Here is a 56645-nt window from a genome sequence, read left to right on the forward strand (position 1 = left end):
AGCGCGAGGAACAACAGGGCCGCGCCGCCGATCAGCACGAACAGGCCCACCCAGGCGTCATATCGAGAGGATTGCATCCTTCCTTCTCCCTAAATCGAAAACATCATGGCGGTCAGCATGAAGTCCAGCGCCAGCACGGCCAGCGACGACACCACGACGGTCCGCGTGGTCGCCGCCGACACGCCTTCCGGCGTCGGCTTGCAACCATAACCCTGCAGCAGCGCGATGAAGGTGACTGTCACACCGAACACCAGGCTCTTGACGACGCCGTTGCCGACGTCCTTGAACACGTCCACGCCGCCTTGCATCTGCGACCAGAAGGCCCCGGCGTCGATGCCCAGCAGCGGCACGTCGACGAGCCAGCCGCCCATGATGCCAAGCGCCGAGAAGACCGCGGCCAGCAAGGGCATCGCGATGAAGCCGGCCCAGAAGCGCGGCGCCAGCACGCGCTGAATCGGGTCCACGGCCATCATTTCCATCGCGGTGAGCTGCTCGCCGGCCTTCATCAGGCCGATCTCGGCGGTCAGCGACGTGCCGGCGCGGCCCGCGAACAGCAGCGCCGTCACCACCGGCCCCAGTTCGCGCACCAGGCTGAGCGCCGTCAGCAGGCCCACGGCCTCGCGGGAGCCGTAGCGCTGCAGCGCGTAGTCGCCCTGCAGGGCCAGCACGGAGCCGACGAAGAGGCCCGACACGCCGATGATGAGCAGGGAGCGGTTGCCCAGATAGAAGAGCTGCTCGCGCACCAGCACGAAGCGCATCAGCGCCCGCGGCGAACAGGCAAGCAGTGACCAGAACAGGCGCGCGGCGGCACCCCAGTCGGCGAGCATCTGGCGCACGCCCAGGCCCACCTTGGCGGCCACAGCCATCATGACGCCACCCCGAAGTCCTCGGCCACGGGCCGGGCCGGTTGATGGAAGCGCACCGGACCGTCGGCCTCGGCACCGACGAACTGGCGCACCAGCGGGTCGTCGCTGTGGCGCAATTCATCCGGCGTGCCCTGAGCGACGATGCGGCCGTTGGCCACCATGGCCACCTCGTCGGCGATCTGGAAGGTCTCGTGCAGATCGTGCGAGACGATGACGCTGGTCAGGCCCAGCGCGTCGTTCAGGTCGCGGATCAGGCGGGCGGCGACACCCAACGAGATCGGGTCCAGGCCCGCGAAGGGCTCGTCGTACAGCACCAGGTCGGGGTCCAGCGCGATGGCGCGGGCCAGCGCCACGCGCCGGGCCATGCCGCCGGAGATCTCGCTGGGCAGCAGGTCGCGCGCGCCGCGCAGGCCGACGGCATTGAGCTTCATCAGCACCAGGTCGCGGATCATGGCCTCGGGCAGGTCGGTGTGCTCACGCAGCGGGAAGGCCACGTTCTCGTAGACGCTGAGGTCGGTGAACAGCGCGCCGAACTGGAACAGCATGCCCATGCGCCGGCGCACGGCGTACAGGCCGTCCAGGTCCAGCGGCGCCAGGTCCTGGCCGTCGAACAGCACCTCGCCGCCCAAGGGTCTGAGCTGGCGGCCGAACAGGCGCAGCATGGTGGTCTTGCCGCCACCCGAGGTGCCGATCAGCGCCAGCACCTTGCCGCGCTGCAGCTTCAGGTTGACTCCATCGAGGATGACGCGGTCGCCATAGCCGACGCTGACGTTGCGCAGTTCGATCAGGGGAACAGGTGCCGAGGGATTCACGCGATCAGGCCAAAGCCGGGCGGGAGAAAGGGCGCCATGATAGGGGAAACACCAAGCCTTCCCGCACAGCCGGTCTTCATGGCGGAGCGGCGACTTTGTCCGACTCGAAGCTCACCTCGATGCGTACCCAGGACTTGACCGCCTGGCCATTCAACTGCCCGGGGCTGAAGTCGGTGGCCATGAAGGCCTGCCGCGCCGTCTCGAACAGCGGCTCGGGCAACACGGCGTCGCCATCGGGCTCGACGCGCTCGACCCGACCCTGCTCGTCCAGGTAGAGCCTGAGGATGGCCGTGTAGGAACGCCGCAGCGGCCAGTTGGGGGGCCACTGCAGCAGCACGGCCGTGCGCGCCACGGGCCCCACGCTGAGCAGCGCCCGCGGCACATAGACGGCTGGCTCGACGGTGGGCACCGCCACCGGTTCAGGTGAAGGCGCAGGTGAAGGCTCAGGAGGTGGCTCAGGAGGAGCCGTCGCCTCTGTCGCCGGGCCGGGGGTGGCGGCCACCGGCGGTGCCTGCTCGGCGGCCGGCGCCACCCGCAAGTCGGCAGGCGCAGCCACGTACCGGACCGTCAGCGCCGCCGGCGTGTCGCCGGGCTTGGGCAGCAGCAGCTCCCGCTTCCAATCGCTCAGGGCCTGAGCCCCGGAGGCGAGCAGCGCGAAGTGCACCAGCGCCGCCCCGGCCAGGCACCACCAGGGCGGGCCGGCGCGCGCGCCCTTCAGTTCATCAGCTCGCGCCATGAGGTGCGGCGCAGGGTGCCTGGCGGCACGGTGATCGGGTCGGCACCTGCGCGCGAGATGTTCTTGCCATCGACCTGCTGCACCAGGGTCAGCAGCTTGCCGGTGGAGCTGACGATGCTCGTGATACCTGCCACCAGCGTCGTGCTGGAATAGGTCAGCAGCGGCTTGCCGGAACCGACGTCCAGGTAGTACAGCCAGGAGGTACCGCCGGGCGAGCAGACCGTCGGCTGCGGGATGTTGCTGGCGACGATGAGCTGGTTGAGCTGCTGGTCGAAGTCGACGTTGACCCGCTCGCCGGCGCTGAGGCTGAGGTCGACATACCAGCCCTTCTGCGTGGCCCAGTTGATCGTCGCGCCGCTCACCAGGCCGCTGCGGTCGGCCTTCAGCGTCTGCTTGACCATGCCGGCATTGCTGCGCAGGGCGCCCAGGCCGGTCACGGTCAGGTCGTCCTTGAAGGTGTAGATGGACTGCAACGCGGTGTCGCCAACGTCCGTGGTGCCCAGATAGCGCCCCGTGGCCACCGACACGACCGGGTATTTGTAGTTGCCGTTGATGATCTCGGTCAGCACGGGCTTGGTCGTGATGGGCTGGTTGCTGCCGGTCGTGCCCAGCAGCATGCTTTCCTTGCCGGCCACGCCATAGTTGTCGTCGAAGTCGAAGCGCCAGACATTGCCCAGCATGTCGGCGCCATAGACGCGCGATGCGACGGCAAGCTCGTCGTCATCCACCCAGGCGTTGATCTTGCCCAGGTTGCTGGGCGTGGAGGGGCTGCCCGCCGCGGTCGCGATCTTGCTGCTGGCGTCCACCAGCGCGCCCGTCACGGCGTCCAACACATACAGATAGCCCACGCCCGAGGTGTTGTTGTAGCCCGAGGTGAACATCACGACCCAGCGGCCGGCCTTGTTCTTGGTGATGATGGGGTTGCCGTAGCTGTAGCCCAGGTCGCCGTCGCTGCTGTACTCCCACAGCGCCTTGGGGGATGCCGGGTCGGTGATGTCGAGGGCGTAGTAGCCCTTGCCGCCCTTGCCCAGGCCGCCCACCAGAATGGTGCGCCACTTGGTGCCGTCGTACACGTCGCCCACTACCGGCGCGCCGTCGACGAAGAAGCGGTGCTTGGATTCATAGGCGGCGTCGGCCAGCAGGTACATATTGGACATGACCATGGACGGCACATAGGCCCACAGCTCCGTGCCGCCGGTGGCRTCGGCCACGTTGTCCGCCACCTTGATGGCGTGCAGCATGCCGTCGTTGGCGCCCACGTAGAGCACACCCTGGCGGGAGGCCGTCGTCGTGACGAAGGCGCTGTAGCCGGGGTCGGCCAGGCTCATGGGCGACTTCTTCACGTAGACGGGCGCGCCGTTGACGATGTCGCCCATCGGGCCGGTGCGGGTGCGGAACACCTTGTCGGCATCGGCGTTGGCGGACTGCTCGTAGGTGGTCGTGCCGCGCAGGAAGTTGATGAGATTGGCGGCCGTGGCCTTGGGCTTGGCGCCCGCGTCCATCGTCACGCACTGGCTCAGCTTCTCCGCCCCCGTGGTGCACAGGTTCTGGAAGTTGCTGACCTTGCCGGCGGTGGTCAGGTTGGCCTCGGTGAAATCGACGAGGGTGTTGCTGCCGTTGTTGAACAGGATGGTGCGCGAGGCCTGGCCCTTGATGCGATCGGAGGCCGACCAGATCGGCGTGCCGGGGTTCAGCACAGCGCCCGTGCCGGTGTCGATCTTGAACGCATTGACGGTGCCGTCCCAGGTTTTGGTGGTGTAGAGGGGGATGAACAACCAGTCATCGCCCGCCGACGGCGTCAGCGAGCTGGTGGCCGCCGCGGCAGAGCTGCCGGTGGCCGCGTCGATGCGGGTCAGCGCATCCACGAGGCTGGCGGCCATCTCCGACGCGTTATTGGCGCTGTAGTAGGTGCCACGCCCGTTCACGGCAGCGTGCCAGAGGTCATCGACAGCCGTGAGCGTGTTGGACAGCGGCTCCGGCCACACCTTGTTGCCCTGCTTGATGTCGTAGAAGTCGCCGCTGCGCTGGGTTTCGTAGTTCTTGTCGTAGGTCAGCGTGCCGCTCAGGCCCAGGCCCAGCGTGAACGTGGTCATGTGCTGGGCCGAGTTGTTGTCCTTGGTGTCGACCGGCACGATGTTGTCGCAGACGTCCTGGTTGGCGACCGAGCCCGTGCAGTTGCCCAGGGTCGCGGTGCGCAGGTCGGTGACGTAGTAGTACTGCGCCACGTCGGCCAGTGTGTCGGCGTAGCCGGCGCCGCCGTTGGCCTCATCGCGCATCGGCCGTGCCACCGACGCGCCCGCATCGGTGTTGCCGATGCCCACGGTGCCGGCCAGGTCCTTGTGCGTGATGCTGCCCTCGTTCCAGTAACCGTCCGTCGACAGGATGGTGTAGTTGCGCTGGCAGGCGTACTGCATCGGATCCGTCTGCCCGGTTAACCGGTTGGCGAAGTAGCGGCCAGCCCGCGCCAGCGCTGGCCGCAGCGGCGTGGTGCTGTTGCCCGAGGTGCCATACAGACGGGTGAAGAAGTCGGTCTTCTGCGTGCCGCCATCGAAGTCGCCGACGTTCAGGAAGCCCGTGCTGTTGGCGCCGCCATTGGCGTACTCGCTGATTTTGGAGAAGCCGACGCGGAATCGCGTGGCGTCGATCCTGGCGAAGGCCATGCCGGCACCGGCCCGCATGGCCAGCATGCGGGTGCGGTAGTAGGAGAACCAGTTGGCGTAGTTCTGCTTTTGCGCGGCGGTCGCGTTCTGGGCGCGCACGACGTCGAAGTCGGGGCCTGCACAGCTGCTGCCCGTTTTCCCGGCCTTGGGCGTCGCCCAGAGGAAAGGGCCGTAGTCGCCTTCGGTCTTGGTCGTGGTGATGGTGGTCTGAAGGGAGCAGCTGTTTGCTACGCCGCTTTTGCAGGTCTTGCCGGGCGCATTGATGCGGGAGTAGGTCGTCACGACGGAAGTCGTCGAATTGCTGGGGCTGTCGTAGTTCGACGTGGTGGTGGTGCCCGGCACCGCACAGGCGTTGTCGTTTCTGGCGCCGCACACGGCCGAAGTGACCGACTGGCTGGGGTTGCCGATGGTCGCCCCGACGACCCCGGGTGTTTCGGGGTTGTCGTTGCTCAGATCGACGGTGCTCGACCCGCTCTTGTAGCCGTCATTCCAGGCGGCCGTGAAACTCGCATTCGCCATCGAAGTGCCATCGGATTTCAAGGGCACCGGATAGTTGCGGTTGGGGTCGAAGAAGATCTTGTTGGCGCCGACCCAGCCGAAGCAGACGTCGCCGGTGGGCGCGTCGTCGGGCAGGTAGTTGTCGTTCATGGAGCCCGAGTCATCGAGCACGAACATCAGGTTGGAGCGCACCAGCGTGCCATTGGCCATGCTGCTCAGCGGCCGGTCGGCCAGGTCGGCCGATCCGGCGCTCGCCGTCGCCGCGGCCAGCAGCAAGGGCAGGCCCCCGGCCAGCCACCGCAACCCAGGGAGAAAAGAGGTCGTTTTCATGCTTGATCTCCTGCGTGGCCTACAGCTGGACCATGGTTTCGGTGAACGAGACGGTGCCGCGTGCGCTGGTGCTGCGCACGACGATGCGGTAGTACTGGGAATTCGAGACGAGGGCCTGCGCCTTGCCCGCCTTGTAGTCCTGCACGCCCTTGTTGCCGCCGCCCGTGAGCGCCGAGCCGGTCGGCACCGCACAGTCGACCGCCGACGGCGCACCTTCAGCTGCGCAAAGCCGCGTGATGATGTAGCGCGCCGTGTTGGCGCCGCCATTGAGGCTGATGTCGGCGGATGGGCGCACGCAGGTGCCCCAGCTGCCCGCCGCGTAGAGCAAGCAGGTGCCGGTGCCGTTGCCGGTCCAGTCCACCACCGCCCGCGTGTTGGCGGTGGAACCCTGGCCGGTCACGTCCAGCGCGTCGCGGCTGGTGGCGTAGTAGCCGGCGGCTGCCTGGTCCGTGTGCAGCGTCGTGCCGGCGTTGGCGTTCAGGTAGGCGACGGCCGACTCGGCGGCCTGGCTGGCCGCCGACGTCGCGTCCTGCTTGAAGCCGAGGTTGCCGATGACCAGCGCGCTGGTGTCCACCGACCGCACCAGCGCCACCGCCGCCAGCGAGATGATGACGAGGGCGATCAGCGCGAATATCAGCGAGACCCCGCGCTGCCGGCGGGTCGGCGTTGTCGTGATTGCGTGGCAGTTCATCATTTCATCGTCCCCAGATCACGTTGCGCAGGGGTGCCGTCACCTCGAACACCGAGTAGCGGTAGTGCTTCCAGTCCGGTACACCGCTGATCGTCAGGTCGAGGCACCTGCTGGTGCCGCAAGTGGTGGCGCCGGTGACGGTGCCCACGGTGCCAACGTCCCACTTGGGCGCGGCGACGGTCACTTCGTCCTTCTGGTAGCTCCCGCTGCGTGCGACCAGCGCCAGCCGCACGGCCTGCACCTGCCGCCAGCCGGCATTGGTGGTGGGCGTCACGTTGTCGTAGGTGTCGACGACGTCGTCAGCGTTGGTGTCCTTGCCATACAGGGCACGCAGCATGACGATCTGCGGGAACAACTCCTGCGACTGCATGGCGCCCGTGGTCAGGTCCAGGGTCTGCTGCTGCAGGTTGTAGTTGGCGTCCACCGCGAAAGTGCGCCGCACCAGTTGACCCGCGTTGATCAGCCGGTCGCCCGCGAAGTAGCCTGCAGCCGGCGCCACCTGGGCGCCGCTGTTCCAGGGCGACGTTGTGCCATGCACGGCCTGGTTGCTGTTGGCGAGCGCCGTGACCCGGTAGGCGCCGCACCAGTTGGTGGCGGAGTAGCTGGTGGGCACGGCGATCACGATGTCGCCCGCCGAGATCCCCACCGCCGATCGCAGCGTGAATCGATCCGCCGTGGTCGGGTGGTCGACGCTGATCAACGCCGGCACGGCATAGGCGCGGCCTGACGACATGACCGTGATGCTGTCGGGGGCGCCGTTGGCTCCGGCGGTGATCACCAGGGGCACGAGCGGCCAGTTGAAGGCGCCGCCGGCGGTGTGGTTGGCAGAGATCGGGCAGCCGAGCGCGGACAGCTCGTTGATGAGGCCGTAGCCGGCCATCTGGATCTCGCGCTGCAGGGTGTAAAGCCCCAGCGAGCCGTTGACCTGGGCATCGGCGCCACCGGTCGTCACGCGCTTCTGCCCTTCGGCGAAGGACAGCACCTGGGCGGTCACCAGCACGACGACCAGGCCCAGCAGCAGCCCGATCATCAGCTCGATGAGCGTCACGCCAYGCACGGCTGCACGGCCCAGCGCGCTGCGGCCGGGGTTCAGTTTGGAATGCAAGACCATCACGGGGCGGCCCTCAGTTGATGGACGAGGCCATGTTGAATCGACTCTGCGATTCACCGGCCGCCGTCCAGCGGATCTCGATGGACACCACCCCCGTGTTGGCCACAGTCACGGTGGATTGGCCGCCGGGAAGCCGGGCCGCCACGCGGGCTTGCCAGTCCGTGCAGGCGGCCCCGCAGCTGGCCGTGGCGTAGGCGTTCAGGTTGGCGCGGTCGGTCCACATCGCGCCGAGCAACTGCTGTGCGAGGAAGGCTGCCTCGGCCCGGAAGGTGGCGGACGTCTGGGCGCGCGTCATGGCCCCTTGCAGGCCCACGACGCCCAGCACGCCCATCGCGCAGATCAACAGCGCGACCAGGGCTTCGAGCATCGCAAAACCGGTGTGCCGGCCGCGGCCAGCCTTCAGCTTCGAGCTTGTTTTCATGCCTGGAACTCCATGATGCAGCGGGTCAGCACTTGCGCGGGTCACTGCTGGCGGCGACCTTGGGCTCGCACATCCGGACGGTGCCGCCGGTCCCGATGACGATGCGCAGCGCGCGGAAGTCATCGCCAGGGACCTTGTTGTCGATGTCCAGCGTCGTCAGAGTTGCTATCGCAGGCGACATGTCCACAGCGCGGCCGAAACCGTTGAACACGACGGTGTCGGCATCACCGCCACCAGAATCGGAGCTTGACACCACGACATTCTGGGAGCCGCTGCCGGCGGCCTGCTTGTCCAGGATACGGGGTGCCGTCGTGTCGCTGACCGCGGTCGCGCATTTGCCGCTCGGGTCGTCAAGGCTGATCACCCACGATGCGTTGTCTTCGTTAACCGAGCAGCTGTTGTCCATCACCGCCACGTTGCTCAGGGTCACGAGCGAGAAGCGCACATTGGTGTTGCGCCGCATCGCCTCGGCGCGGGCACGCTGCAGCCCGGTCTGCAGGGACGTGGCCACGTTGCGGATCTGGGTGTTGCGTATCCAGGCGCTGGCGCTGGGAATCACGGCCGCGAGCAGCAAAGCCATCAGGCCGACCACCACCACCAGCTCCACCAAGGTGACACCCCGCAGGGCCTGCCGCTTCATAGCCACCTCAGCACTCCGTGCCCTTGGCGAGCCAGCAGTTCTTGCCGCTCACAGCCGTGCTCTTGAAAGTGGTCGTGGTTTGCAGATTGGCTTGGTTGAGGGTGTACACATGCCCAACCGATACCGTACCCGTCTTGCCGGTGGCGGTGAGGGTGTAGCCCTGCCCGGAGGCGGTCAGGGTGCAGGCATAGGTGAAGTTCTTGGCGCCGTTGGGGACGAAGGTCTTCCAGCTCGGGGCGGCGGCACCGTCGGCGCAGACCGTGGTCCCGTAGGCGCGGTTGTCCTGGTAGTACTGCTCCATCTTGATCCGGTAGTCCGCCAGCTGCGAGAAGCTTTCGGGCAGGGTGCCGCGGCGCACATAGTCCTTGTATTGCGGCACCGCCACTGCGGCCAAGATGCCCACGATGGCCACCGCGATCATGAGCTCGATCAGCGTGAAGCCACGTTGAACCTGAGGAGGCGCGAATTGGGACATGGGCAGTTCCTGTGGTGCGAAGACGAGGCGATGAGCGCTCGCCAGAGGGACCATCAAGTGGTCGTTTCGGGGCATTCTGCGGCAGGGCCGGCGTGAATGTCGTGCAAAACTGCGCACCGCGGCGCGGCTTCTCGACGGGCGTTCGCGCCACTGCGACGAACGGCAGGCCCCGGTAAGCAATTGCTACGGCGCCATGAAAAACGCGACCCGGAGGTCGCGTTGCAGGGGGAAAGGCGGCGCTGCTTCAGCGCGGCAGCGTCGTCGAACCCATCAGGTATTCATCCACCGCGCGGGCCGCCTGGCGGCCTTCGCGGATGGCCCAGACCACCAGGCTCTGGCCGCGGCGCATGTCGCCGGCCGCGAAAACCTTGTCGACATTGGTCTTGTAGGCGTTGGCGCCTTCGGTGGCGGCCTTGCCGTTGCCACGCGCATCCTTGTCGACGCCGAAGGCCTCCAGGATGGTCGCGACCGGCGACACGAAGCCCATCGCCAGGAAAGCCATGTCGGCCTTCAGGATCTGCTCGCTGCCCTCGATCTCGGTCATCTTGCCGCCCTGCCATTGCAGACGCACGGTCTTGACGCCGGTCAGCTTGCCCTTCTCGCCGACGAATTCCTTGGTGGCGATGGCGAACTCGCGCTCGCAGCCCTCTTCATGGCTGGACGAGGTGCGCAGCTTGATCGGCCAATAGGGCCAAGTCAGCGGGCGGTCTTCCACTTCGGGCGGCTGGGGCAGCAGTTCGAACTGCGTCACGCTCTTGGCGCCGTGGCGGTTGCTCGTTCCCACGCAGTCGCTGCCGGTGTCGCCACCGCCGATGACGATGACGTGCTTGCCATCGGCGCGCAGCTGGTTCTTCAGCTTGTCACCGGCATTGACCTTGTTCTGCTGGGGCAGGAACTCCATCGCGAAATGCACGCCGGCCAGATCACGGCCGGGCACGGGCAGGTCGCGCGACTGCTCGGCGCCGCCGGTCAGCACGATGGCGTCGAACTGGCTCTTCAGCTCGTCTGCCTGAACAGTTTCCTTGGCCCAGTTGGTGACCTTGGATCCCTCGGGCAGGGACGCAACCATCACGCCGGTGCGGAACTCGACGCCCTCGGCCTTCATCTGCTCGACGCGGCGGTCGATGTGGGACTTCTCCATCTTGAAGTCCGGGATGCCGTAGCGCAGCAGGCCACCGACGCGGTCGTTCTTCTCGAAGACGGTGACGCTGTGGCCGACGCGGGCCAGTTGCTGGGCGGCGGCCAGGCCGGCCGGGCCGGCACCGACGACGGCGACCTTCTTGCCGGTACGCACCTTGGGCGGCTGGGCTGTGACCCAACCCTCGGCCCAGGCGCGGTCGATGATGGCGTGCTCGATGGACTTGATGCCCACCGCGTCGTCATTGACGTTCAGCGTGCAGGCTGCCTCACAGGGCGCGGGGCAGATGCGGCCGGTGAACTCGGGGAAGTTGTTGGTGCTGTGCAGCACGTGAATGGCGTTCTTCCAGTCTTCCGCGCGGCCCTTGTAGACCAGGTCGTTGAAGTCGGGAATGACGTTGTTGACCGGGCAGCCGCTGTTGCAGAACGGCGTGCCGCAGTCCATGCAGCGCGCGCCCTGCTGCTTCGCCTGGTCGACGTTCAGCGCGATGACGAATTCCTTGTAGTTCTTGACGCGAGCGGGGACGGGCTCGTAGCCCTCTTCCAGACGCTCGTACTCCATGAAGCCAGTAACCTTGCCCATGCTTGGCGCTCCTTAAGCCTTGACTGCTTCAGGCGCCTTGGCCTGAGCGATGGTTTGTGCGGCTTCCCTGGCGGCGTTGATCTCGCCCAGGGCACGGCGGTATTCGTTCGGGAACACCTTGACGAACTTGGCACGCGACTCGGCCCAGTGGTCGAGGATGTCACGGGCGCGCTGGCTGCCAGTCCAGCGGTGGTGGTCTTCCAGCAGCTTCTTCAGGATGGTTTCGTCGGTCTGGGCCTCGCGGTCCACGCCGTCGACACCCTTGGTGCGATGCCAGATGGCCTTGTCGACGCTGGCTTCCTGCTCGGTCGAGGTCGCCAGCTTCTCCAGCGACACCATGCTGGTGTTGCAACGCTTGGCGAAGTGACCGTCCTCGTCATAGACGTAGGCGATGCCGCCGCTCATGCCGGCCGCGAAGTTGCGGCCGGTCTTGCCGAGCACGGCAACGGTGCCGCCGGTCATGTACTCGCAGCCATGGTCGCCGGTGCCTTCGACGACGGCCGTCGCGCCCGACAGCCGCACCGCAAAGCGCTCGCCGGCGACGCCGCGGAAGAAGGCCTCGCCGCGTGTCGCGCCGTACAACGCCGTGTTGCCGACGATGATGTTCTTGGTCGCGTCGCCACGGAAGTCGATGCTGGGACGCACGACGATGCGGCCGCCCGACATGCCCTTGCCGGTGTAGTCGTTGGCGTCACCGATCAGATAGAAGCTGATGCCCTGGGCCAGGAAGGCACCGAAGCTCTGGCCGCCCGTGCCTTCCATCTGGATGAAGATGGTGTGGTCGGGCAGGCCCTCGGGCTTGCGGCGGATCAGCTCGCCGGACAGGCGCGCACCCACCGAGCGGCGCACATTCGTCACTTCCTGCATGAACTGCACCTTCTCGCCCTTCTCGAAGGCGGGCAGGCACTTCTCGATGAGCTTCACATCGAGCGCACGCTCCAGACCATGGTCCTGCACATCGTTGTGGATGCGGGCCACGTCGGCGGGAACGTTGGGGCGGTGGAAGATGCGGGCGAAATCCAGGCCCTTGGCCTTCCAGTGCGAGATGGCCTTCTTGGTGTCCAGCCAGTCCGAACGACCGATCAGCTCGTCGAACTTGCGCACGCCCAGCTGGGCCATGATCTGGCGCGCTTCCTCGGCGACGAAGAAGAAGTAGTTGACGACATGCTCGGGGCGGCCGGTGAACTTCTTGCGCAGCACCGGGTCCTGCGTGGCCACGCCCACCGGGCAGGTGTTGAGGTGGCACTTGCGCATCATGATGCAGCCTTCGGCCACCAGCGGCGCGGTGGCGAAGCCGAACTCGTCGGCGCCCAGCAGCGCGCCGATGACGACATCGCGGCCGGTCTTCATCTGGCCGTCGGCCTGCACGCGCACGCGGCCGCGCAGGCGGTTCAGCACCAGGGTCTGCTGGGCTTCGGCCAGGCCCAGCTCCCACGGCGTGCCGCAGTGCTTGATGGACGACCACGGCGAGGCGCCGGTGCCGCCGTCATGGCCGGCGATGACGATGTGGTCGGCCTTGCACTTGGCCACACCAGTGGCCACTGTGCCCACGCCGACTTCGGACACCAGCTTGACCGACACGTCCGCCTTCGGGTTGACGTTCTTCAGGTCGTGGATGAGCTGGGCCAGATCCTCGATGGAATAGATGTCGTGGTGGGGCGGCGGGCTGATGAGGCCGACACCCGGCACCGAGTGGCGCAGCATGCCGATGTATTCGGATACCTTGCCGCCGGGCAGCTGGCCGCCCTCGCCGGGCTTGGCGCCCTGGGCCATCTTGATCTGGATCTGGTCGGCGCTGACCAGGTATTCCGTCGTGACGCCGAAGCGGCCGGATGCAACCTGCTTGATCTTGGAGCGCAGGCTGTCGTTTTCCTTCAGCTCGTAGTCGACGGCGATGACCTTGCCGTCGATCACATCGCTGATCTTGGTGCCATCGGTGATCTTGATGCCCTTGAGCTCGTTGCGGTAGCGGGCCGGGTCTTCGCCGCCCTCACCCGTGTTGCTCTTGCCGCCGATGCGGTTCATGGCGACGGCCAGCGTGGCGTGGGCTTCGGTGGAGATGGAGCCCAGCGACATCGCACCGGTGGCGAAGCGCTTGACGATGTCGGCCGCCGACTCGACTTCCTCCAGCGGCACGGCCTTTGCGGGATCGAACTTGAACTCGAACAGGCCGCGCAGCGTCATGTGGCGCTTGCTCTGGTCGTTGATGAGCTGGGCGTAGTCCTTGTAGGTCTCGAACTTGCCCGAACGCGCTGCGTGCTGCAGCTTGGCGATGGCGTCCGGCGTCCACATATGCTCTTCGCCGCGGGTGCGCCAGGCGTATTCGCCGCCGGTCTCCAGCATGCTGTCCAGCAGCGGGTCATCGCTGAAGGCCGCCTCGTGCATGCGGATGGCTTCCTCGGCCACCTCGAAGACGCCGATGCCGCCCACCTGGGTGGCCGTGCCGCGGAAGTACTTCTCGACGAAGTCCGCCTTCAGGCCGATGGCCTCGAAGATCTGCGCGCCGCAGTAGGACATATAGGTCGAGATGCCCATCTTGGACATGATCTTGGACAGACCCTTGCCCACCGCCTTGATGTAGTTGTAGCGGGCCTGCTCGGCCGTCAGCTTGGCCGGCAGTTCATCACCCATGGCCTCCAGCGTCTCGAGCGCGAGGTAGGGGTGGACGGCTTCGGCACCGTAGCCGGCCAGCACGGCGAAATGGTGCACCTCGCGGGCCGTGCCGGTCTCGACGATCAGGCCGGCCGTCGTGCGCAGGCCTTCACGCACCAGGTGATGGTGGACGGCGGACAGGGCCAGCAGCGCCGGGATGGCGATGCGGTCGGCGCTGAGGTGGCGGTCCGTGATGATGAGGATGTTGTGGCCGGTCTTGATCGCGTCCACGGCCGAAGCGCACAGCGAGGCCAGCTGCGCTTCCACGCCGGCACGGCCCCAGTCGCGCGGATAGGTGATGTCCAGCTCGCTGGGCTTGAACTTGCCGTGGGTGGGCGCCTCGATGCCACGCAGGCGCGCCATGTCGTCGAAGTCCAGGATGGGCTGGCTGACTTCCAGGCGCATCGGCGGGTTGATGGCGTTGATGTCCAGCAGGTTCGGCTTGGGGCCGATGAAGCTGTTCAGCGACATCACGATGTTTTCGCGGATCGGGTCGATCGGCGGGTTCGTGACCTGGGCGAACAGCTGCTTGAAGTAGTTGTAGAGCGGCTTGTTCTTGCCCGACAGCACCGCCAGCGGCGAGTCGTTGCCCATCGAGCCAATGCCTTCTTCGCCATTGGCGGCCATGGGGGCGAGCAGGAACTTGATGTCCTCCTGCGTCGTGCCGAAGGCCTGCTGGCGGTCCAGCAGCGTCGTCGTGAAGCCCGGGCGGGCAGTCTCGGGCACGGCGATATCGTCCAGCTTGACGCGGACGTTCTCGATCCACTGGCGATAGGGGCGCGCGTTGGCAAACTGATTCTTCAGTTCCTCGTCATCGACGATGCGCCCCTGCTCCAGGTCGATMAGGAACATCTTGCCGGGCTGCAGGCGCCACTTCTTGACGATCTTGGCCTCGGGAATGGGCAGCACGCCACTTTCCGAGGCCATGACGACGAGGTCGTCGTCGGTGATGCAGTAGCGGGCCGGACGCAGGCCATTGCGGTCCAGCGCGGCGCAGACCTGGCGGCCGTCGGTGAAGGCCATGGCGGCCGGGCCGTCCCACGGCTCCATCATGGCGGCGTGGTACTCGTAGAAGGCGCGGCGGCGCTCGTCCATGCCCTCGTGCTGCTCCCAGGCTTCCGGGATCATCATCATGGCGGCGTGAGCGAGCGGGTAGCCGCTCATCGTCAGCAGCTCGATGGCGTTGTCGAAGGTGGCCGTGTCGGACTGGTGCTCGAAGCTGATCGGGTAGAGCTTCTTCAGGTCGTCGCCCAGCACCGGCGACTTCATGACGCCTTCGCGGGCGCGCATCCAGTTGAAGTTGCCCTTGACCGTGTTGATCTCGCCGTTGTGGCAGACCATGCGGTAGGGGTGGGCCAGCGGCCACTCGGGGAAGGTGTTGGTGGAGAAGCGCTGGTGCACCAGGGCGATGGCCGAGACGACGCGCGGGTCGGCCAGGTCCAGGTAGTACTTGCCGACCTGGTCGGCCAGYAGCAGGCCCTTGTAGATGACGGTGCGGCAGCTCATGCTGGGCACGTAGTACTCGCGGCTGTGCGTGAGCTTCAAGGCCTGGATGGCGCTGGAGGCGGTCTTGCGGATGACGTAGAGCTTCCGCTCCAGCGCGTCAGGCACGATGATGTCCGGGCCGCGGCCGATGAAGATCTGGCGGATCACCGGCTCCTTCTCGCGCACGGTCGGCGACATGGGCATGTCGCGGTCCACCGGCACGTCGCGCCAGCCGATCAGCACCTGGCCCTCGGCCTTGATGGCGCGGGCGAGTTCCTGCTCGCAGGCGAGGCGCGAGGCGGCCTCCTTGGGGAGGAAGATCATGCCGACGCCGTACTCGCCGGGCGGCGGCAGGTTGACACCCTGCTTGGCCATCTCGGCGCGGTAGTACTCGTCCGGGATCTGGATCAGGATGCCGGCGCCGTCGCCCATCAGCTTGTCGGCACCCACCGCGCCGCGGTGGTCCAGGTTCTCGAGGATCTTCAGCCCCTGCTGGACGATGTTGTGCGCCTTCTGGCCCTTGATATGCGCCACAAAGCCGAGGCCGCAGGCATCCTTCTCATTGCCCGGCCGGTAGAGCCCGTGCTCGGCAAGGTCTTGGATCTCGGCTTGAATCTGCGCAGCGTGGCTCATGGCGCCCTCCTGGAACACAACAGGGCGGAAGATTAATGCAGTGCAGCAAATGCGGCAACTTGATTAAATTAGGGTCAGAGTCAATTTAATTTTGTCTCCGTTGCTCGTGCAAGTTAATTGGGGCCATAGTCAAAGCAGCTAGCCGATCTCGCCCTGGGGCGACGGCTGTGTTGGTTTGCGTGGCCGCCCGCGCGGCCGCTTGATCGCCACTTTCGGGTGAACGTCAGCCAAAACGCCCAGGAAAGCCTCGCTGCCCACCGGTCGGCCACGCAGCACGGCTTCGGTGAACTGCGCCTGCTCCAGGGCCGTGGTGCCCTGCTCCATCAACTCCGCATAGGCATGCTCACGCTCGAAGGGTGTGTTGCCCAGCGACCAATACAGCTCGTGCTCGGTGACCAAGGCGCTGCGGGTGCGGCCGAGGTGATGCGCGGCACTCGACCAAGGCCACTGCGCCGCTTCCTGGCAGAGGCCCGCTCGCACCGGATTCAGCTCGATATAGCGCATGCAGGCCAGCAGGTGCCGCTCGCCCTCGATCAGCCCGGCTCGGAAGCGCCCTTCCCAAAGCGTGCCACTGCGCTGGTGGCGAGTGTTGAACCAGGCCACGTAGCGACGGCCGAGCGACTGCATCATGCGGCTGAGGGCGTCCACCTCCGGCGGCGTCAGCAGCAGGTGCAGGTGGTTGTCCATCAGCACATAGGCATGGATGGCCACCCGGTATTGYGCCGCAACCTCTGCCAGGGTGGCCAGCATGTGCTGGCGATCATGGTCGCTGAAGAAGATGGCCTGGCGGTTGTTGCCGCGCAGGATGACGTGGTGAGGCTGACCCGGCAGGATCAGTCGAGGGAGACGGGCCATGAATGCATCCCTATCGGCACAGCGGCCTTGGCAGGAGCATTCAGAATAATCGACTCCGACCCCAATTTGTGAGGGCGAATCAGAAAAGGCTTTTGCCGGTCAGCCTGAGGTGCTCGCGGATGGCGAAGCGGTCGGTCATGCCGGCGATGTAGTCGGCACAGGCGCGCTCGCGGTCGGGGCGGTCGGCGAAGTCGGCCGGCATCTGGCTGGCGTCGGCCGAGTAGGCCGCGAAGAGGTCGCGCAGCACCTGCTCGGCACGGTTGCGCGTCGACTGAACCTGGGCGTGGCGATAGAGATTGGCGAACAGGAAGCGCTTCAGCGCCGTGCTCTTGGCTCGCATCTCCGGGCTGAAGCGCAGCAAGGGCTTGTCGGCCCGGCGCACCGCCTCGACGTCGGCGGGCGCCGCGTCGGCCAGTGCGGCGCGCGTGGCGTCGATGATGTCGTAGACCTGCGCCGACAACATGCGACGGATGGTCTCGAACAGCAGACGCTTGCCCGCCAAGCCAGGATGGGCGTCCAGCGACGCCCGCCAGTGCTCGCGCACCAGTTCGACCTCCAGCAACTGCTCCAGCTCGATCAAGCCCGAGCGCACGCCGTCGTCGACGTCATGTGCGTTGTAGGCCACCTCGTCGGCGAGATTGCAGAGCTGGGCCTCCAGGCTGGTCTGGCCGCCGTTGAGAAAGCGCGTTGCGATGCCACCCGGTTCGTCAGCCTCGAGCAGTTCGGCGTTGCGACGTGAGCAGTGCTTGAGGATGCCTTCGCGCGTTTCGAAGCAGAGATTGAGCCCGTCGAAGGCCGGGTAGCGCTGCTCAAGTTGATCGACGACGCGCAGCGACTGCAGGTTGTGCTCGAAGCCACCATGGCCTTTCATGCACTCGTCCAGCACGTCCTGGCCCGCATGGCCAAAGGGCGTGTGGCCGAGGTCATGAGCCAGGGCCACGGCCTCGACCAAGTCTTCGTCCAGGCCCAAGCTGCGCGCGATGGAGCGACCGAGTTGGGCCACCTCGAGCGAATGCGTCAGCCGCGTGCGGAACAGGTCGCCCTCGTGATTGAGGAAGACCTGGGTCTTGTAGACGAGACGGCGGAAGGCCGTGCTGTGGATGATGCGGTCGCGGTCGCGCTGGAACTCGCTTCGCGTCGGCGCGGCCGGCTCTGCAAGGCGGCGGCCGCGGCTGCGCGCCGGGTCGGCGGCGTAGGCCGGGCGCAAAATCGACATCTCAGGCGGCCCCGTGTGCCACCAGCGTCTCGACGATGCGCGCGTCGGGCACAGCGTGCAGGCCGGCCCGGCCCAGCGCCTCGATGAGGACGAAGCGAATCTCGCCGGCCTCGGCCTTCTTGTCCACGCGCATCAGCGACAGATAACGCTCGGCCCCCAGCTTGGGCGGCTGCACCGGCAGCCCTGCCCTCTCGACCAGGCGGCGCAGGCGCTCGACGAACTCGGCCGGCATCAAGCCCATGCGCTGCGACAGGTCGGCCGCCAGCACCATGCCGCAGGCGACGGCCTCACCGTGCAGCCACGCACCGTAACCCATGCCGGCTTCGATCGCATGGCCGATGGTGTGGCCGAAATTCAGGATGGCGCGCAGCCCTTGCTCGCGTTCGTCCTGGCCCACCACGTCGGCCTTGATCTCGCAACTGCGGCGCACCGCGTAGCCGAGCACGGCCTTGTCTCGGGCCAGCAGCGCATCGAGGTTGTCTTCGATCCAGCACAGGAAGCCGGCGTCGGCGATGGGGCCGTACTTGATGACTTCGGCCAGGCCGGCACGCAGCTCGCGGTCGGGCAGGCTGTCCAGCGTGTCGAGGTCGGCGATCACCCGCTCGGGCTGGTAGAAGGCGCCGAGCATGTTCTTGCCCAGCGGGTGGTTGATGGCCGTCTTGCCGCCGACGGACGAATCCACCTGGGCCAGCAAGGTGGTCGGCACCTGCACGAAGGGCACGCCGCGCATATAGATGGCGGCCGCGAAGCCGGTCATGTCGCCGATGACGCCGCCACCCAGCGCAAACAGCACGGTCTTGCGGTCCAGGGCCTCGCCGAGCAGGTGGTCGCAGATGCGGTTCAGGTTGGCCCAGTCCTTGTGCTGCTCGCCATCCGGCAGCACGACGAGGTCGACGCGGCGATAGACAGCCTGCAGGCGTTCACACAGACGTGCGGCGTACAGCGGCGCCACGGTCTCGTTGCTGACGATGACGGCTGCCGCGGCCTTGGGCAGTTGCTGCCAGCTGGCGGGCTCGTCCAGCAGGCCGGAACCGATGCGAATCTCGTAGGCGCGGTCGTCAGGAAGCTGGATGCGGACGGTATCGGTAGCAGGCATGCCGTCGAGTGTAAGAGCGCCCCCCTGGGGCGGCCCTCCGCTTGCCGTCAAGCCGGCATCAAAGCGGCTCGGCCCCCACTGTCGCGGCCACGCGCGTCGGGTCGAGCAGACCAGCCAGCTCCAGTTGCATCAGCGCCATGTTGACGAGGGCGTGCACGGACGGGCGTGCGCTCTCGAGCACATAGTGGGCGCAACGGCGGTAGAGCGGGTCGCGCTGCTGGTGCAGCTCGCGCAGCTTGGCGAGCGGGTCGCGCACCTGCAGCAAAGGCCGGGTCGTGTCATGGCGCAGGCGCCGGAACAGATCTTCGGGGGTGGAGCGCAGATAGAGCACGGTTGCGCCCTCATGCAGCAGCTCGCGATTGCGCTCCCGCAGCACGGCGCCACCACCGGTGGCCAGCACGCAATCGCCGGGCCGGGCCATCAATTCGCCGATGACCTCGGTCTCGACGTCCCGGAATTCGTCCTCGCCATGGCGCTCGAAGAACTGCTTGATGCTGCCGCCGATGCGCAGCTCGATTTCATGGTCTGAATCGACAAAAGGCACGCCGATTTGGCGTGCCAGTTGTTTGCCGACGGTGGACTTGCCACCGCCGGGCATGCCCACCAGGGCAATCACGAACGGGTCCAGACTGCCCCCGGTGGCATCGTCAGTTGGGGTCGGAACAAGACGCGGATATTCCGTACGGGCTCTTGATGAACGGCGGCTTTGCCTGCGTCTTGATCACGGTGTCCGGGACCGGCGTGAGTTCCTTATTGCCCACCAAGGAATTCAGGGTGTAGCCCGGCGTGGCAACTCGCCCCCACACGGCCGGTGGACTCACCACGCCAGAAGCGGCGACACGAATGGAATATTCGACCCATTCACCATAGTTCTGCGGATACTCGATGCGAAGCAGGGCCGTGCCGTTCGCATCAGTCTTGGTCGTGCTGATCATGGCGATGGACACGTCGGACTTGCGGGGCTCCAACTGGCCGTTACCGTTCACATCCTCCGAAACACCGTTGAATGTCTCGATCGTGCCGTTGCGGAAGCCGTTGATTGAGCTGTCCTCCGCAATACATTTGGCCCTGATGATCTGCCCCCACTTCTGATCCGCGTCGCTGTAAACCCATTCGCCCTTCTGGTAGCTCGGCAAATCGAGGAGCGGTGTCAGCTGCACGTCCGACTTGGGATTGCCTGCGGCATCCACCACCAGAACAGTGAACTTAACGGTGTAGGTTTGGCCGTTCGCACCTACTGCGATTTCCTGGGCGGAACCGATGCTGATCGACAGCGGCTGCTCCACAACGGTCAGCGAAACCGACAGCTTGCGGCTGGCAGGGCAGGCGAGGATGGTCTCGACGCTGTCGTCCTTGGCGTAGCAGGCGTAGATCTTGACCTGATCGGTCGAACTGGCGCGCTGGCCGGGAATGAAGCTTGACACCGCCACGCCATTCGCGTCGGACGTGACGATGGCATCCTTGCCCGAACCGATGTCGCCATCCGTGCCGGCCGCGTTGTCTCCCAGGCCCAGACGCACTCGGACGTTGGGCACGGGCACGTTGTTGGCGGTCAGGAACAGCAGGCGCAGTTCGGCGCGGTTGTCCTTGGAGCCGACGGCATTGACGCTGACGACCGACGGGGCCACGGTGAAGGTGGCCGAGGCAATGTCGACCGCGGCCGGCACGTCGGACAGCTTGGCGTCGATCTGCACGGTGCTGGTGATGGTCGCACCGCCCGCCTGTGCGGAGATCGCCGTCGGTCCCGAGCCCGCTGCGACATAGCTGTAAAGGTAGCGACCGCTGCTGTCGGTCGTGCCTGTAGCGCTGGCGGTCGGACCCGGGCCGGACACCGTGAGGGTGACACCGACCATGGGATTGGCGTTCACGTCGGTCAAGGTGTACTGGACCTGACCCGGGTCGCCCACCTTCAAGGTGGCGGGCTGCAGCGTGGCTTGCAGCTTCGCACCCGTCACGCGGAACGAGGCTTGGCGCACGAAGGTGCCGCTCTTGGCCGTCACCGTGACGAGACGGTTGGAACGGTCGGCACCGATGGTGACCGAAGCCTTGGCCGTACCGTCGGCCGCGGTCTTCCCGTTGCCAACCACCAGGACGGCGTTGGAGTCCACGCTGAAGGTCACGTCGATGCCAGACACCGCGTTGCGGCCGCTGTCCACGGCCGTCACGGTCACGTCGACCGTGTCACCGCCGCCATTGCCGATGGTGGCCTTGTTCAGGCTCATCGACATGTCGGCCGCGGTAGGCGTCACCGCCGACGAATCAACCACATCGAAGCTGATGGAGCGAGACACGGTACCGCTGGTCGCGGTGACCTTGATCGTCCGGTTCGTCTTGTTGCTGCCCAACTCCACCGTGGCCTTGAGCTGGCCTGTGTTGGTGTCGGTCACCGCGCCGCCGCCCGCCGCGGAGACGAAGGCGGACTTGGCCGGATCGTCGACGGCGAAGGTCAGCGGCGCGCCACCCGCGGCGCCGCGTGACGCGTCGAGCGTGGTTGCGGTGAGGTTGACCACCTGGGTGCCGTTGTTCGGCAGCGTCGCCTTGTCAGACACCAGGGAAATGTCAGCCACCTTGCTGCCGGTGACGCTGTCCACGACGTTGAACGAGAAGGTCTGGCTGACGGTGCCGCTCGATGCCGTGACCGTGACAGTCCGGCTGGTCTTGTCCACCAGGCTGACCGTCGCCGCCAACGTGCCATCGCCCGTGCCGGTGCTGGTGCCGGCGGGCGTGACGACCGCCCCACTGCTCACCGCGAAATTGATGGGAATTGCCTTGCCGATCAGCGCTGTATTGCCAGTGGTCAACGCCGTCACCTTGATGGCGAGCGTCTCGGTCCCCGTATTGGGAAGGCTGGAATTGCCCGTGATCGACAGGGCCGTCAGACTGCTGGTGTCTCCACCACCGCCATTGATCGGTGTCCCGGCGGCGCCGCCACCACCACCGCAAGCGGTGAGGACGGCCGCGAGGGCTCCGCCCAACAGCGCACGGACCGCAATCCGGCTCCAAACATCAAACTTCAACATCTCTTTGCACTCCCGTGTGTAGCCAGCGCAGCTGACACATCGTCAATTCAGTAAAACCTCAGCGCACCGTCTGCCGTTCGCTGACGACCTTGGGCGTCAGGAAGATCAGCAGCTCGGTTTTCGAGGTCGTGCGGGTCTTGTTCTTGAACAGGTTGCCAAGGATGGGCACATCGCCCAACAGCGGTACCTTGTTCACGGTCTCGCCTTCGTCCTGGGTGTAGATGCCGCCGATGACAACCGTACCGCCGTTCTCGACCAGCACCTGTGTCTGAACGTGCTTGGTATTGATGGCATAGCCCTGCGGCGTCAGCGTGCCGCGGCTGTCCTTGTTGACGTCCACGCTCAGGATGACGCTGCCTTCGGGCGTGATCTGCGGCGTCACCTCGAGCTTGAGGTTGGCCTTGCGGAACTGCACCGACGTGGCGCCACTCGCGGTGGCCACCTGGTAGGGCAGTTCTTCGCCCTGCTCGATCAAGGCCTTGACCTGATCGGCGGTGATGACGCGCGGGCTGGACACGACCTTGCCCTTGCCGTCGGACTCGAGGGCGGACAGCTCCAGGTTCAGGAAGCGGTTGGCCGTCGCGCTGAACAGGGACAGCGCCACCGTCGCCGCGTTGCCGCCGCTGAAGGCGTCGGACGAGGTGTTGGCCGCCAGGTTGACGAACTGCGTGTTGTTGTAGTTGTTGTCGGTGTTCAGCCCTGTCTGGTAACCCACGCCGTTGTAGTTGCCGCCGACGGTCACGTAGTTGCTGCCGCCGACGCTGTAACCCGGAATGCCGCCCTGCAGGCCACGCACGTCCGCGGCCCCGAGCTTGACACCCAGCGAGCGACCGAACTTGTCATTGGCCTCGACGATGCGCGCTTCGATCAACACCTGGCGCACCGGGATGTCGATCTTGGCGATCATGGCCTGGATCTCCTCGAGCTTGCTCGGGATGTCGGACACGAAGAGCTGGTTGGTGCGCGGCTCGAAGATGACGCTGCCGCGCGCCGACAGGATGCGGGTGCCGCCGCCGGAGCCATTGCTGCCGCCGCTGCCGCTGATGCCCTGGCCGGTCAGGCCCTTGGCGAGGTCCTCGGACTTCACGTAGTTGAGCTGGAAGGACTGGGTGCGCAGGGGCTCGAGCTGGGCGATGGCCGCCTTGGATTCGAGGTCCAGCTTTTCCTTCGCCGCGAGCTCGTCCTTGGGCGCGATCCACAGCACGTTGCCGGACTTCTTCAGGCCCAGACCCTTGGCCTGCATGATGATGTCCAGCGCCTGGTCCCAGGGCACGTCCTTCAGGCGCAGCGTGACGCTGCCGGTCACGGTGTCGCTGGTGACGACGTTGAAGTTGGTGAAATCGGCAATGACCTGCAGCAGCGCACGGACTTCGATGTTCTGGAAGTTCAGCGACAGCTTGTCGCCGGCATAGCCCGGCCCCTGGGTCAGCTTGTTGGGGTCGATCTTCTGCGGACGGACTTCGAGCACGAACTGGTTGTCGCTCTGGTAGGCGCTGTGCTCCCAGTTGCCCTTGGGCTCGACGACCATGCGCACGCGGTCACCCGACTGCGTGGTCGTGATCGTCTGCACCGGCGTGCCGAAGTCGACGACGTCGATCTTGCGGCGCAGGTTCTCAGGCAGGCTGGAACGCAGGAACTCGACGACCAGGCTCTGGCCCTGCTGCTGGATGTCGACACCGACCTGGTTGCTGGGCAGGTTGACGATGACGCGACCGGCATCTTCGGCGCCGCGGCGGAAGTCGATATCGCGCAGGGGCTGGGGCGCGGCGTTCAGGCTCTGCGCGAAATGGACAGGTTCGGTGTTGGTGGCCGGAGCCACCTGCGGCGCGCTGTCCAGCACCAGAACCAGGGAGCTGCCCTCCAGCTTGGCGCTGTAGTTCGAGGCATGGCGCAGATTCAGCACCACACGGGCGCGCTCACCCGCCTGGGCCACATTGGCCGAGCGCAGATTGCCCTGGTTGATCTCGACCTGGTTGCGACCCAGGGCATTCACGACCCCTGGCAGGTCGATGGCGATGCGCGGTGGCGTCTGGATCGTGAAACCCGTTGGCACGGCCTGCAAAGGCTCACTCAATTCGATGCGCACGACTTCCACACCCGCCTGCTGGCTGGTGTTGATCGCGCGTATCTGCGTCTGCGCCCAAGCCGCCGGCGTGGCCAGCAGCGTGAGCGCGAATCCCAGCAACCAGCCACGGCCCATCGACTTATTCTCCTGCGGTGTACTGTTCATCGTCCCTTCTCCTGTAGCTGGAGGGTACTGGTGCGCTCGATCCACTCGCCCGCAGCGTCCTGGACGACTTCTCGCAACGTGATCTCGGTTTCGCTCATCTTGGTGATGCGACCGAAGTTCTGACCGAGGTAGTCCCCGGCCTTGACCTGATACAACAAGTTGTCGACGCGCAACAGCGAATAGCGGCGGTTGTCGCGCGTCAGGCTGCCCACCATGACCATGCCGTCCAGCGGATAGGCTTCCAGCGGTTCCTTGCGGCGGCTGATCTCGGCGGTCAGCAGGGAATTCGGCTGGGCCGCTTCCTGCTTGATGGCGACGCTGAGCTTCTGCGGGCTGTAGGGATCCACGCCGGCGGCCGATTCATACGGCTGCGGCAGGAATTTCTTCGGCGGCAGCAGCGGCGTGACGGTGGTCTTGGCGTCCTTCTGCTCCTGCGCCATCCACTGGCGCAGTTCGTCCATGTCGCTGCCGCAACCGGCCAGCGACAACAGGACTGCGAGGGGCATCAGCAGGCGCTTCATTTCTTGGCTCCCGCCGGCTTGGTCGCGGCCTTCTTCTGCTCGGCGACTTCGGAGGCGTCGAGGTAGCGATAGGTGCGCGCCGTGGCTTCCATGCTGAGAGCGCCATTCGCGTCGCGCGGGCCCGCGGGCGCCACGACGACGAGGTTGTGCAGCGTGACGATGCGCGACAGGTTCGACACATCGGCCGCGAAGGCGCCGATGTCGTGATACCGGCCCGACACCTTCACCGCGATCGGCAGCTCGGCGTAGTAGTCCTTGATCAGCACCTGACCCGGGCGGAACAGCTCGAACTGCAGGCCTCGGCCGACACCGGCACTGCTGATGTCGGACAGCAGGGAGTCGATCTCGGCCTTGCCGGGCAGCTGCTTCTCGAGCTGGGTCACGTACTCCTCGACCTGGCTCTTCTGCTTGCGCAGCTCGGGCAGGTTGACGGCCTGGCCCAGCTTGTTGTGATAGTCCTGGCGCAGTTGCGGCTCGCGGTCGCGTTCGGCTTCCAGGCCGGCCTGCACGTCGGAAAGCACGAAGACATAGCCGGCGATGGCCACCGCCAGCATGACGACCAGCGAGGCCGCGAGCTTGGGCAGCAGCGGCCACTGGCCCGGCTCTTTCGGGTTGAGGCCCTGGAACTGGCTCGCCAGATCGGCGAACCAGGCATTCAGGTCGAACTTGGGTGTGGAGGTCGCCATGGCGGTCAGCTCTTCTTCGGCGCGGAAGCACCCGGCGCGGCTTCGCGCACCGGGCTCTTGATCGAGACCTTCATCGAGAAGTCCAGCAGGCGGCGCTGGTCACGCGTGTTGGTCGTGACGGTGGCGAGCTTGACTTCGATGAGATCCGGCTTCTCCAGCCACTCCGAGCTGCGCGACACATTGCGCAGGAACTCGGACACGCGCTCGTTCGTCTGGGCGATGCCGCTGATGGTGACGACCTTGGCGTCCTGGCGGATGGCGGTCAGGTAGATGCCTTCGGGCGCGAGCCTGGCGAGATCGTTGAGCAACTGCACCGGCGTGTTGCGGTCGGTCTGCAGGTCCTCGACGGCACGCTGGCGCGCCTTCAAGGACTCGATCTCGGCCTTCAGGTCGGCGATGTCCTTGATCTGGGCTTCGAGCAGCGTGATCTGGCCCTGGATGTACTGGTTGTGCGACTGCTGTTCCGCAGTCAGGAACTGCAGCATCAGATAGGCCGCCACGACAAGGCCAGCGCCGACCAGGCCAGCAAAACCCAGGCCCGTGAAGAAGGCCAGCTTGCGCCGCTTGCGCCGCTCTTCGCGGTAAGGCAGCAGGTTGATCAGGATCACTGGAAGAACCTCCGCATCGCGAGGCCGCAGGCGGTCAGATAGGACGGCGCCTCACGCCGCAGCTTGGGCTCGCGCACGGCCGAGCCCATGCCCATGTTCTCGAAGGGATTGACCACCATGCAGGCGAAACCCGTCAGGTCGGTCACGCGCTCCTTCAGGCCAGGCAGCGTGGCCGTGCCACCGGCCAGCATCACGTAATGCACCTTGTGATGCGGGGTGCTGGTGAAGAAGTACTGCAGCGCCCGGCCGATTTCCTGGGACAGGCTGTCGACGAAGGGGTTGAGCACGCTGCTCTCGTAGTCCTCGGGCAGTTCGTTGGCCAGCTTCTTCTGCTCGGCCTCCTCGAAGGAGAAGCCGTACTGCCGTGAGATGAGCTGTGTCAGTTGGGAGCCCCCGAAGGACTGGTCCCGGTCGTAGAGCAGTTCATCGTCGCGCAGCACCTTGAGGCTGGTGGTGTCGGCGCCGATCTCGAACAGCGCGACCAGGGCGTCCTTGCCCTCGTTGGGCAGGGCCATGATGAGGCGGCCCATGGCCATGCGCGAGGCATGCGACTCGATGTCCAGCACGACGGGCCGCAGGCCGGCCGCTTCGGCCAGGCCCTGGCGGTCCTGCACGCGGTCCTTGCGCGAGGCGGCTATCAGCACCTCGACGTCACCCACCGACGTGGGGCTGGGGCCGATGACGCAGAAGTCCAGGCTGACCTCGTCCAGCGAGAACGGGATGTATTGGTTGGCCTCGGCCTCGACCTGCAGCTCGAGCTCTTCCTCGCGCAGGCCGGCGGGCAACAYGATCTTCTTGGTGATGACGGCCGACTGCGGCATGGCCAGGGCCGCGTCGCGGGTCTTGCTGCCGCTGCGCGCAACCACGCGGCGCACTGCGTCGGCGACTTCGTCGAACTTTTCGATCTGGCCGTCAGCGATCCAGCCCTTCTCGAAGGGCTCGCTGGCAAAACGCTCAAGAACGAACTCACCGCTCTTGGTCTGGCTCAGTTCCACCAGCTTGACGCTGGATGAACTGATATCCAGGCCAATCAGGGGGGGGTGCTTGCGACCCAAAAGTGCGTCAAGTATTCCCATGCCCTTTGTTCCCGACACGCGAGTTACGTATCGGACTATTAATAAGTTACTTGAATGCTAGCAGCAAAGCCGTTGACGCCGAACGGAAAAACGGCCCAAGCTGGTAACGCCACGTTGCTAAACATACACGATTCAATTGACTTGCAAGCTACTGAAAAACACATGTGAAGCGGTCGTTTGGCACGCTGCTGGTTGGGCATGCGGGTATACAAGGAGGGCGTGACGGTGCTTCCTATAATCCGCCGCCTCCTCCCAACGCGCCCCTGGGCGCGCGCCGCCGGCTCATGAATGACAAGCTCCGCTCCGCTGCATCCAGTCCTTCACCCGCCGGCACATCCACCTCTCGCCCGCCCATCAGCATGAGTTCGCGCCTCGGCCGCTGGGCCTTGTGGGGTGTGGGCCTGGTGGCTGGCGGCGTGGCGGCCGTCGCCCTGCTGCTGGCCCTGGGCCTGGCCCTGGCCTATCCCAACCTGCCCGACATCAGCGGCCTGACCGACTACCGGCCCAAACTGCCCATGCGCGTGCTGTCCAGCGACGGCGTGCTGCTGGGCGAGTTCGGCGAGGAGCGCCGCAACTATCAATCCATCCAGCAGATCCCCAAGGTCATGCAGGAGGCCGTGCTGGCCATCGAGGACGCGCGCTTCTATCAGCATGGCGGCGTCGACTACCTGGGCATCATCCGCGCGGGCCTGGCCAACGTCGGCGAGTCGCGCAGCCAGGGCGCGTCGACCATCACCATGCAGGTGGCGCGCAACTTCTACCTGTCCACGGAGAAGACCTTCACGCGCAAGATCTACGAGATCCTGCTGGCGCTGAAGATCGAGTCGGCCCTGTCCAAGGAGAAGATCCTCGAGATCTATATGAACCAGATCTTCCTGGGCCACCGCGCGCACGGTTTCGCGGCGGCCAGCGAGATCTACTTCGGCAAGACGCTGGACAAGCTCAGCATCGCCGAGGCGGCGATGCTGGCGGGCCTGCCCAAGGCCCCTTCGGCCTACAACCCGATCAACAACCCGCGCCGCGCGAACATCCGCCAGCAATACATCATCGAGCGGATGTACGAGACGGGTTACATCACCGAAGAGCAGCGCGACGAAGCCAAGGCCGAGAAGCTGCGCATCCGCCCGGTGCAGGAATCGGTGTCGCATGCCGAGTTCGTCGCCGAGGCGGCGCGCCAGCTGATCTTCAACCAGTACGGCGATGAGTCCTATTCGCGCGGCCTGAATGTCTATCTGACGCTGAACAGCGCTGAGCAAAACACCGCCTACCGCGCGCTGCGCCGCGGCATCCTCGACTACGAGAAGCGCCAGGTCTACCGCGGCCCCGAGGCCTATGCCGACCTGCCGAGCGACGCCAAGGAGCTGGACGCCCGCATCGCCCTCGTGCTGGCCGACCACCCCGCCAATGACGAGCTGCTCGCCGCCGTCGTGCTGGAGGCCGACCCCAAGAAGGTGACCGCCGTGCTGCAGAGCGGCGATGTCATCGCCATCATCGGCGACGGGCTCAAGCCCGTCGCCTCCGGCCTGTCGGACAAGGGCAACCCCAAGACCCGCATCCGCCGTGGCGCCGTCATCCGCGTCGTCAAGGCCGTCAAGCAGAAGGACGGCAATGAATGGACCGTCACCCAGCTGCCCGAGGTCGAAGGGGCCTTTGTGTCCCTGGACCCGAAGACCGGCCAGGTGCATGCCATGGTCGGCGGCTTCGACTACAACAAGAACAAGTTCAACCACGTGACCCAGGCCTGGCGTCAGCCGGGCTCCAGCTTCAAGCCCTTCATCTACTCGGCGGCGCTGGAAAAGGGCTTCACGCCGGCCACCGTCGTCAACGATGCGCCGCTGTTCTTCGACGCCGGCACGACGGGCAGCCAGCCCTGGGAGCCCAAGAACTACGACGGCAAGTTCGAAGGACCCATGCCGCTGCGCACGGCGCTGGCCAAGTCCAAGAACATGGTCTCCATCCGCGTGCTGCACTCCATCGGCGTGAAGTACGCGCAGGACTGGATCACGCGCTTCGGCTTCGAGGCCGAGAAGCATCCGGCCTACCTGACCATGGCGCTGGGCGCCGGCTCGGTGACGCCCATGCAGATGGCCCAGGGCTATGCGGTGTTCGCCAATGGCGGCTACCGCGTCACGCCCCAGCTCATCAACAAGATCACCGACAACAAGGGCCGCCTGCTGTACGAAGCCCTGCCCGTCACGCTGAGCGACGACGCCCGCGCCATCGAGCCGCGCAATGCCTTCCTGATGAGCAGCCTGTTGCAAGAGGTCACGCGCAGCGGCACCGCGGCGCGCGCCCAGGCCACGCTGAAGCGCCCCGACATCTACGGCAAGACCGGCACGACCAACGACTCCATGGACGCCTGGTTCGCCGGCTACCAGAAGGACCTCGTCGCCATCGTCTGGATCGGCTATGACCAGCCGCGCAAGCTGGGCGACCGCGAGACCGGCGGCGGCCTGAGCCTGCCGGTCTGGATCGAATACATGGGCTTCGCGCTGAAGGGCAAGCCCGTCGACGAGATGACGCCGCCGGAAGGCATCGTCAACGTCAATGGCGAATGGTTCTACGAGGAGTACACGACCGGCAACGGCGTGCGCGAGCTGTCCAGCGAACCCGCAGCCGTGCCGGGTGCAACGACCGAGGACGAGAAGAAGTCCATCCTAGATCTCTTCAAACGCTAGAGGTTCAGGCGCTGAACGTCAGCGCCTGGCCAGCCTGCTCGCTGGCGGATTTCGACAAGCGGGCAAGGAACTCCTGGCCCTCGCGGTCCACCCACTGCGAGCCGTCCCACTTGAAGTGATAGCCGCCCGAGCGTGCTGCCAGCCAGATCTCCTGCAGCGGAGGTTGGGTGTTCAGCACGATCTTGCTGCCACCGGGCATGCTCAGCTCGAGCAAGCCACCCGTGCGATGGGTGTCGATGTCCACCACATCGCTCTCGAGCCAGCCATCGATCTGCTCTTCGATACGGGCGAGCAGCGCATGGGCCTTGGTGAGGTAGTCGGCGTCGGACAGGGACATAAACTGGGCGGATGAAGAAGACTGCCGTCAGTTTAGGTGCCCTGCTGATCACCCTTACCGTCCTCATGGGTTGCGGGCAGAAGGGGCCGCTGACGCTGCCGAAGCCAGCCGGCGCGGCCTCGGCGCCCACGCGCTAGGCGCGACCCTCTTCCACCGCGTGGCAGGCCACGCGCACGCCCTTGATCTCCAGCAGCGCCGGCCGCTCGGCCTTGCAGCGCACATTGGCCAGCGGGCAGCGCGGGTGGAAGCTGCAGCCGCTGGGGGGTTGAAGCGGATTCGGCACCTCGCCCTGCACCGGCGTGCGGGAGCGGCCGCTCATGTGGATGTCGGGGATCGCATCCAGCAGCATGCGCGTGTAGGGGTGGCGCGGCCGCGCGAACAGCTCGGCCTTGTCGGCCACCTCGACGAGGCGACCGAGGTACATGACGCCGACCTGGTCGGCCACATGGCGCACCACCGCGAGGTTGTGCGAGATGAAGAGATAGGTCAGGCCGCGCTGGCGCTGCAGGTCCTTCATGATGTTGAGGACCTGGGCCTGCACGGATACGTCGAGCGCCGACGTCGGCTCGTCGCAGACGAGAAACTCGGGCTGGGTCGCCAGCGCCCGCGCGATGGAGATGCGCTGGCGCTGGCCGCCGGAGAACTGATGCGGGAACTTCTCGGCATCGGCCGGGTTCAGGCCGACCGAACTGAGCAGCTCGCCCACCTGCCGCCGGGCCTCGGCGTTGTCGGTCACCAGGCCATGCTCGCGCAGCGGCTCGGCGACGATGTCCAGCACCTTCCAGCGCGGGTTCAGCGACGCATAGGGATCCTGGAAGATCATCTGCATGCGCCGGCGAAGCTTGAGCGCGTTCGGGCCGCCCAGCGTCTTGGCGATGTCTTCGCCGTCAAAGCGCACAGCGCCGCGTGTCGTGCCGTAGAGGCCGACCAGCAACCGCGCGACCGTGCTCTTGCCGCAGCCGCTTTCGCCGACCAAGGCCAGCGTCTTGCCGCGCTCGATGCCGAAGGACACGCCGTCCACCGCATGCACGAAGGCCTTGGGCTTGCGTTCGACGACGCGGTTCAGCCAGGGCGGCGACACATCGAAGATCTTGGCGAGGTCCTGCACCTCGACGAGGTGGGTGCTCATCGCACGGCCTCCACGGTGACGGGCCGCCAGCAGGCGGCATTCGTGGCGCCGACCTGGACCAGATCGGGACGCTCGCTGCGGCAGCGGTCGACGACGCGCGGGCAGCGCGGATTGAAGGCACAGCCTGGCGGGATGGCGGTCAGCCGCGGCATCGAACCATCGATCTGCAGCAGGCGTTCGCGATCCTCGTCCATCGCCGGGATCGAGCCCATCAGGCCGACGGTGTAGGGGTGGGCGGGGCGATGGATGACGTCGGCGACCGGGCCGATCTCGGCAATGCGGCCGGCATACATCACCGCGACGCGATCGCAGGTCTCGGCGATGACGCCCATGTCGTGGGTCACCAGCATGACGGCCGCGCCCTGCTCGCGGCAGATCTTCTTCAGCAGCGCAATGATCTGCGCCTGGATGGACACGTCCAGCGCCGTCGTCGGCTCATCGGCGACGATGAGCTTGGGGTTGCCCGCCAGCGCCAGGGCGATGACGACCCGCTGGCGCATGCCGCCCGAAAACTGGTGCGGGAAATGGTCGATGCGCGCTTCCGGTGCCGGAATGCCGGTGGAGGCCAGCAACTCGATGGCGCGCGCGCGCGCCTGGGCACCCGTCAGGTCGAGATGGGTGGTGATGGTCTCGGTCAACTGGCGGCCGACCGTGTAGAGCGGGTTCAGCGAGGTCAGCGGGTCCTGGAAGACAGCGCCGATCTCCTTGCCGCGAATGCGGCGCAGCTGCTCGTAAGGCAGGTTGTCGATGCGGCGGCCGGCCAATCTGATCTCGCCGGCGGCGATGCGGCCCGGCGGATCCAGCAGGCCGATGATGGCCGCACCGGTCAGCGACTTGCCGGCGCCGGATTCGCCGACGACGCCGAGGATCTCGCCCGGCGCGATCGAGAACGAGATGTCGTCCAGCGCCAGCAGCGTGCCGCGGCGGGTCGGGAACTCCACCCGCAGGTGGCTGACTTCAAGCAACGGGGCAGCTGTCATTGCCATTAACGCAGTCGTGGGTTGAGCGCGTCGCGCAGCCAGTCGCCGAGCAGGTTGACGCTGAGCGTGATCAGGATCAGCGTCAGGCTGGGCCAGGCGGTGATCCACCACTCGCCCGAGAACAGGTAGTCGTTGCCGTTGCGGATCAGGGTGCCCAGGGACGGGCTGGTGGCTGGCACGCCGACGCCCAGGAAGGACAGCGTCGCCTCGGTGATGATGGCCGAGGCGATCTGGATGGTGGCCAGCACCAGGACGGGGCCGAGCACATTGGGCAGCACGTGGCGGCGCATGATGCGAAAGCCGCTGACGCCGATGACGCGGGCCGCCTGCACATACTCCTTGTTGCGCTCCACGAGCGTGGAGCCGCGCACGGTGCGCGCGTACTGCACCCAGCCCGTCAGCGAGATGGCCAGCACGAGGACGACGAAGGCCAGCATGTCGGGCGCATGCGGAAACAGGCTGCGGCCGACGCCGCTGATCATCAGCGCGACCAGGATGGACGGGAAGGACAGCATCACGTCGCAGATGCGCATGATGAAGGCGTCGACTCGCCCGCCGACGAAGCCCGCCAGCAGGCCGAGACTGACGCCGATCAGGATGGACAGCAGCACCGACGCGATGCCGACGAGCAGCGAGATGCGTGCGCCATACATCAGCGCCGACAGGATGTCGCGGCCCTGACCGTCGGTGCCCAGCCAATACCTGGGCTCGCCGCCATCGACCCAGGACGGCGGCTTCAACGAATCCATCAGCTCCAGCGTCGCCAGGTCGAAGGGGTTGTGCGGCGCGACGACTTCCGCGAACAGCGCGCAGACGAAGCAGACCAGCGCGATGACGGCGGCCAGCACCGCCACGGGCGAGGTGCGGAAGGAATGCCAGACGTCGCCGTCGAAAAAGCCGCGCAGCGCGGACGTCGACGGTGTGGGGTTGGGATTGGCGTCAACTGCCATGGTCAGTGGCGCCCGGCCGCCCGAAGGCACTGACGCGCCCCTTCGGGGAGCAGAGAGCAAAGCGAGCGTGGGGGCTTCATGTTCAATGCGCTTTGCCCTCGACACGCAGGCGCGGGTCGACGGCGAAATAGAGCAGATCGACGCCGAGATTGATGACGACGAAGATCAGCGAGATCAGACAGAGGTAGGCGGCCATCACGGGGATGTCGGCGAACTGCACGGCCTGGATGAAGAGCAGCCCCATGCCGGGCCACTGGAAGACCTGCTCGGTGATGATGGCGAACGCGATCAGCGAGCCCAGCTGCAGGCCGGTGATGGTGATGACGGGCACCAGCGTGTTCTTCAGCGCATGGCCGAAGTAGACGCTGCGGTTGGTCAGGCCGCGGGCGCGTGCGAAGCGGATGTAGTCGGTGCGCAGCACCTCCAGCATCTCGGCGCGCACCAGGCGCATGATCAGCGTCAGCTGGAAGGCGGACAGCGTGAAGGCCGGCAGGATCAGATGCAGCAGGCCGTCACGGGTCAGCAGACCGGAGGTCCATGTCCCGAAGGCCACGACGTCGCCACGACCAAAGCTGGGCAGCCACTTCAGCTCCACCGCGAACACCCAGATCAGCACGATGCCGATGACGAAATTGGGCAGGCTGACGCCGAACAGGGTGCCCGTCATCAGCAATTGCGCGCTTGCCTTGCCGCGCCGCAAAGCCGCATAGACGCCGAGCGGAATGCCCAGGCCCAGGGCGATCAGACCGGCGACCAGGGCCAGCTCCAGCGTCGCCGGAAAGCGCTCGGCGATGAGCGTCGACACCTTGCGCCCCTGCCTCAGGCTGATGCCGAACTCGCCCTGCGCCGCGTTGGCCGCAAAGCGGGCGAACTGCACCGGGAAGGGCTGGTCCAGGCCCAGGTCCTTGCGCAGCGCGATGCGCTGCTCCTCGGTCGCGTCCTGGCCCAGCAGGTTGGTCACGGGGTCGCCAACGAACTGGAACAGCATGAAGGCGATGAAAGCCACCGACAACATGACGACCAGGGCCTGAACCAGGCGGCGAAGAATGAAGACCAGCATGAAGTCTCTGAAGCGGGCGCGTCACTGCGCCGCGCGAAGGCGGGATCATGGCGAAGCTTGAGGACCGGGGCCTCCCGGGAAAGCCCTAGCGCGCACGAGCGCCGCCACCAATGAAAACGGGCCGCTTTCGCGGCCCGTCGAGACATCTCGCGAGGCCGCAGCCCCGCATCGACATCAGAAGCGGTGACGCAGGCCGAGCATCGCGCCGCCGCGGCGGTTGGCGTTGTTCAGGAACATGACTTCGCCGCTCAGCTTGGTGTAGTCCATTTCGAAGTAAGCGTCGGTACGCTTGGAGAAGGCGTAGTCCACCACGACGGCGAAGAAGTTCGCCTTGGACTTGGTGTTGGCGTCCGTCGAGAAGCCCAGCGCGTTGCGGAAGGGCACCGCCAGGTTCTGCACCGTGCCGTAATGCGTCTGCTCGGTCAGCCAGACGTTGGCGCCGACGTTCAGCTGAGGGGTCAGCTGATAGGTCGCACCAAACATGATCATGGTGCGCTTCTTGATGTCGGCCGAGTCGGTGTTGAACACGTTGGCGCCCAGGATGCCGCTGGTGTAGGCACCGCGCGTCGTCAGCGCGATATTGGCCAGCGAGCCTGCAGCCGCAGAGGCACCGAAGGCCGCAGCGCTGCTCTGGTTCAGCAGCGTGAAGGGGTTCTCGAACTTGTTCTCGCCCCACGATGCGTGCACGTACAGCGGGCCGTCGGTGTAGGACGCGCCCAGCACGGTCGCCTTGATCTTCTTGCCGGTTTGCTCAGTGGCTTGCAGGTAAGCACCGCCAGCACCGAACTTGCCGTCGTTGTAGCGGCCCATGAAGCCGATGGTCTTGTTCGGCTGTGCCGCTGCGGCACCGGCTTGGCCTTCGCCAGCGCTGACCTGGACTTCGGCATAGAAGCTGCCGAACTGGGCCAGGTACTTGACCATATTGTCCTGACGCGCCGTCATGGACATGCCGATTTCGGGCTTGTACGCCTCGATATAGGGCGAGTAGCGGAAGGAAGCGAAGGTCGACGTGTAGACGTCGAACAGGATGTTGTACTGACGGCCGAGACGGATCTGGCCCAGATCGCTGGACTGCAGGCCGACCCAGGCTTGACGCCAGAAATCGGTTGCCGAGGACGCGGCGCCCGTGTCCGAATTCAGGCGGTGCTCCATGTTCACCAGGGCCTTGAGGCCGCCACCCATGTCTTCGGTGACGTTCACGCCCAGACGGCTTTGCGACATGCCGCCAGGAATCAATTGCTTCGGTGCGACGCCAGGATTGACATTGGTGGTGTAACGCGCAGCTGCGTCCACGATGCCATACAGGGTCACGCTGGACTGGGCCCAAGCGGAAGAAGTGCAAGCGGCCAGAGCGGCGACGGCCAGAGTGGCTTTTTTCATCAAGGTTGTCTCCTGCGAAGAAAAGTGAACCTTTTGATTCTCAGGGATGCGCCCTGCCATAACGGCGGCGTTGTTGTTGATTACCCACAGCAATTCCCCTGTCTCCCACGGGACAAATGCCGAGAACAAAAAAAAGCCGCCCGAAGGCGGCTTTGGCTGATTTGGCGGCGACCCGAAGGCCGCGCGTCATCAGAAGCTGTGGCGAACGCCGACGTCGTAGCCGGTGGATTTCTGGCCGTTTGCCGTAGCGGCCGGAGCGCCGCCCAGCGCGAAGCGGGTCGTGCCATCGTTCTTCAGCTCGGCGAACGTCGTGTACAGCGCGGTGCGCTTGGACAGGTTGTAGATGTAGCCGAGAGCGAACAGCTTGGGCGTGCCAACCGTGGCGAAGCCGGCTTCGCCGCTGGTCTTGGCTTGGCTGTAGGAACCCCAAAGCTGGCCTTGGCCCAGCGGAGCCGTCAGGGAGGCCGTCAGGACCTTCTGCTTGCGCGCCAGGTACTTGGATTCCGTGTAGGACAGCGACGGACGAACCACGCCGAAGTCGTAAGCCGCGCCAACCGAGGTCAGCTTGAACTTGCTGCTGTCAGCGGCATTGGACGTGCTGGCATAAGCACCCGACACGTGCAGGGGACCCTGCTTGTAGCCCGCGCGAACCGACTGGCCCTTGTTGGTGCTCGTGCCTTCACCGGCCGAGACGTCCACGCCGCCGTAGAAGCCGCCCAGGTTGGCGGGCAGCGAGTACGACGCCAGGTTGTCGGCGCGGCCGAAGGACGTGCCGTTGCCGCTGCCCAGGTTGCTGTACAGCACGCTGACGCTGCCCAGACCGGTGAACGCGCTCGGATCGAAGTCTTCGATGTGCAGACGCGACACGGTCTTGTTGCGGCCCAGACGGACTTCACCGAAATCGCCGGCCAGGCTGATCGTGGCACGGCGACCCCAGAAGGCGGCACCGCCACCGGCGACGCCCGTGTCGGTGTCGACCTGGGATTCCAGCCAGAAGCCAGCCTTCAGGCCGCCACCGAGATCTTCGGTGCCGCGCACGCCGAAACGGCTGGTGTTCAGACCGCTGGAGTCCAGCTTCTTGACCGTCAGGCCGCCGGTCTTGACAACCTTGATGTCGGCATCGATGACGCCGAACAAGGTCACGGAGGATTGCGCAACGGCTGCGCCGCCGGTCAGACCGAGGACGGCCAGGGCAATCAGAGCTTTCTTCATTCGATACTCCTAGAAATTCATCCGAGACGCCGATCAAACACGGCTCAGCGACTCACCTCCTGTGAGGAAGTGGGCGTATTCCACCAGAGCCAGGGGCCCCTCGGGAATTCACGGATATGAAATTGTGTGTTGCCGTTGCTGGACCACAACGTCACCCCCCATTCATGATTTCTTCATAGCAACACTGCTTAACTGAATGCATCAGCCTGCAAGCAATATGTATCCCCGCACACTGAGTTTCGGGGACCGCTGGCTCAGCGCCCTGGACTCCGGCCTGCGCACTGTTTTTGCGCCCACCCGGGCGGCGCGCCCGTCGCCCGCGCAGGGCATGGAAGCGGCCGCCATGGACCCGCAGCAAACGCGCGAGGCCGGGGCGCTGATGCGCGTCAACCATGTCGGGGAAATCTGCGCCCAGGCGCTGTATCAATCACAGGCCCTGTTCAGCCGCAGCGATGAACTGCGCGCGCATTTCGAGGCCGCCGCGGAAGAGGAGCTCGACCATCTCGCCTGGACGGCCGACCGCATCACCGAGCTCGGCACCCACACCAGTCACCTGGCACCACTGTGGTGGGCCGGCGCCTTTGCCTGGGGCAGCCTGGCCGGCCTGGCGGGTGACAAATGGAGCCTGGGCTTCGTCGTCGAGACCGAACGCCAGGTCGAAGCGCATCTGGCCTCGCACCTGGACCGCCTCCCCGAAGAAGACCTGCCCTCACGCGCCATCGTCGACCAGATGAAGCGCGAGGAGGCCGAGCATGCCGACGCAGCCCTGGCCGCAGGCGCGTCGCCGCTGCCCGCCCCCATCCAGGGCCTGATGCGCGCCGCGGCCAAGGTCATGACGACCGTGGCCCACCAGGTCTGATCAGAACTGGATCAGACTTCAGCGACCTCGAAGGAGGTGCTGATGGCCGAGGTCTTGGCCAGCATGGCCGTGGCCGAGCAGTACTTCTCGTGCGACAGCGCAACGGCGCGTTCGACGATCTCGGGCTTGAGCCCCTTGCCGCTGACGACGAAATGGAAATGGATGGCCGTGAAGACCTTGGGATCGCTGGTGGCGCGCTCCGCCTTCAGCGTCACCTTGCAGCCGCGCACATCGTGGCGGCCGCGCTTGAGGATGAGAACGACGTCATAGGCGGTGCAGCCGCCGGTGCCAGCGAGCACGGTCTCCATGGGTCGCGGCGCCAGGTTGCGCCCGCCGCCGTCGGGCGCCCCGTCCATGGACAGCACGTGACCGCTGCCGGTCTCGGCAACGAAGCTCATGCCACTCGGGCCCTCAGGACCCAGCCAACTGACGGTGCATTCCATGGTCATCTAGAGTCAAAGCTCCAATTCGTTCACGAAAAATATATTGCAGCGCAGCATAACTCGACGCTAAACTGCTTCCCAAGCGAAAACGTTTTCGCACCGATTGTCTCCTCCACCGCCTCCATGGTGGATTCAACCCGAGCTTGCAAAAGCTCGGGTTTTTTTTCGCCGAAGGCAGACAGCGGCGCCGCATCAGGGGTCTCCCCTATCATGCGGCGCCGCAACAAGACTGCATGGAGACCTGATGAGCGCCCCCTCGCGCCGACGCCCGTCCGCCGCCAAGGCGCCGTCTGCCGCCTCATCCCAGGTGCCCGCGATGCTGCCGCCCGGCAGCAGCTATCTGCAGCGAATTCTGAACGCCCGGGTTTACGACGTCGCCCGCGAAACCTCCCTCAGCGCGGCACCCAAACTCTCCAAGCGCCTGTCCAACAAGGTCTGGCTCAAGCGTGAGGACGAGCAGGACGTCTTCAGCTTCAAGCTGCGCGGCGCCTATAACAAGATGGCGCACCTCTCCCCCGAGCAGCGCGCCGCCGGCGTCATCTGCGCCTCGGCCGGCAACCATGCTCAGGGCGTGGCGCTGTCGGCCAAGAAGCTGGGTTGCCGTGCCGTCATCGTGATGCCGGTGACGACGCCGCAGGTCAAGGTCGACGCGGTGCGCGGCCACGGCGGCGAGGTCGTGCTGTTCGGCGAAAGCTTCACCGACGCCTATGGCCACGCCAAGGAACTGGAAGTTGCGCAGGGCCTGACCTTCGTCCACCCCTTCGACGACCCCGACGTCATCGCCGGCCAGGGCACCATCGCGATGGAGATGCTGCGCCAGCATCCCGGCCCCATCGATGCCATCTTCGTCGCCATCGGCGGCGGCGGTCTGATCTCCGGCGTCGCAGCCTACGTCAAGGCGCTGCGGCCCGAGATCAAGATCATCGGCGTGCAGACGACCGACTCCGACGCCATGCTGCGCTCGGTCAAGGCCGGCAAGCGCGTGACGCTCACCGACGTCGGCCTGTTCGCCGACGGCACCGCCGTCAAGCTGGTGGGCGAGGAGACCTTCCGCATCACCCGCGAGCTGGTCGACGACTTCATCGTCGTCGACACCGATGCCGTCTGCGCCGCCATCAAGGACGTCTTCGAGGACACGCGCTCCATCCTGGAACCCTCCGGCGCGATGAGCGTCGCCGCCGTCAAGCAGTACGCCGCCAAGACCGGCGCCAAGGGCCAGACCCTGGTCGCCATCACCTGTGGCGCCAACATGAACTTCGACCGCCTGCGCTTCGTCGCCGAGCGGGCCGAGGTCGGCGAGCATCGCGAGGCCCTGTTCGCCGTCACTATCCCCGAGGCACGCGGCAGCTTCAAGCGCTTCTGCGAACTGCTGGGGCCGCGCAGCGTCACCGAGTTCAACTACCGCATCGCCGACGCCCGGGTCGCCCACATCTTCGTCGGTATCGCCACGGCCAAGCCCGACGACGCCGCCAAGCTGGCCCGCACCTTCAGCAAGGCCGGCTTCGAGACGCTGGACCTGACCCATGACGAGATGGCCAAGCAGCACATCCGCCACATGGTGGGCGGCCGCAGCGAGCTGGCGCGCCATGAGCGTCTCTACCGCTTCGTCTTCCCCGAACGGCCCGGCGCGCTGATGCGCTTCCTGTCCAGCATGCATCCGGACTGGAACATCAGCCTCTTCCACTACCGCAACCAAGGCGCGGACTACGGCCGCATCCTCGTCGGCATCCAGGTTCCCAAGGGTGACGCCGCGGCCTTGCGTGAGTTTCTCGACGGCCTGAATTACCCCTTCGAAGACGAAACCGCCAATCCGGCCTACCGCTTGTTCCTGGGTTGAGTTGAAATGCGGGGTCTGACAACGCCTGCGCCATGACCGTCGCCCAACAGTCGCTGATTTCCCCCACCGCCAATCCCGAGCTGGAAAAGGCCTTGCGCGACCGCGTCGATCGGCGGTCGGCAATAGCCGGCGGCCTCGGCGAACTGGAGCCGCTGGCCGTGCGCCTGGGGCTCGTGCAGAACAGCCTCACACCGCGCTTCCGCGACCCGGTGCTCGGCCTGTTCGCCTCCGACCACGGCATCGTCGTCGACGGTGTCGGCGCCCAATGGGGCCGGGCGACCAAGGACCAGGTCCAGATGGCCCTGCACGCCCAGCTGCCGGTGTCGGTCTTTGCCAGGCTGCAAGGCCTGCACCTGACCGTCGTCGACTGCGGCGTCGCCGAGAACCTGCCGCCCCATGCCCGGCTGCTGGCGCGCAAGGTCTCCCACGGCACGCGCAATGCCCGCACCGCGCATGCGATGAGCCTGGAACAGGCCCACGCCGGCGTGCGCGTCGGCATGGAGATCGCCGACAACCTGCCCGGCAATGTGCTGGCCTGCGCCGCCATGGGCCAGGGCTCGCCGGAATGCGCCGCCCTCATCCTGGCACGCCTGTCTGATCAACCCGTGCGCGACTTCATCGTGTCCGGCCCGACGATGCGCCAGGACGATCTCGTCCATCTGCTCGACGTGCTGCAAGGCGCCTTGGCCCGCCACCGCGACGCCAAGGAGCCCATGGACATCATGGCGGCCTTCGGCGGCCACGAGATCGCCGTCATGGTCGGCGCCATGCTCGTTGCCGCCAGCAAGCGCAGCCTCATCATCGTGGACGGCATCGCCGCCTGCGCCGCCCTCAAGCTCGCGTCATTGATCTGCGCCCCGGTGACCGACTACGCGGTGTTCTGCCGCAGCCATGTGCACCGCGGCCTGGACGAAGCCCTGGCCCTGTTCCATGCGTCCGCGCTGCTGGAACTGGGCATGGACAGCGCCGACGGCACCGGTGCCGCCCTGGCCTGGCCCATGATCCGCGCCGCGGCGGCCCTGCTGACCGATCTGCACGAGGTCGCCGAGGCCCGCGTCGCGGCGCGCCCCGAACCCGGCGCCCACGTGCCGACGCTGGGCGCCTGAGTTCAGCTCAGCGCTGCTGCCCCTCGCTGCGCATGGGCGGCGGGTTCTGCGTGCCCGGCGGCGGCACATCGGCGCGCAGAGGCACGCCCTGGGCATTCGGCGCAAGAATCGGCGGCGGATTCGGGTTGCCGCCCAGCACCACCGGTGAAGGTGCGGCCGCCTGCAACGCGCCCGTCGCCGGGGCTGCCGGCGGGCTGATCTGCAGCACCTGACTCGGCGCTTGGCCCAGGCGGCCCAGGCTGGCGCTGCGCACATCCACACGCAGCAGGCGCAACTCGCCGTCAACGACGGCACCGACACGCACCGTGCGCGCCACGCCGTCCACCTCGATCAGCGCGACGCCCTCGCCGGCCTCGGCCGCCTTGGCATTCTTGGGCGCGACGACGCCGAGCAGACGCAGCCGCGTCGACGCCGCGACTTCGGGCTCGGGCGCGGTCTCGGCCGCCGTGACGCCGAGCAGCCGGCTCAGGTCGACCTGGGCGCCGCGCGCCTCACCGGCCGGCAGCACTGAGGCCGGCATCGGCAGCGGCCGGGCAAACAGCTGCAGGCTCCAAAAAGCCACCGAGCCGCCCAGCAGCAGCCACACCGTAAACGCCATCGTTCGAGCAAGCATGGCCCATTATGATGGCCCGCTCACCGCAGCTCAGCGCTCCCACGCCCCCAGACATGCGTCGCTCCTCTTTCACAGGCACCGTTGCCCGCGGCTTCACGCTGATCGAACTGCTGGTGGTGCTCGTCATCATCGGCGTGCTCGCCGCCCTCGTCGTGCCCAATGTGCTGGACCGTGCCGAAGACGCCCGCGTCACCGCAGCCCGCACCGACGTCAACAACCTGATGCAGGCTCTCAAGCTCTACAAGCTCGACAACCAACGCTACCCGAGCTCGGAACAAGGCCTGGATGCCCTCGTGCACAAGCCCAGCGCCGGCAACCCGCCGCCGAACTGGAAGCCCTATCTCGAGAAGCTGCCCAACGACCCCTGGGGCCACCCCTATCAATTCGCCAACCCCGGCGTGAAGGGTGAGGTCGATGTCTACAGCTTTGGCGCCGACGGCCGCGCCGGCGGCGAGGGTCGTGACGCCGACATTGGCTCCTGGCAATAAGCCGCGCCGCGCAGCAAGCGGCTTCACGCTGATCGAACTGCTCGTCGTGGTGGCGTTGATCGCCATCACGAGCGCCACGATCACGTTGGCCCTGCGCGACCCGCAGGAACTGCAGTTGCAACGCGAGGCCCAGCGCCTGGCCGCACTGCTGGAGACGGCACGCGCCGAAAGCCGCGCGTCCGGCCTGGCTGTGCGCTGGATTCCCAAGGGCCTCAAGAGCGGCGACGACTTCCGCTTCGAGGGCCTGCCGCGCACCATCCAGTTGCCGACGCGCTGGCTCGGCGAGCCGGTGGCCGTGCAGATCGAGAACGCGACCGCCGCCAATCCCGGCCTCAGCCTCGGCCCCGAGCCTGTCATCCCGGCCCAGCGCCTGCGCCTGCAACTGGGCAACCAGCGCCTCCTGCTCGCTACCGACGGCCTCGGCGCCTTCGACGTCATCACGCCATGAAACACGAGCGCGGCTTCACGCTGATCGAGGTGCTGGTCGCCCTCGTCATCGTCGCCATCGCCCTGGGCGCCGGCATCAAGGCCGCGGGCGCCCTGACCAACAACGCCGAGCGCCTGGGCCTCGTCAGCGCCGGGCAATGGTGCGCCGAGAACCTGCTGACCGAGTTGCGCCTGTCGCAGCAATTCCCCGACATCGGCGAATCGCCCTTCGCCTGCGAGCAGCTCGGCCGCAGCTACACCGGCAAGCTCAGGGTCAGCCCCACGCCCAACCCGCTGTTCCGCCGCGTCGATGCCGACGTCATCGACGACCAGGGCCGGCCCGTGTTGTCGCTGTCCACCATCATGGGGAAGTTCTGATGCACCCCTCGCCCAGCCCGGCGTCGCTGAACGCGAGCCAGGCCAGTCGGTCCCCCGAGGGGACGGCGATGCTTGCCGGATCGACCGGCAAGCACATCGTCAGTGCGGGCCGGCTAGGGAGCGGCCCGGCGCTCGGCCCGCGAGTTTCATCAGCCGGCTTCACCCTCGTCGAGGTCCTCGTCGCCCTCGTCATCATGGCGACGATGGCGGCCATGGCCTGGCGCGGTATCGACGCCCTGGTGAGGAGCCGCGAGATCGCCCAGGCGCGCCTGGCCCAGACCGCCCGGCTGCAGACCGTGCTGGCGCAGTGGGAGGTCGACCTGCGTGCGCTGCAGGACAGCCACAGCAGCGTGCAGCCCATCGCCTTCGACGGCGGCAACCTGGTGCTGACCCGTCAGGCACCCACCGGTTTGCAGGTGGTGGTGTGGAGCCTGCGCGAGGGCAGCCTGTGGCGCTGGGAAAGCCCGGCCCAGCGCACCGTGCAGGACCTGGAAGACCAGCGCCAGCGCGGCCTGCAGCAGCTGGCGCAGCGCAACCCGGCCCTGCGCGCCTTCGACGGCGTGGCCGGCTGGCAGTTCTATTGCTACTGGGGCAATGCCTGGAGCAACTGCCAGTCCACCGGCGACCAGGGCCCCCAGAAGCCCGTCAACGGCCCGCCCGCCGGCCTGCGCGTGGCCATGCAGTTCGCCGAGGGCAGCGGCCTGGTCGGCACGCTGACGCGCGAGCTGGAGGTCACCGTCCGATGAAACCGCAGCCCATGAAACCAGGCATTCCGGGCCGAGCGCTGGGCCGCTCCCGAGCCGGCCCGACTGAGGCGGCTTGCGGCTCAATGCCGCGAGCAGCCTCGTCCCCGCAGGGGACCGGTCAGACGCACCGCGTTCAGCGGTGTGCGGCTGGACGAGGGGCTTCACTTCAGCATGGCGCCGCGCTGCTGACGGCCATGATCATCGTCACGCTGATCGCCAGCCTGGCCGCCGGCATGGTCTGGCAGCAGTACCGCGCCGTGCAGATCGAGGCCGCCGACCGCGCCCGCGCCCAGAGCGCCTGGATCCTGCAGGGCGCCCTCGACTGGGCGCGCCTGATCCTGAAAGAAGACAAGAAAAACATCGACCACCTCGGCGAGCCCTGGGCCGTGCCGCTGGCCGAAGCGCGCTTGTCCACCTTCCTGGCCGCCGACAAGAGCGCCACCAGCGACGACGAAGGTCCCGAGGCCTTCCTGTCCGGCAGCATCGAGGACGCGCAGAGCCGCTACAACCTGCGCGCGCTGACCACCGGCACCAAGGTGCCCGAGCTGGAACAGCGCGTGCTGGAACGCCTGTGCAGCCAGGTCAACGCGCCACCGGGGACAGCGGCGGCGATCATCACCGGCCTGCGCGCGGCCTTTCCGGCCCAGGCCGCCAGCGCGGCCAGCGGCCCTGGCGGTCAGAGCAGCGGGCCCCTCATCAGCGAATCCGGCCCCCTGCAACCCGCCGGCGTGGATCAACTGGCCTGGCTGGGCCTGGACGAAGCCACCATCAAGCGCCTGCAGCCCTATGTCGTGCTGCTGCCCAAGGCCACGCCGGTCAACCTGAACACCGCGCCGCGCGAAGTCATCGCGGCGCTGTTCGACGGCGTCGACCTCGCCTCGGCCGAACGCCTGGTGCAGGGCCGCAAGGCCCAGCCGCTGCAGACGGCGGACGACGCCAAGAAGTTCCTGCCTGCCAGTGTCGACATGGGCAGCGACCGCGCCTCGGCGAATTCCTTGTACTTCATCGTCACCGGGCGTTTGCGCCTGGACGAGCGCCAGCTGGAGCAGCGCTCGCTGGTCGTGCGCAACAACCAGAGCATGGACGTCGTCTCCCGCGAGCGCATCAACCAGCTGCTGGATCGGTGATTCCTTGAACTTGAACCCGGCTACAGACTTTCACCGCTCGCCCCACGCCCGGGCCGGGAAGGTCGCGTCCCCCTCCTAGAATGCGCCGCCTCCTGATTCCCCAATGAGCACCCTGCTGCTGTTCCTGCCCCCGCGGACGCGCCTGCGCGCCCTGGGCAAAGCCGCGTCCGCCGCGGCCGAGCTGCCGCGCGCCGACGCGCAGCGCGAGTACGACTACGCGCTGACGCCGGACGGCCGCCAGATCACGGCCGAGGGCCGCGCCGCCCCCGCGGGCCTGCCGGCGGCGGACAGCGTCATCGCCCTCGTGGGCGAGTCCGAGGTCAGCTGGCGCCGCGTCGAGCTGCCGCGCGCCGGCCGCCAGATGCGCGCCGCCCTCGCCGGCAAGCTCGAGGAAGCCCTGCTCGACGACCCCGATACGCTGCACTTCGCGCTCGAGCCCGACGCCCTCGGTGGCGACACCGCCTGGGTCGCCATCACCTCGCGCCCCTGGCTGGCCGAGCACCTGGCCCAACTGGAAGCTGCGCAGATCTTCATCGACCGCATCGCGCCGCTGTCCTGGCCCGACGAACTGGCGCGCGGCCACTTCTTCGAAGCCAACGGCGCGGGCGTCGCCCTGCGCTGGAGCCACACCGAAGGCGTCGCCACGCTGCCGCTGGACGGCGGCCTTGCGCGCCAGCTCTTCCCGCCCGGCCTCGTGCACGCGGCGCAGTGGACGGCCACGCCGGGCGTCGCCACGACGGCCGAGCGCTGGCTGGGCACCACCGTCACGGTGCAGACACCGGCGCAGCGAGCCCTGGCCGTCGTCGACAGCGCCTGGAATCTGCGTCAGTTCGATCTCGCACCGCGCGCCCGTGGCGTGCGCGCGCTGCGCCTCATCAGCCGCGGGCTGATGCGCAAGCCCTGGCAACCGGTGCGCTGGGGCCTGGCGGCCCTGCTCGTCGTGCAACTGCTCGGGCTCAATCTCTGGGCCTGGCACCAGAACCGCGAAGTGGCCGCGCGTCGCGAGGCCGTCACGACGACGCTGACCAGCGCCTTCCCGCAGGTGCGCGCCATCCTCGACGCGCCGGTGCAGATGCAAAAGCAGCTCGATCTGCTGCGCGCCAGCGCCGGCAGCGTCGGCGAACAGGACCTCGAAGCCCTGCTCGCGGCCGCGGCCAGCGCCTGGCCGGGCGACCGCCCGCCCACCGAGGCCCTGGCCTTCGAKCCCGGCCGCCTGACGGTGTCGGCCCAGGGCTGGGCCCAGCCCCAGATCGACAACTTCCGCAACCAACTGCGCAGCGAAGGCTGGCAGCTGGACGCCAGCGAGGGCAAGCTGACCATCAGCCGCGCCAACGCCCAAGGACGCCCCTGATGGCCCGCTTCAATTCCGGCAACGCTGACGGCCTCGCGGCCCAGCTGCAACAGGCCAAGGCCCAGGCCGCCGCGCATTGGAAGGCCCTGGGCGAGCGCGAGCGCCTGGCCGTCGGCGCCATCGGCGCGCTGCTCGGCCTGCTGCTGGCCTGGAGCCTGCTGCTGGCGCCCGCCCTGCGCACGCTGAAGACCGCACCCACCGAGCTCGAAAAGCTCGAGCTGCAACTGCAGCAGATGCAGGCCCAGGCCCAGGAGGCCCAGGCGCTGCGCGCGGCGCCGCCGGTGCCGCCCGACCAGGCCCAGGCTGCGCTGAAGGCCTCCGTCGACCACCTCGGCCCGGCCGCCCGCATGAACCTGGCCGGCGACCGCGCCGTCGTCACACTCAACGGCGTCGCACCCGAACTGCTGCAAGGCTGGCTGGGCGAGGTGCGCGCCGCTGCGCGGGCCCGCCCCGTCGAGGCCCAACTGACCCGCGGCCCCAAGGGTTATTCCGGCACCCTGGTGCTGAGCCTGGGAGGCGCCTGATGGCCTTGTTCAAGAAGCGCAGCGGCCACACGACGCAGCAGATGTCGGACTCGGTGCTGGGTGGCAGCAACTATGGCGGCCGCGCCGTGCGCCACCGCACGCCGCGGCGCTGGAGCGTGGCCGGCGCACTGGTCGGCATCCTGGCCGCGCTCATCGTCTTCGCGCCGGCGAGCTGGCTGGCGCGAGCGCTGGCCTCGGCCACCAACGACCATCTGCTCATCGTCGACACGCGCGGCAGCGTCTGGAACGGCTCGGGCGTGCTCGTGCTGACGGGCGGTACCGGCAGCCGCGACGCCTCGGCCCTGCCCGGCCGCCTGCACTGGCGCATGGCGGTGAAGGGCCTGGGCCTGCAGCTCGCGGCGCGCCAGGACTGCTGCATCAACGGCGACCTCCTGCTGGGCCTCAAGCCCGGCCTGGGCCGCATGGAGATCAGCGTCGACAACCAGGCCGACTGGCTGGTCCGCCTGCCCGCCGGCCTGCTGGCGGGCCTGGGCACGCCCTGGAACACGCTGCAGCTGGGCGGCTCGCTGCGGCTGTCGGCGCGCGAGCTGAAGCTGGAGTCGGTGCAGGGCCGCTGGCGCCAGTTCGGCGAGCTGCAGCTCGACCTGCTCAACCTGTCCTCGCGCGTGTCCACCGTCGCGCCGCTGGGCAGCTACCGTTTCACGGTGACGGCCGACACGGCCAACCCCGGCGTCAGCACGCTGCGCCTGTCCACGCTGGAGGGCGCCCTGCAGCTCTCGGGCGTCGGCACGCTGAACAGTGGTGGCAAGAGCCGCTTCACCGGTGAGGCCGGCGCCGCGCCGGGCCGCGAGGAAGCGCTGAACAACCTGCTGAATATCATCGGGCGCCGCCAAGGGGCGCGCTCCGTCTTGACGATCGGATGATCATGAATCTCCAACGCACCGCCGTCGCGTCGGCCACCGCGCTCTCCGTGCTGCTGACCTCCACGGGCAACGCGTTCGCGCAGCCCGACAGCGCCACCGTGCAGCGCGGCCGTCCTGGCTCCGGCAAGGGTCCTGCCGTCCGCGCCAGCTCACCGGTCACGCTGAACTTCGTCAACGCTGACATCGAGGCCGTGACGCGTGCCATCGGCGTCATGCTGGACCGCCAGATCATCATCGACCCGCGCGTCAAGGGCACGATCACGGTCTACAGCGAGCAACCGGTGTCGGTGGCCGAGGCCTACCGCAACTACCTCGCCGCGCTGCGCGGCCTGGGCTTCACCGTCGTCGACACGGCGGGCCTGCTCAAGGTGCTGCCCGAGCCCGACGCCAAGATGCAGGCCGGCTCGGTGGCCATCGAGACCAGCACCGTCCGCGGCGACCAGATCCTGACGCAGATCTTCCGCATCCAGCACGAGAACGCGAACAACCTCGTCGCCGTGCTGCGCCCGCTGATCAGCCCCAACAACACCATCAACGCCAACCCGGGCAACAACAGCCTGGTCATCACCGACTACGCGGACAACCTGCAGCGCATCGCCAAGATCATCGCGGCGATGGACACGCCGGGCACCAGCGACATCGAGATCGTGCCGCTGAAGAACGCCGTCGCGGCCGACCTGGCGCCGCTGGTGCAGCGCCTGGCCGATGGCGGTGGCACCGTCGGCGCGGCCGTTCCGGGCCAGAGCAGCAGCGCCGTCAACGTCCTGGTCGACCCGCGCTCCAACGGCCTCATCCTGCGCGCCAGCAACCCGGCCCGCCTCGCGGCCGTGCGCTCCATGGTCGACAAGCTGGACCAGCCCAGCAGCGACGGTGGCGGCAACAACATCCGCGTCGTCTACCTGAAGAATGCCGATGCGGCCAAGCTGGCCACCGTGCTGCGCGCGGCCTTCGGCGCCGCCTCCTCGGGCGGCAGTGGCGGTGGCAGCTCCTCGGGCACTTCCAGCCTCAGCGGCAGCGGCACGCTGACCGGGGCGTCGCCCTCGCTGACCGGCGGCAACAATGCCAACGCAGGCGGCAACAGCGGCATCTCCGCGGCGGCCACGACGCCCCTCAGCGCCTCGGCCAGCCCCTCCACCGGCGGCTTCGTGCAGGCCGACCCGTCGACCAACTCCCTCATCATCACGGGCCCCGAACCGCTGTACCGCCAGGTGCGCGCCGTCATCGAGCAACTGGACGCGCGCCGTGCCCAGATCTACGTCGAGTCGCTGATCGTCAAGATCGACAACGCACAGGCCGGCCAGATCGGTGTGCAGTGGCAGAACCTGTTCGGCAGCAAGGGCGACTCCACCATCACCGGCGCCGGCACCAACTTCGGTTCCGGCCTGGCCAACATCATCAACGGCACGGTGGCCGTGGCCGGCGGCCGCACCGGCGTCGGCTCGGCCCTGGGCTCCGGCTCGGCCCCCGCAGGCCTGAACATCGGCATCCTGAAGAAGGTCGGCAACTTCTACACCCTGGGCGCCATCGCCAACTTCTTCGAGAGCCAGACCGGCACCAATGTGCTGTCCACGCCCAATCTGGTGACGCTGGACAACGAGGAGGCGCGCATCGTCATCGGCCAGAACGTGCCCTTCGTGACCGGCTCCTACGCCAGCGCCGGCGCGAGCACGGGCGGTACGGTCAACCCCTTCCAGACCGTGGACCGCAAGGACGTGGGCCTGACCCTGAAGATCAAGAGCCAGATCGGCGAAGGCGGCACCGTCCGCATGCAGGTCTACCAGGAGAATTCCAACGTCGTCTCGGGCATCAACAGCACCACCGGCCCGACGCTGGACAAGAGCGCCATCGAGACCAGCGTGGTCGTCGATGACGGCGACATGATCGTGCTGGGCGGGCTGCTGAAGGACGAATACACCGACGGCGACGACGGCGTGCCGGGCCTGTCCAAGATCCCGCTGCTGGGCAACCTGTTCAGCAGCAAGAGCCGCAAGCGCGTGAAGACCAATCTGATGGTCTTCCTGCGCCCCGTGGTGCTGCGCAGCGCCGACGGTGCCAGCCAGCTCAGCCTGGACCGCTACGAGAGCATCCGCGCCCTGCAGCAGAGCGGCCAGCCGCAGAAGAGCTTCATGCTGCCCGACACCGGCGCACCCGTGCTGCCCGAGCCCAAGACCGCGCCGTCGAACAAGGCCCTGCCGCAGCCGTCGCTGCAGACACCCCCGCAAAAGCAATCGCCGCAGTAAGCGAACCATGGCCGCGATCCGCCACCCCCTGCCCTATGCCTTCGCCAAGGCCAACACCGTGCTGCTGGAGGACGACGGCAGCACGCTGACGCTGTGGGCGCCGCCCGAGGTGGGCTGGGCGACGCTGTCCGAAGTGCAGCGCCTGTATGCGGTGGACCGGCTCGAATCCGAAGCCGTCACGTCGCTGGCCGAACGCATCAACGCCGCCTACGCGGGCAGTGAATCGAGCGCGGCCGTCGTCGTCGGCGAGGTCGAGAGCGCGGTGGACCTGTCGCGCATGATGCAGGACCTGCCCGCCGTGGAAGACCTGCTGGAGGCCGCCAACGACGCGCCCATCATCCGCATGCTGAACGCGCTGCTGACCCAGGCGGCCAAGGACGGCGCGAGCGACATCCACATCGAACCCTATGAGCGCGCCTCCTCGGTGCGCTTTCGCGTCGACGGCACGCTGCGCGAAGTGGTGCAGCCCAACCGCGGCCTGCATGCGGCGCTGATCTCGCGCCTGAAGATCATGGCCGAGCTCGACATCGCCGAGAAGCGCCTGCCGCAGGACGGCCGCATCTCGCTGCGCATCGGCGGCCGTGCCATCGACGTGCGCGTGTCCACCCTGCCCTCGGCCCACGGCGAGCGCGCCGTGCTGCGCCTGCTGGACAAGAGCGAATCCAAGTTCACGCTCGAAGGCCTGGGCATGGACGGCAATGTGCTGTCGGCCTTCAAGAAGCTGGTGCAGCAGCCCCACGGCATCGTCCTCGTCACCGGCCCGACCGGCTCGGGCAAGACGACGTCGCTGTATGCCTCGCTGCAGACCGTCGACACCAGCACCACCAACGTGCTGACCGTCGAGGACCCGATCGAATACGAGTTGCCCGGCATCGGCCAGACCCAGGTCAACGGCAAGATCGACCTGACCTTTGCCAAGGCCCTGCGCGCCATCCTGCGCCAGGACCCGGACGTCATCATGATCGGCGAAATCCGCGACTACGAGACCGCGCAGATCGCCATCCAGGCCTCCCTCACCGGCCACCTGGTGCTGGCCACGCTGCACACCAACGACGCACCCAGCGCCGTCACCCGCCTGACCGACATGGGCGTCGAGCCCTTCCTGCTCAGCAGCTCGCTGCTCGGCGTGCTGGCCCAGCGCCTGGTGCGGCGGCTGTGCCCCGTCTGCAAGCGCCAGGACGACCACGGCCGCTGGCACCCGGTCGGCTGCGACGCCTGCGTCCACACCGGCTACAAGGGCCGCACCGGCGTCTACGAGCTGATGGTGGCCGACGACGCCGTGCGCAGCCTCATCCACAACCGCGCGCCCGAAAGCCAGCTGCAGGCCGCCGCCGAGGCCACCGGCCTGCGCTCCATGCGCGAGGACGGCGAGCGACTGATCAATGCCGGCGTCACATCGCTTGAAGAAGTGCTGCGCGTGACGCGCGAATAGCCGTGCCCGCCTACAAATACGAAGCCCTCACCGACGCCGGCCGCCAGAGCAGCGGCCTGATCGAGGCCGACAACCCGCGCGCCGCACGCGCCATGGTGCGCGCGCAGGGATTGACGCCGCTGAGCATCGAGGTCGTGCAGCAGCACGGCGCCCAGGAGAGCAGCCGCTTCACGCGCCGCGTCTTCAGCCCGACGGCGCTGGCCGTCTGGACGCGCCAGCTTGCCGGCCTGGTCGGCTCGGGCCTGCCCATCGAGCGCGCATTGACCGCGCTGGCCGACGAGAGCGAGGACAGCAAGCAGCGCGAGCTGATCAGCCAGCTCAAGGCCGAGGTCAATGCCGGCTCGGCCTTCGCCCGCGCGCTGGCCTCGGCACCGCGCGAGTTCGACGAGGTCTACCGTGGTGTCGTCGCCGCCGGCGAACAGAGCGGCGCGCTGGGCCAGGTGCTGGAGAAGCTGGCCGACGACCTGGAGGAACGCCAGGACCTGAAGGCCAAGCTCATCGGCGCCATGGCCTATCCGGCCATCGTGTCCTTCATCTCGGTGCTCATCGTCATCTTCCTCGTCACCTATGTGGTGCCGCAGATCGCGACGGTGTTCACCAGCTCCAAGCGCGCCCTGCCCGCGCTGACGGTGGCCATGCTGGCCGTCAGCGACTTCGTGCGCAGTTGGGGCTGGGCCATGCTCGCCGTCCTCGTCGCCGGCGCCGTGGCACTGCGCTACGCGTTGAAGGCACCGGCCTTCCGGCTGCGCTTTGACGCCGGCATCCTCGGCCTGCCGCTGGTCGGGCGCCTCGCGCGGGGCTACAACGCGGCCCGCTTCGCCGGCACGCTGGCCATGCTGGCCGGCGCCGGCGTGCCCATCCTGAAAGCCCTCCAGGCCGCGGCCGAGACCCTGTCCAACCGGGCCATGCAGGCCGATGCGCTGGACGCCCTGGTGATGGTGCGCGAAGGCGCGCCGCTGGGCTCGGCCCTGGCGGGCAAGAAGCGCTTCCCCGGCATCCTGGCCATGTTCGCCCGCCTGGGCGAGCAGACCGGCCAGCTGCCCGAGATGCTGGGCCGCGCCGCGCGCCAGCTTAGCGTCGAGGTGCAACGCCGCTCGATGGCCGCAGCCACGCTGCTGGAGCCGCTGCTCATCGTCGCGATGGGGGCGGTGGTGCTGCTCATCGTGCTGGCGGTGCTGCTGCCGATCATTCAGCTCAACACCTGGGTGAAATAGATCACCCCTACGCGCTGACGTGGACCCCTCAAGTGGGCTGAGCCCAGACACAAACAGTCCTGAGGACTGTTTGCGCCTGGCGAAGGACAAGGCCTCTGGCCTTCGCAACTCGCGGCTGACTGGCAAAGCCGGATCAACCCGAGTCGCTCGACGAGATGCGGCGCCAGGCGCGCATCCACATGGCGCAATGCCCTCCAGATTTCCTGCGCTGCTGACATTGACGGTAAGCGCGGGCGTCGTCGCGTGGATGGGTTGGCGCTGGTGGCCGCACTGGGGGCTGGCCTTTGCCGTCGAAGACGCGCCGCTGGCCTGGTGGCAGGCGGCGCTGCTCGTTGCCAATGCGAGCGCAGCGGGCGCGCTGGCCTGCGTGCACGCAGCCATCGGTGAACGACCGCACGCCGTGCGCTGGTGGACGCTGCTGGCCCTGGGCATGGTGTTCGCAGCGCTGGACGAGCGCTTCATGGCCCACGAGGCCGTGCAGGACTGGCTGGAGTTCGACAGGGGCGTGCCACGCCGCTGGGCCCAGGGCGTCATGCTCGTCTATGCGCTCGGCGGCCTCGCGCTGCTGCGCGCCGTGTGGGTGGCAGGCAGCTCGACGCTGCGGCGTTGGACCATCGCCGCCCTCATCGCCGGCGCCGCCGCCATCGCCCTGGACCTGACTTTTGACACCATCGCCATGCAGATCGTCGAGGAGTGGCTGGAGGCCCTCGCCGAGACGCTGCTGCTGGCCGGACTCTTCAGCGAACTGGGCAGCGCGGCGAGCCGGAAAGGCTGAGCGGCGGCAGCGACATCCGCTGCTGCTGTGCCTTCAGCAGCTCGGCATCCACCCAGGCCCGACTGCCCCAGGCATCGCCCAGCTTGCGCTGCGGCAGATTGCCTTTGGCATCGGGCTCGGCCAGAGATTCCGGCTCCCAGAACTCGTAGCGACTGGCACGCAGCCGCAGCGCCGGGAGTCCGCCAGCGCCGGGCCAGCTCAGGTTCAATTCGCCGCGTTGCGCCTCGGTCTCTCCTGGGGCGGCGGCCTGCCGCTGCACCACCGCGCCCAGCGCCCAGGCCGGGTTGGCGAGGGCCAGCATCGCCCACACCGGCGGCTCCGCCGCGCCGGACCAACGCAGTTCGACCCAGCTTTCGCAGGCCGCACCGGCGCCACCCCAATGCAGTCGCTGCAACCGCGCTTCGAACAGGCCGGCAGGGCTGACCACCCAGACGCGCGGCGCGCTGCCCTCGGCCTGGAAGGTCGCCCTCAGCGCGACGTCTGCCAGCTCCTGCGGCCAGACGCCATCGCGCAAGCGCCATTGCACCGCCCAGCCGAGGGCAGACGCCGCATCCATCCACAGCTGCGCCGTGTTGTCGTCGATGCCGATGCGTGCCACCGTGTCGGCACCTTCGCGCCGGTAGGCGGCCACGCCTTCCTTGACCGCAGGCCCCGCGATGACCCAGGCGGCGGCCCAGCGATCGGCGCCGTCGGAATCGGCCACTTGCCATCGCCGGCTCAAGTCCGGAGACGGCCCGCTTTCCGCCCAGCCCTGACGGGCCAGCCACTCCGTCAGCGGTGCCTGCAGCCAGTCGGGCATGACGGGCGGCGGCGGCGTGACATAGATGCCGTCACCCGGCCCGCTCCAAGGTCGCGACAGCGCGGCATGCAATGGCGGTGTCCAGAACCACTTGCGATAGACCTGCAAATGCAGTTGCAGCGCCGCCTGGCCGCGATGACGCACCTCCAGCGGTGCAGAGAAGTCCGCCAACGCCCGCTTGGCCTGCGCCTGCAGATCAGGCAGCGTGGCGGCAGCTGCACCGCCTCCCAGCATGACGGCCAAGGCCGCGACGAGCAGCCGCCTCATGTGCAGGTCGCCAGGTTGTAGCGCGACAGCACGCGCCACCAGCCCTGCTCGTTGGCTTCGAGCTGGTAAAGGTCTTCGGCATACAGGTTGTCGACTCGATGCAAATAGGCTGGCTTCCAGCCATCAGCCAGCATGCCCGCCGGGTCCAGCCATGGCGCCTGGCCGACCGTCCTGTGATCGGTGCTGACGACGGTGCGCAGGTCCGGCACCCCATCGCCATCCAGATCGACGCTGGCATCGACGCGATGGGCGAGCCAATCGCCGAAAGGGTTGGCACGCAGCCGCGTCTGCTTCTGCGGCGTCACGCGCGCCCGCGCGGCATCCACCGGAGCCGTGGTCGCCAGCACAGCCAGGATGCTGCCGCGCACCGGCTGCGGCAGCACGATCTCGGCCTGGCTTTGCAGATCGTCTGGTTTGTCGCTGGCACCGCAGGCGTCGCTGCCGTAGGTGGCGCGCCGCAGCACGGCGGGCAGCAGACCCGCTTCGGTGACGACCCAGACCGGCAGGCGCAGCCGCAGGTCGAGTTGAGCCACGCGGCGCTCCTCGTCAGTCAATGCACGGCTCAGATCGGCCTCGAGCGCAGCGTCATTCCAGCGCGCCTGCACCGCCAGGCCGCGCGCCTTGGCGATCTCATACAGATCGGCCAGTGCAGCGGCGCTGCGCGCGTCGTAGCGGACACGGTAGACCACGCCTTCCGCATCCCGCGCCTTCAGGCGGCTCACCAGCGGACCACCGGCGAAGCCGGCCAGCAACGTGCCGGGTTTGAAGAAGGACGCCGAGGGCGCCTGGCCGCCCCAACGACCCAGGCCCAGGGCCGTCATGCGCGCCGGGTCAAGCTGGAACTCGGTGCTGCTGCGCGCGGCCAGCTGCAGGTTGATGACCGTGCTCGGCGGGTGGCTCAGCACCTCGGCCGGCTGGCGCCCAAAGTCCCGACTCAAGGCCCTGCGCATCTGCCGCGACTGCTCGTACTCGGCCAACAGAAGCTTCTGCCAGGCAGGCACCTCGGGATCCTTGGCATCGCGCCGTTGAACCCCGAGCTTTTCCAGCAGGCCGGCGTGATCACCCCAGGCATGCAGGGAGGGCGTCAGCGTGAAATGTCGGCGCAGGGCCGCGAACTGGGCCGTGGCGGACTGCAGGCTGGGCTTGGCGACCAGAGTCGCCTTCGTGAGGTCAGCCTCGGCCTGGGCCAGCGCCGCCGAAGGCTCGGCCGCAGCGTGGCCGGCCAGCGTCAATGCCAATGCGCCAAAAAGACCTGCCAATTGCATAGCTCTCCCTGTCTCTTCGGGCCGCATTGTGGGCCCGGTCAGCGGGCCAGCCGCCCCTCAGCGAGCCGCGCCGCACGCGTCAGCCCGAAGCACATGACGAAGTAGCAGCCCGCCAGCGTCAGATAGATCTCCACCGGTTTCACCAGCACCTGGGCGTTGATCTGGTTGGCGATGAAGGACAGCTCCGAGAGGCCAATGATGGTGCCCAGCGACGTCTCCTTGATGGTGGCGACGAACTGGTTGATCAGCGAGGGCAGCATGTGGCGCAGCGCTTGCGGCAGCAGCACCGAGCGCAGCGCCTGAGCGCGCGTCATGCCCAACGACATCGAGGCCTGCAACTGGCCGCGCGGCAAGGCCTGCAGGCCGGCGTGCACGATCTCGGCGAGGTAGGCCGCATCGAAAAGGATGAGGGCGACCAGCATGGTGCTGAACTGGTCGGTCTTGTGGCCGGTCACCGTGGGCAGGAAGAAGTAGGCCCAGAACACCACCATCAGCAGCGGCGTGCCGCGGATGACCCAGACCCAGCCCGTCACCGGCAGGCGCAGCCAGCGGTTGGGGCTGAAGCGGGCCAGGCCCAGCAGCACACCCAGCGGCAGCGCCAGCACCAGGCCCAGCGTGGCCAGGATGACCGTCAACGCCAGGCCACCCAAGGGCCCATGTGGGTACTGGCCGACGAGGAAGTAGAGCCAGTAGGTGTCGACCAACTCAGTCATCGCCTGGCCCCCTGCGGCGACACCGCATGCTGTGCCCATTGCGCCAGGCCCGTCAGCACCAGTGACACCGACAGATAGGCGACTGTCACCAATGCAAAGGTCTCGAAGCCACGGAAGCTCGCCGACTCGACGCGCTGGGCCTGGGTCATCAACTCGGCCGCGCCGATGACGGTGGCGATGCTGGTGTTCTTCCAGAGATTGAGGGTCTGCGACAGCAGCGGCGGCAGCGTGATGCGCAGGGCCTGAGGCAACACGACGAGGCGCATGCCGGCCAGGAAACTGAAGCCCAGGGCCATGGCCGCGTCGAGCTGCGCGCCCGGCACGGCACGCACGCCGGAGCGGATGTCCTCGGACATATAGGCCGCCGTGTACAGCGTGAGGGCCGCCCAGGCGC

52 protein-coding genes (2 of these 52 cut by a window edge) are annotated in these 56645 nt (G+C 67.3%); 17 read left to right on the forward strand and 35 right to left on the reverse strand.

The window, feature by feature from the left end; all coding sequences use genetic code 11:
- The 22 genes from mlaD to AC1DW3_RS08600 form a co-directional block, all read right to left on the reverse strand.
- Positions 1 to 77: the 5' end (the start) of an outer membrane lipid asymmetry maintenance protein MlaD gene (mlaD, locus tag AC1DW3_RS08495; RefSeq protein ID WP_477930450.1), read on the reverse strand. It extends 424 nt beyond the left edge of the window; only the first 77 of its 501 coding nucleotides appear in the window; it begins with the start codon at positions 75 to 77; its stop codon lies beyond the left edge, outside the window.
- 12 nt (positions 78 to 89) lie between these two features.
- Entirely contained in the window at positions 90 to 869 is a 780-nt protein-coding gene (gene mlaE, locus AC1DW3_RS08500) for a lipid asymmetry maintenance ABC transporter permease subunit MlaE (protein ID WP_477930452.1), read from the reverse strand.
- Positions 866 to 1678, reverse strand: a complete 813-nt coding sequence (locus tag AC1DW3_RS08505; protein ID WP_477930454.1) for an ABC transporter ATP-binding protein — start codon at positions 1676 to 1678, stop codon at positions 866 to 868. Before AC1DW3_RS08505 ends, mlaE begins: the two co-directional genes overlap by 4 nt.
- A gap of 76 nt (positions 1679 to 1754) precedes the next feature.
- Complete coding sequence (locus tag AC1DW3_RS08510; protein WP_477930456.1) at positions 1755 to 2414, reverse strand: energy transducer TonB; 660 nt, start codon at positions 2412 to 2414, stop codon at positions 1755 to 1757.
- A complete protein-coding gene (locus AC1DW3_RS08515) occupies positions 2393 to 5902 on the reverse strand; it encodes a pilus assembly protein (RefSeq protein ID WP_477930458.1) in 3510 nt (1169 codons plus the stop codon). Before AC1DW3_RS08515 ends, AC1DW3_RS08510 begins: the two co-directional genes overlap by 22 nt.
- Before the next feature lie 19 nt (positions 5903 to 5921).
- On the reverse strand, positions 5922 to 6593 hold the full coding sequence (locus AC1DW3_RS08520) for a pilus assembly PilX family protein (protein ID WP_477930459.1): 672 nt from the start codon (positions 6591 to 6593) through the stop codon (positions 5922 to 5924).
- Between the two features lie 4 nt (positions 6594 to 6597).
- Positions 6598 to 7704, reverse strand: a complete 1107-nt coding sequence (locus tag AC1DW3_RS08525) for a PilW family protein (protein WP_477930599.1) — start codon at positions 7702 to 7704, stop codon at positions 6598 to 6600.
- Between the two features lie 13 nt (positions 7705 to 7717).
- Positions 7718 to 8125, reverse strand: coding sequence for a type IV pilus modification protein PilV (gene pilV, locus AC1DW3_RS08530; protein WP_477930461.1), 408 nt, complete (start codon positions 8123 to 8125; stop codon positions 7718 to 7720).
- 25 nt (positions 8126 to 8150) lie between these two features.
- Positions 8151 to 8765 (reverse strand): GspH/FimT family pseudopilin, encoded by a 615-nt coding sequence (locus AC1DW3_RS08535; protein WP_477930462.1) that lies wholly within the window; start codon positions 8763 to 8765, stop codon positions 8151 to 8153.
- A 7-nt stretch (positions 8766 to 8772) separates the two neighbouring features.
- Positions 8773 to 9240, reverse strand: coding sequence for a type IV pilin protein (locus AC1DW3_RS08540; protein WP_477930464.1), 468 nt, complete (start codon positions 9238 to 9240; stop codon positions 8773 to 8775).
- A 244-nt stretch (positions 9241 to 9484) separates the two neighbouring features.
- On the reverse strand, positions 9485 to 10960 hold the full coding sequence (locus AC1DW3_RS08545; RefSeq protein WP_477930466.1) for a glutamate synthase subunit beta: 1476 nt from the start codon (positions 10958 to 10960) through the stop codon (positions 9485 to 9487).
- A 12-nt stretch (positions 10961 to 10972) separates the two neighbouring features.
- The gene (locus AC1DW3_RS08550; RefSeq protein WP_477930467.1) at positions 10973 to 15730 is read right to left on the reverse strand and encodes a glutamate synthase-related protein; all 4758 of its coding nucleotides are present in this window, start codon (positions 15728 to 15730) and stop codon (positions 10973 to 10975) included.
- A gap of 138 nt (positions 15731 to 15868) precedes the next feature.
- Positions 15869 to 16585, reverse strand: a complete 717-nt coding sequence (locus AC1DW3_RS08555) for an REP-associated tyrosine transposase (protein WP_477930469.1) — start codon at positions 16583 to 16585, stop codon at positions 15869 to 15871.
- Between the two features lie 79 nt (positions 16586 to 16664).
- On the reverse strand, positions 16665 to 17801 hold the full coding sequence (locus tag AC1DW3_RS08560; RefSeq protein WP_477930470.1) for a deoxyguanosinetriphosphate triphosphohydrolase: 1137 nt from the start codon (positions 17799 to 17801) through the stop codon (positions 16665 to 16667).
- 1 nt (position 17802) lies between these two features.
- The gene (aroB, locus tag AC1DW3_RS08565) at positions 17803 to 18897 is read right to left on the reverse strand and encodes a 3-dehydroquinate synthase (protein ID WP_477930472.1); all 1095 of its coding nucleotides are present in this window, start codon (positions 18895 to 18897) and stop codon (positions 17803 to 17805) included.
- 58 nt (positions 18898 to 18955) lie between these two features.
- Positions 18956 to 19513, reverse strand: a complete 558-nt coding sequence (locus AC1DW3_RS08570; RefSeq protein WP_477930474.1) for a shikimate kinase — start codon at positions 19511 to 19513, stop codon at positions 18956 to 18958.
- Positions 19514 to 19544: 31 nt separating this feature from the next.
- Entirely contained in the window at positions 19545 to 21917 is a 2373-nt protein-coding gene (locus tag AC1DW3_RS08575; protein ID WP_477930476.1) for an autotransporter outer membrane beta-barrel domain-containing protein, read from the reverse strand.
- Positions 21918 to 21975: 58 nt separating this feature from the next.
- Complete coding sequence (locus AC1DW3_RS08580; protein ID WP_477930601.1) at positions 21976 to 24117, reverse strand: type IV pilus secretin PilQ; 2142 nt, start codon at positions 24115 to 24117, stop codon at positions 21976 to 21978.
- A 26-nt stretch (positions 24118 to 24143) separates the two neighbouring features.
- Positions 24144 to 24668: a pilus assembly protein PilP gene (locus tag AC1DW3_RS08585; protein ID WP_477930477.1), complete on the reverse strand. Its 525-nt coding sequence runs from the start codon at positions 24666 to 24668 to the stop codon at positions 24144 to 24146.
- Positions 24665 to 25354, reverse strand: coding sequence for a type IV pilus inner membrane component PilO (locus tag AC1DW3_RS08590; protein ID WP_477930478.1), 690 nt, complete (start codon positions 25352 to 25354; stop codon positions 24665 to 24667). Before AC1DW3_RS08590 ends, AC1DW3_RS08585 begins: the two co-directional genes overlap by 4 nt.
- 5 nt (positions 25355 to 25359) lie before the next feature.
- Complete coding sequence (locus tag AC1DW3_RS08595; protein WP_477930480.1) at positions 25360 to 25962, reverse strand: PilN domain-containing protein; 603 nt, start codon at positions 25960 to 25962, stop codon at positions 25360 to 25362.
- Positions 25959 to 27038 (reverse strand): pilus assembly protein PilM, encoded by a 1080-nt coding sequence (locus AC1DW3_RS08600; RefSeq protein ID WP_477930482.1) that lies wholly within the window; start codon positions 27036 to 27038, stop codon positions 25959 to 25961. The genes AC1DW3_RS08595 and AC1DW3_RS08600 overlap by 4 nt, the downstream gene beginning before the upstream one ends.
- A gap of 359 nt (positions 27039 to 27397) precedes the next feature.
- Between AC1DW3_RS08600 and AC1DW3_RS08605 the strand changes: the two genes are divergently transcribed.
- The gene (locus AC1DW3_RS08605; RefSeq protein WP_477930484.1) at positions 27398 to 29716 is read left to right on the forward strand and encodes a penicillin-binding protein 1A; all 2319 of its coding nucleotides are present in this window, start codon (positions 27398 to 27400) and stop codon (positions 29714 to 29716) included.
- A gap of 4 nt (positions 29717 to 29720) precedes the next feature.
- On the opposite strand, the gene cyaY is transcribed toward AC1DW3_RS08605, so the two are convergent.
- Entirely contained in the window at positions 29721 to 30053 is a 333-nt protein-coding gene (gene cyaY / locus AC1DW3_RS08610) for an iron donor protein CyaY (RefSeq protein WP_477930485.1), read from the reverse strand.
- A gap of 11 nt (positions 30054 to 30064) precedes the next feature.
- Here cyaY and lptM point away from each other — a divergent pair, with 11 nt between their 5' ends.
- Positions 30065 to 30190, forward strand: a complete 126-nt coding sequence (gene lptM / locus AC1DW3_RS08615) for an LPS translocon maturation chaperone LptM (protein ID WP_477930486.1) — start codon at positions 30065 to 30067, stop codon at positions 30188 to 30190.
- On the opposite strand, the gene AC1DW3_RS08620 is transcribed toward lptM, so the two are convergent.
- The 6 genes from AC1DW3_RS08620 to AC1DW3_RS08645 all read right to left on the reverse strand — a co-directional run bounded on the left by AC1DW3_RS08620 (position 30187) and on the right by AC1DW3_RS08645 (position 36764).
- On the reverse strand, positions 30187 to 31182 hold the full coding sequence (locus AC1DW3_RS08620) for an ABC transporter ATP-binding protein (RefSeq protein WP_477930488.1): 996 nt from the start codon (positions 31180 to 31182) through the stop codon (positions 30187 to 30189). The genes lptM and AC1DW3_RS08620 overlap by 4 nt on opposite strands.
- The gene (locus tag AC1DW3_RS08625; RefSeq protein WP_477930490.1) at positions 31179 to 32168 is read right to left on the reverse strand and encodes an ABC transporter ATP-binding protein; all 990 of its coding nucleotides are present in this window, start codon (positions 32166 to 32168) and stop codon (positions 31179 to 31181) included. Before AC1DW3_RS08625 ends, AC1DW3_RS08620 begins: the two co-directional genes overlap by 4 nt.
- Positions 32168 to 33112: an ABC transporter permease gene (locus AC1DW3_RS08630; RefSeq protein WP_477930491.1), complete on the reverse strand. Its 945-nt coding sequence runs from the start codon at positions 33110 to 33112 to the stop codon at positions 32168 to 32170. The genes AC1DW3_RS08625 and AC1DW3_RS08630 overlap by 1 nt, the downstream gene beginning before the upstream one ends.
- Positions 33113 to 33194: 82 nt before the next feature.
- The gene (locus tag AC1DW3_RS08635) at positions 33195 to 34172 is read right to left on the reverse strand and encodes an ABC transporter permease (protein WP_477930493.1); all 978 of its coding nucleotides are present in this window, start codon (positions 34170 to 34172) and stop codon (positions 33195 to 33197) included.
- Positions 34173 to 34346: 174 nt separating this feature from the next.
- Complete coding sequence (locus tag AC1DW3_RS08640) at positions 34347 to 35552, reverse strand: porin (RefSeq protein ID WP_477930495.1); 1206 nt, start codon at positions 35550 to 35552, stop codon at positions 34347 to 34349.
- A gap of 189 nt (positions 35553 to 35741) precedes the next feature.
- Entirely contained in the window at positions 35742 to 36764 is a 1023-nt protein-coding gene (locus tag AC1DW3_RS08645) for a porin (protein WP_477930496.1), read from the reverse strand.
- A 217-nt stretch (positions 36765 to 36981) separates the two neighbouring features.
- Between AC1DW3_RS08645 and coq7 the strand changes: the two genes are divergently transcribed.
- Entirely contained in the window at positions 36982 to 37623 is a 642-nt protein-coding gene (gene coq7, locus AC1DW3_RS08650) for a 2-polyprenyl-3-methyl-6-methoxy-1,4-benzoquinone monooxygenase (RefSeq protein WP_477930498.1), read from the forward strand.
- Positions 37624 to 37634: 11 nt separating this feature from the next.
- Here coq7 and AC1DW3_RS08655 read toward each other — a convergent pair whose 3' ends face one another.
- The gene (locus tag AC1DW3_RS08655; protein WP_310263339.1) at positions 37635 to 38066 is read right to left on the reverse strand and encodes an OsmC family protein; all 432 of its coding nucleotides are present in this window, start codon (positions 38064 to 38066) and stop codon (positions 37635 to 37637) included.
- 316 nt (positions 38067 to 38382) lie between these two features.
- Between AC1DW3_RS08655 and ilvA the strand changes: the two genes are divergently transcribed.
- Positions 38383 to 39903, forward strand: a complete 1521-nt coding sequence (gene ilvA / locus AC1DW3_RS08660; RefSeq protein ID WP_477930602.1) for a threonine ammonia-lyase, biosynthetic — start codon at positions 38383 to 38385, stop codon at positions 39901 to 39903.
- A 32-nt stretch (positions 39904 to 39935) separates the two neighbouring features.
- Positions 39936 to 41009: a nicotinate-nucleotide--dimethylbenzimidazole phosphoribosyltransferase gene (locus AC1DW3_RS08665; protein ID WP_477930500.1), complete on the forward strand. Its 1074-nt coding sequence runs from the start codon at positions 39936 to 39938 to the stop codon at positions 41007 to 41009.
- 7 nt (positions 41010 to 41016) lie between these two features.
- Here the strand turns inward: AC1DW3_RS08665 and AC1DW3_RS08670 are convergent, their stop codons facing one another.
- Complete coding sequence (locus AC1DW3_RS08670; protein WP_477930502.1) at positions 41017 to 41622, reverse strand: hypothetical protein; 606 nt, start codon at positions 41620 to 41622, stop codon at positions 41017 to 41019.
- 53 nt (positions 41623 to 41675) lie between these two features.
- On the opposite strand from AC1DW3_RS08670, the gene gspG reads away from it, so the two are divergent.
- The 12 genes from gspG to AC1DW3_RS08730 all read left to right on the forward strand — a co-directional run bounded on the left by gspG (position 41676) and on the right by AC1DW3_RS08730 (position 53207).
- Positions 41676 to 42110: a type II secretion system major pseudopilin GspG gene (gene gspG, locus AC1DW3_RS08675; protein ID WP_477930504.1), complete on the forward strand. Its 435-nt coding sequence runs from the start codon at positions 41676 to 41678 to the stop codon at positions 42108 to 42110.
- Positions 42082 to 42558 (forward strand): pilus assembly FimT family protein, encoded by a 477-nt coding sequence (locus tag AC1DW3_RS08680; protein WP_477930505.1) that lies wholly within the window; start codon positions 42082 to 42084, stop codon positions 42556 to 42558. The genes gspG and AC1DW3_RS08680 overlap by 29 nt, the downstream gene beginning before the upstream one ends.
- Positions 42555 to 42914 (forward strand): type II secretion system minor pseudopilin GspI, encoded by a 360-nt coding sequence (gene gspI, locus AC1DW3_RS08685; protein ID WP_477930507.1) that lies wholly within the window; start codon positions 42555 to 42557, stop codon positions 42912 to 42914. The genes AC1DW3_RS08680 and gspI overlap by 4 nt, the downstream gene beginning before the upstream one ends.
- A complete protein-coding gene (locus AC1DW3_RS08690; RefSeq protein WP_477930509.1) occupies positions 42914 to 43660 on the forward strand; it encodes a PulJ/GspJ family protein in 747 nt (248 codons plus the stop codon). The genes gspI and AC1DW3_RS08690 overlap by 1 nt, the downstream gene beginning before the upstream one ends.
- Before the next feature lie 83 nt (positions 43661 to 43743).
- On the forward strand, positions 43744 to 44787 hold the full coding sequence (gspK, locus tag AC1DW3_RS08695; protein ID WP_477930510.1) for a type II secretion system minor pseudopilin GspK: 1044 nt from the start codon (positions 43744 to 43746) through the stop codon (positions 44785 to 44787).
- A 103-nt stretch (positions 44788 to 44890) separates the two neighbouring features.
- The gene (gspL, locus tag AC1DW3_RS08700; RefSeq protein WP_477930512.1) at positions 44891 to 46138 is read left to right on the forward strand and encodes a type II secretion system protein GspL; all 1248 of its coding nucleotides are present in this window, start codon (positions 44891 to 44893) and stop codon (positions 46136 to 46138) included.
- Positions 46138 to 46662, forward strand: a complete 525-nt coding sequence (gene gspM, locus AC1DW3_RS08705; protein ID WP_477930514.1) for a type II secretion system protein GspM — start codon at positions 46138 to 46140, stop codon at positions 46660 to 46662. The genes gspL and gspM overlap by 1 nt, the downstream gene beginning before the upstream one ends.
- Positions 46662 to 47546: a type II secretion system protein N gene (gspN, locus tag AC1DW3_RS08710; RefSeq protein WP_477930516.1), complete on the forward strand. Its 885-nt coding sequence runs from the start codon at positions 46662 to 46664 to the stop codon at positions 47544 to 47546. The genes gspM and gspN overlap by 1 nt, the downstream gene beginning before the upstream one ends.
- A 2-nt stretch (positions 47547 to 47548) precedes the next feature.
- The gene (gene gspD, locus AC1DW3_RS08715; RefSeq protein WP_477930517.1) at positions 47549 to 49786 is read left to right on the forward strand and encodes a type II secretion system secretin GspD; all 2238 of its coding nucleotides are present in this window, start codon (positions 47549 to 47551) and stop codon (positions 49784 to 49786) included.
- Between the two features lie 16 nt (positions 49787 to 49802).
- Entirely contained in the window at positions 49803 to 51218 is a 1416-nt protein-coding gene (gene gspE, locus AC1DW3_RS08720; protein WP_477930604.1) for a type II secretion system ATPase GspE, read from the forward strand.
- A 2-nt stretch (positions 51219 to 51220) separates the two neighbouring features.
- Positions 51221 to 52432 (forward strand): type II secretion system inner membrane protein GspF, encoded by a 1212-nt coding sequence (gspF, locus tag AC1DW3_RS08725; RefSeq protein ID WP_477930519.1) that lies wholly within the window; start codon positions 51221 to 51223, stop codon positions 52430 to 52432.
- Between the two features lie 187 nt (positions 52433 to 52619).
- Entirely contained in the window at positions 52620 to 53207 is a 588-nt protein-coding gene (locus tag AC1DW3_RS08730; protein ID WP_477930521.1) for a hypothetical protein, read from the forward strand.
- Here AC1DW3_RS08730 and AC1DW3_RS08735 read toward each other — a convergent pair.
- The 4 genes in view from AC1DW3_RS08735 to AC1DW3_RS08750 are tightly spaced (at most 38 nt apart) and all read right to left on the reverse strand, a layout consistent with a single transcriptional unit that may run on beyond the window.
- On the reverse strand, positions 53170 to 54273 hold the full coding sequence (locus AC1DW3_RS08735; protein WP_477930523.1) for a hypothetical protein: 1104 nt from the start codon (positions 54271 to 54273) through the stop codon (positions 53170 to 53172). The genes AC1DW3_RS08730 and AC1DW3_RS08735 overlap by 38 nt on opposite strands.
- Positions 54270 to 55538 (reverse strand): hypothetical protein, encoded by a 1269-nt coding sequence (locus tag AC1DW3_RS08740; protein ID WP_477930524.1) that lies wholly within the window; start codon positions 55536 to 55538, stop codon positions 54270 to 54272. Before AC1DW3_RS08740 ends, AC1DW3_RS08735 begins: the two co-directional genes overlap by 4 nt.
- Positions 55539 to 55576: 38 nt before the next feature.
- Positions 55577 to 56251 carry an amino acid ABC transporter permease gene (locus AC1DW3_RS08745; protein WP_477930526.1) on the reverse strand — a complete coding sequence of 225 codons (675 nt, stop codon included), beginning with the start codon at positions 56249 to 56251 and terminating at the stop codon, positions 55577 to 55579.
- Positions 56248 to 56645, reverse strand: the 3' portion of a protein-coding gene (locus tag AC1DW3_RS08750; protein WP_477930528.1) for an amino acid ABC transporter permease. It continues 304 nt past the right edge of the window; 398 of the gene's 702 nt are visible here — the last part of the coding sequence; its start codon lies beyond the right edge, outside the window; the stop codon is at positions 56248 to 56250. Before AC1DW3_RS08750 ends, AC1DW3_RS08745 begins: the two co-directional genes overlap by 4 nt.

Source organism: Roseateles sp. P2_H4 (assembly GCF_056403315.1).

What these genes read in the sequence shown, in the direction of transcription:
- mlaE (WP_477930452.1), bottom strand. Translation starts at nt 869, where the DNA reads ATGATGGCTGTGGCCGCCAAGGTGGGCCTGGGCGTGCGCCAGATGCTC.
- AC1DW3_RS08510 (WP_477930456.1), bottom strand. Translation starts at nt 2,414, where the DNA reads ATGGCGCGAGCTGATGAACTGAAGGGCGCGCGCGCCGGCCCGCCCTGG.
- AC1DW3_RS08520 (WP_477930459.1), bottom strand. Translation starts at nt 6,593, where the DNA reads ATGAACTGCCACGCAATCACGACAACGCCGACCCGCCGGCAGCGCGGG.
- pilV (WP_477930461.1), bottom strand. Translation starts at nt 8,125, where the DNA reads ATGAAAACAAGCTCGAAGCTGAAGGCTGGCCGCGGCCGGCACACCGGT.
- AC1DW3_RS08535 (WP_477930462.1), bottom strand. Translation starts at nt 8,765, where the DNA reads ATGAAGCGGCAGGCCCTGCGGGGTGTCACCTTGGTGGAGCTGGTGGTG.
- AC1DW3_RS08540 (WP_477930464.1), bottom strand. Translation starts at nt 9,240, where the DNA reads ATGTCCCAATTCGCGCCTCCTCAGGTTCAACGTGGCTTCACGCTGATC.
- AC1DW3_RS08545 (WP_477930466.1), bottom strand. Translation starts at nt 10,960, where the DNA reads ATGGGCAAGGTTACTGGCTTCATGGAGTACGAGCGTCTGGAAGAGGGC.
- AC1DW3_RS08560 (WP_477930470.1), bottom strand. Translation starts at nt 17,801, where the DNA reads ATGTCGATTTTGCGCCCGGCCTACGCCGCCGACCCGGCGCGCAGCCGC.
- aroB (WP_477930472.1), bottom strand. Translation starts at nt 18,897, where the DNA reads ATGCCTGCTACCGATACCGTCCGCATCCAGCTTCCTGACGACCGCGCC.
- AC1DW3_RS08575 (WP_477930476.1), bottom strand. Translation starts at nt 21,917, where the DNA reads ATGTTGAAGTTTGATGTTTGGAGCCGGATTGCGGTCCGTGCGCTGTTG.
- AC1DW3_RS08580 (WP_477930601.1), bottom strand. Translation starts at nt 24,117, where the DNA reads ATGGGCCGTGGCTGGTTGCTGGGATTCGCGCTCACGCTGCTGGCCACG.
- AC1DW3_RS08585 (WP_477930477.1), bottom strand. Translation starts at nt 24,668, where the DNA reads ATGAAGCGCCTGCTGATGCCCCTCGCAGTCCTGTTGTCGCTGGCCGGT.
- AC1DW3_RS08590 (WP_477930478.1), bottom strand. Translation starts at nt 25,354, where the DNA reads ATGGCGACCTCCACACCCAAGTTCGACCTGAATGCCTGGTTCGCCGAT.
- AC1DW3_RS08605 (WP_477930484.1), top strand. Translation starts at nt 27,398, where the DNA reads ATGAGTTCGCGCCTCGGCCGCTGGGCCTTGTGGGGTGTGGGCCTGGTG.
- cyaY (WP_477930485.1), bottom strand. Translation starts at nt 30,053, where the DNA reads ATGTCCCTGTCCGACGCCGACTACCTCACCAAGGCCCATGCGCTGCTC.
- lptM (WP_477930486.1), top strand. Translation starts at nt 30,065, where the DNA reads ATGAAGAAGACTGCCGTCAGTTTAGGTGCCCTGCTGATCACCCTTACC.
- AC1DW3_RS08620 (WP_477930488.1), bottom strand. Translation starts at nt 31,182, where the DNA reads ATGAGCACCCACCTCGTCGAGGTGCAGGACCTCGCCAAGATCTTCGAT.
- AC1DW3_RS08625 (WP_477930490.1), bottom strand. Translation starts at nt 32,168, where the DNA reads ATGGCAATGACAGCTGCCCCGTTGCTTGAAGTCAGCCACCTGCGGGTG.
- AC1DW3_RS08630 (WP_477930491.1), bottom strand. Translation starts at nt 33,112, where the DNA reads ATGGCAGTTGACGCCAATCCCAACCCCACACCGTCGACGTCCGCGCTG.
- AC1DW3_RS08635 (WP_477930493.1), bottom strand. Translation starts at nt 34,172, where the DNA reads ATGCTGGTCTTCATTCTTCGCCGCCTGGTTCAGGCCCTGGTCGTCATG.
- AC1DW3_RS08640 (WP_477930495.1), bottom strand. Translation starts at nt 35,552, where the DNA reads ATGAAAAAAGCCACTCTGGCCGTCGCCGCTCTGGCCGCTTGCACTTCT.
- AC1DW3_RS08645 (WP_477930496.1), bottom strand. Translation starts at nt 36,764, where the DNA reads ATGAAGAAAGCTCTGATTGCCCTGGCCGTCCTCGGTCTGACCGGCGGC.
- coq7 (WP_477930498.1), top strand. Translation starts at nt 36,982, where the DNA reads ATGTATCCCCGCACACTGAGTTTCGGGGACCGCTGGCTCAGCGCCCTG.
- AC1DW3_RS08655 (WP_310263339.1), bottom strand. Translation starts at nt 38,066, where the DNA reads ATGGAATGCACCGTCAGTTGGCTGGGTCCTGAGGGCCCGAGTGGCATG.
- ilvA (WP_477930602.1), top strand. Translation starts at nt 38,383, where the DNA reads ATGCTGCCGCCCGGCAGCAGCTATCTGCAGCGAATTCTGAACGCCCGG.
- AC1DW3_RS08665 (WP_477930500.1), top strand. Translation starts at nt 39,936, where the DNA reads ATGACCGTCGCCCAACAGTCGCTGATTTCCCCCACCGCCAATCCCGAG.
- AC1DW3_RS08670 (WP_477930502.1), bottom strand. Translation starts at nt 41,622, where the DNA reads ATGCTTGCTCGAACGATGGCGTTTACGGTGTGGCTGCTGCTGGGCGGC.
- gspG (WP_477930504.1), top strand. Translation starts at nt 41,676, where the DNA reads ATGCGTCGCTCCTCTTTCACAGGCACCGTTGCCCGCGGCTTCACGCTG.
- gspI (WP_477930507.1), top strand. Translation starts at nt 42,555, where the DNA reads ATGAAACACGAGCGCGGCTTCACGCTGATCGAGGTGCTGGTCGCCCTC.
- AC1DW3_RS08690 (WP_477930509.1), top strand. Translation starts at nt 42,914, where the DNA reads ATGCACCCCTCGCCCAGCCCGGCGTCGCTGAACGCGAGCCAGGCCAGT.
- gspK (WP_477930510.1), top strand. Translation starts at nt 43,744, where the DNA reads ATGCCGCGAGCAGCCTCGTCCCCGCAGGGGACCGGTCAGACGCACCGC.
- gspM (WP_477930514.1), top strand. Translation starts at nt 46,138, where the DNA reads ATGGCCCGCTTCAATTCCGGCAACGCTGACGGCCTCGCGGCCCAGCTG.
- gspN (WP_477930516.1), top strand. Translation starts at nt 46,662, where the DNA reads ATGGCCTTGTTCAAGAAGCGCAGCGGCCACACGACGCAGCAGATGTCG.
- gspD (WP_477930517.1), top strand. Translation starts at nt 47,549, where the DNA reads ATGAATCTCCAACGCACCGCCGTCGCGTCGGCCACCGCGCTCTCCGTG.
- AC1DW3_RS08730 (WP_477930521.1), top strand. Translation starts at nt 52,620, where the DNA reads ATGCCCTCCAGATTTCCTGCGCTGCTGACATTGACGGTAAGCGCGGGC.
- AC1DW3_RS08735 (WP_477930523.1), bottom strand. Translation starts at nt 54,273, where the DNA reads ATGAGGCGGCTGCTCGTCGCGGCCTTGGCCGTCATGCTGGGAGGCGGT.
- AC1DW3_RS08740 (WP_477930524.1), bottom strand. Translation starts at nt 55,538, where the DNA reads ATGCAATTGGCAGGTCTTTTTGGCGCATTGGCATTGACGCTGGCCGGC.
- AC1DW3_RS08745 (WP_477930526.1), bottom strand. Translation starts at nt 56,251, where the DNA reads ATGACTGAGTTGGTCGACACCTACTGGCTCTACTTCCTCGTCGGCCAG.